Source organism: Streptomyces cupreus, assembly GCF_014257025.1.
In the GTDB taxonomy this organism is placed as follows: Bacteria; Actinomycetota; Actinomycetes; order Streptomycetales; family Streptomycetaceae; genus Streptomyces; species Streptomyces cupreus.
This window is the reverse complement of the sequence record NZ_JACMSF010000023.1, coordinates 54374-111881: the sequence shown is the minus strand read 5'-3', so window position 1 is coordinate 111881 and position 57508 is coordinate 54374. Positions and strand designations below refer to the sequence as shown.

Below are 57508 nucleotides of genomic sequence, written 5' to 3'. Positions count from 1 at the left end.
CCAGAGCTCGGAATTCAGCCAAGGGGGGTGCAATGCCAGGCATTTTGGTCGGTTGTGCTTCGGTCCATCGGATTAATTCCGACGGGGCGTCGAATGATGTCGCAAATAATTCCACGTCGGCCATGTCAAGCTTGAGTATGTTTATCGAATAGATCGATGTCAAGGCCGGGTTACGAAGTGGTGGTGGGCGTACACCCATTTCCGGAGCCGATAATCTCGCCGTGTGCCATCCGGTACCCGAGTTGAAAGCGGTGCTGGGCGCCGTACTGCTCGCGCAGGGACGCGATGTGTCCTTGCACGGACCGCAGGCTCATGCCGAGGCGGCGCGCGATCGCCTTGTCGGAACGGCCCTCCACCAGCAGCGCCTTGATGGCCCGACGCACATCGGGTACGACCTCGCGAGCCGCGTCGGCCGCCCGCACCGGACGGAACGGGAACCGCTCGGCCCGTACCCAGGCCTTCTCGAACACCCCCCTGAGAAACGCGATGACGGCGCCGTCCCGGATCAGCGCGGCGCTGTGGGAGTGTTCGCCGCCGGGGATGAAGGCGACTTCGCCGTCGATGAGGATCAACCGGTCGAAGAACTCCGGGAGCGTGCGCACCTCCACGTCGCCCTGTGCCATGACCTGCTGCACGTATTTCTTCGTGGGCTCGCAGAACCGGGCACTGTGCTGGAAGAGCGTCCGCAGTGCGACTCCGCGTGCCAGCGGGTCGCGGACCGCCGCATGGAGCCGGTCCAGCGCGGCTTCGGGGCCCGGTTCGTCCGGCTGGGCCGTGAGGATCTCGCGCTTCGCCCGCCGCAGCGCGTCGCCGATCGTGTCCTGGACCGTCTCCGGTTGGTCGATGTACCGGATGCGACCGGGGGCCTCGGCGCCCTCCACCAGCAGTAGGTGGCCCGCGGTCTCGGTGGCGTACCGTTCGAGGCTGCTGAGCGTGTCGGCGATCCGCAGCAGGGATTCCAGCGGTGACGTCATCCTTTCCCCCGTTTCTCGAAACCCCGGCAGTTGCCGTCCCACCAGATCCTTGGTGAACGCCCCCGTAGGCGCAACCGAGAACCCCGTCACCCCAGTGATCCTGGCCCGAAACTCTAGAACCCGGGCCGCGGCTCAGTAGCCTGGCTCCTTCGCCAACTTCTCGCGGTGCGCGGCGATCTCGGGCTGGTAGACCCGGGCGTCCCAGTCCTCCGGCGGCACCGGAACCAGGGCGATGGACACCACGCGCTCCTCGACCCCGAACGCCTCCTGCACGGCGGCCGTCACCTGCTCCACCAGGCGGAACCGCTGCTCGGCGGTGAGGGACTTCGGGAAGTGCTGAATGGTCACGTGGGGCATCTAGGGGTCCTTGTCCGTGGGGTTGCCGCTTGTGGTGTGGCGCGCTGGAGTGCCCTGACCAGCTCACCGACGCCGGGCTCGCGCAGCGCCCCGTAGTGGTCGGCCTCCAGCTGGACGACCGTGGGCGGGGCCGCCGTACGGCTCGATGAGCCTTCGATGAAGGAGGGTTCGTCGTCGCGGGCCCGGAACACCGTGACGGGTGCCGAGACTTGGCGTTCGGCGGGGTCCTGGGTGAAGCCGTACGTACGGCGGACCACTGCGACCACGCGGCGGATCAACCCGGGGTCCAGTTGCGGAAACCGTCGCTCGACGAATCGCGCGAAGCTCTCCGCGTCCACGGACTCGCGCCGGCACTCCTCGACGTCCGGGCCGTGGACCGTGCCGGCGAAGACGGAGAAGAGGATGGCAGTGAAGACGGGGTCGGCGAAGTCGGCCACCGGCGAGGGCCGCGAGGCGCGGGAGACCCGCGGCGATCCCGGTGCCAGCAGGCAGAGTTGCTCCACGCGCTCGCCCGACTGCTCCAGTTGCCACGCCGCCTCGAAGGCGACCCGTGCGCCGAAGGAGTAGCCCCACAGCGTGTAGGGGCCCTCGGGCTGGACGCGCCGCAGTGCCGCGACATCGACGGCGGCCATCTCCTCGATGGTCGGCAACGGCGTCTCGCCCTCGTTGACGCCGTGCGACTGGATGCCGTGGACCGGCCGCCCTCCGGGGGCGCGGGCCGCGAGCAGCCGCAGGTTCATCGTGACGCCGCCGAGCCCCGGCCAGCAGAACACCGGCGGCCCGCTGCCCTCGGACCGCAGCGGGGTGATGCGGGAGGCGGCGACCGAGGCCCCGGCGCTGACCGCCTCGGCCAGCTTCGCGACCGTGGTCGCCTCGAACAGCACCTGTAGCGGAAGGGCGCTGCCGAAAGCGTCGTTGATCCGCCTGACCAGGGCGACCGCGATGAGCGAGTTCCCGCCGAGCTCGAAGAAATCGTCGTGCACGGAGACGAAGTCCCGCTTCAGGGCCGTCTTCCACAGGTCGCCAAGGCGTGCCTCGACCCGGTTGCGCGGCTCCACCACCGGACGGGCACGGGCCACTACTTGATCGACGTACCCTTCGAGGGCCCTGGTGTCGAGCTTGCCGTTGGGGGTGTGCGGCAGTTTGGGCAGGACCAGGATCCGGCTGGGGAGCATGTACTCGGGCAGGGACGCGACCAGATCGTCCCTGATCAGCTCCTCAGGACCCTTCATATGCACCTGGTCCTCGTACATGCCCTCGTGGCGCAGCTGCTCCTCGCTGACTGTGCCGCCGACGCAGAAGTACGAAGGCCCTGTGGGTTGTTGGGCCTCCCGCAGGATCGCCGTCATGCGTCGAGCGGCGGGCAGGTCGTCTCCGGTGCGCGAGCTGTAACCCGCGGGCATGAAGCCCAGGCCTGCGGAGTTCATCATCAGGCGTTGCAGCTCGCGGCCCAGGTCCAGATAGCTCAGCCGCTCCCTGCCCTGCTCGGCGGCGCGACTGACGAGTGTGATGGCGAACTGGGAACGGTCGTAGGGCGCCTGGTTGATGGCGATCACATGCCGCTTGAGGACCAACTCGCTGCTGATCCGGTGCAGTTGACCGTCCCGGTACCGATACTGGCCGCTCGGCAGTCCGGCCTCGCTGCCCGGGTGGAACTGCACATAGATGTCGACGGAGCGCTGCGCGGGCCCCGGCGACCACGGCACCAGCTCGTAGGAGCCCAGGTAGTGGTCGTCCTCCGCGCAGCCCAGGAGCCGGGTCAGGCCGGTGTCGTACGCCGTCTCGGCGAGAGCGAGGCCATGGGCGGGGAGGACTTGGTCGAACAGGCCGGCCATATGCCCGGCCTCCATCTCCAGGACCTCCTGGATGTTCTTCTTGTACACCGGCTCGATCGCCGATCTACGGCCGATGAAGTGCATCCGGTGGCGGGCGTCAGCTGCCTCGACACGGCGGATCAGCACCAGCTCATGCTGGACCGGGTGGTAGTAGTAGTGGCCCGGCGCCACACCCTCGATCCCGGTCAGCTCCAGATACAGCTGTGCCGCGTACAGGGATCCGGGAGAGGCGTACGCGTACTTCGGCAGCAGCCGGTCCTCGCTGAGATGCTGACCGAAGTTGCGGAGTATCGCACCGAGTTCAGGCAGGGTCAGCTCTTCTGGGCGGCGCGACCCTGCTCCCTCTGTGCGCCGCCCGATCGCCGACAGTACGGCGGAGGCGTCCAGCGGGCCGCCCTCGTAGAAGCGGTAGGTCTTGCGGGCGAAGGCCCGGAGCCGTGCCTCGGAGGTGGCGGTGGCGCCGGGCAGGCGTAAGGAGCGGCGCCCGTGCAGATCGTCCCGCACACCCGGGTTGGACAGCTGGGTCTTGACCTGGAGCTTGGACGACTTGGACACATGGTGTTCGCCGAACTCGCCCTGGTCCATCAACGCCGCCTCACGGGGGCTGAGCTCGATGCACGCCACCAGGTGCCGGGCTTCGGTGAGCGGATCGGTGCGCAGGAGGACGGCCGCGTTCCGCACCCAGTCGTGCGCCTCGATGGCCAGACGTATCTCGTCCGGCTCGATGCGGAAGCCGCGCAGCTTGACCTGGTTGTCGACGCGGCCCGCGAACTGGGCGGTGCCGTCGGGGTTCCAGTGGGCCAGATCGCCGGTGCGGTACAGCCTTTCGTGACCGTCGGTCGTCCTGAAGCGTTCCGCGGTGAGCTCCGGCCGGTGCAGATACCCGCGTGCCAACTGCACGCCACTGATGTGCAGTTCGCCCGTCTCGCCCGGCGCCACGGGACGGCCCTCGGCGTCCAGGATGTGATAGCGCAGACCGGTCACGGGCCTGCCGATCGGTAGGGTCTCGGGGCCCTCGTCGAGGGTAGTGGGGTCGACGATGTGGGCCGAGGTGTTGATGGTGCACTCGGTCGGGCCGTAGAGATTGACCAGCGTGGTGTCCGGCAGGACCCGGGTGAGTCTCCTCGCGAGCGCCCGGGACAGTGCCTCGCCGCCGCTGAAGAGGTGGGTGAGCCACGTACAGCGGTCGAGTTCGTCGGTGTCGACGAGGGCCTGAAGGAGCGTCGGCACACACTGCAGGGTCGTCACCGCATGGCGGGTGACGGCCTCGACGATGCGCAGCGGATCCCGGTGGATGCCGCCCGACCCGACCACGACCCGGCTTCCGCAGGCGGCGGCCAGGATCTCCCACTGTGCGGCGTCGAAACTGATCGGAGTCTTCTGGAGCACGGTCTTGTCGCCGTCGAGCGCGAAGGTGTCGGCCAGCCAGCGCATCTGGTGTGCGAGGGAGCGGTGCTCGATCGCCACGCCCTTGGGTTTCCCCGTGCTGCCCGAGGTGTAAATGATGTATGCCAGGTCCGCGGGGCACGGGCCGTCGGGCAGCTCGGCCGGATCCGCGCCGGAGCGGCGCTTCCTGAACTCCACGACGTCTTCGAGGGTGATGACGACGGCGTCGGCGGCGAGGAACTGCGCCAGTCGGCTCCGCAGGACGTCCTGGGTGAGCACGACGTCCATGCGGGCATCCCGCGCGATATGGCGAATGCGTTCCTCGGGATAGTCGGGAGAGAGCGGAAGGTAGGCCCCGCCGGACCGGAGCACGCCCCAGGCACCGATCACCAGATCCAGTGAGGGCTCGACGAAGAGTCCCACGCTGTCCTCCGCGCCGACGCCGAGATGGTGCAGATATCGCGCCACGTCATCGGCCTGGTCGGCCAGTTCGCGGAACGTGAGCGACTCGCCCTCATGGACCACGGCGATATCGCCGGGTCGGGCACGGGCCTGAGCGTTCAGCAGTTCAGGCAGGCATGGCCCGGCGGCGTCCTGACTCTTCATCAACGTACCCCCGTACTCGGACAGTTCTTCGACCTCCGGCAAGAACGTACGTATTTGCGCCAGGACCGGTGCCGCGAGCGACCCCCGCAGTCGATGCAGTGCGGCAACCCGAACCATGGGCCGCGTGGTCACGCGGACGCGGAGCGGCGGATTCTGGGCGAGCATGTGCTCGCCGAAGCGCGCAGGTGTGACCAGAGCCGACCCGGAGGGGCCCGTGACCGAACTGTCAACCGGCAGCGTCGTCAGCTCACTTGAGGAACTCGTGGGCAACACCCCGATGCTCCGGCTGAGACTCGCCGGGCTGCCCGAGGACGCGCATGTGCTGGCCAAGCTGGAGGCGGCGAATCCGCTGTCCAGCATCAAGGACCGGGCCGCCCTGTTCATGCTGCGCGCCGCCGAGGAGGCGGGAACCCTACGGCCCGGTGGGACGATCATCGAGTCCACCTCCGGCAACACCGGGATCGCCCTGGCCGCGCTGGCCGCCGCCCGCGGCTACGGCTGCCGGATCGTGCTCCCCGACAACGCCTCCCAGGAGCGCCTGCTGACCCTGCGCATGCTGGGCGCTGAGATCGAACTCACCGACCACACCCTCGGCTTCGCCGGCTGCGTGGAGCGCGCCGAGGAACTGCACGCCGAGACCCCCGGCTCCTGGTATGCGGCTCAGCACGTGAACGCCGACAACGTCCGGGCCCACTACGAGACGACGGGCCCGGAGATCTGGCGGGACAGCGGCGGCCGTATCGACTATCTGGTGTGCGGGGTCGGCACCGGCGGCACCCTGACCGGTGTCGCCCGCTGTCTGCGGGAGCACAACCCGCGGCTGAAGGTCGTGGCTGTCGAGCCCGCGGGCTCGCCCCTGCTGTCCGGCGGCGAGCCGGGACCGCACCGCATCCCCGGTCTGAACGGCGGATTCACCAGCCCGGTCACGGATGTCACCCTCATCGACGAGGTGATCGCGGTCGAGGACGAGGACGCCGCGGCCACAACCCGCGCCATCGCCTCGACCACCGGACTGCTGGTCGGCGTCTCCTCGGGAGCCGTCGCGTACGGCTGCCTGGAACTCGCACGCCGACACGACCTCTCCGGCGCCACGGTCATCACCGTCTTCCCGGACACCGGAGAGCGCTACCTCAGCTGGTGGCCCGAGGCTCAGGACGTGTCCGAGGCGTCGTGATCGGTGCGCGGCGACAGGGCACCTCACACTTCGCCGCGCTGTCTCGTCGAACTGACAGGCGCACCGATGCCCAGCCCGCACACAGGAACGGAGCACAACCGACCCATGACTCCCGAGCGTTGCCTGCTCCTCGTCGGCGCCACGGACGAAACAGTCGCCAAAGCCAAGGAGTTGGGCCTCGACGTCCTGCTGTTGCAGCACCCCACCAAGGTCAACACCGACCAACAGCGCCTCGCCGACCATGTGGAGGTCGTCGACTACACCCGCTGGGACCTGGTGGAGCCGATCGCCGAGCGGCTCCGGGACACGCCCGGCTTCGCCGCCGCCGTCTCGATCACCGAACCGGGCCTGGAGAACGCGGCCCGGATCAACGACCTGTTCGCCCTCGGCGGCACCGGCCACGAGGTGACCCGGCGCCTGCGCGACAAGGCCGTCATGCGCGAGCATCTCGCCGGGCTCGACCCCGACGACGTGCACGCCCGGCCCCTGCGCGAGCGCGCGGACCTGGACGCCTTCGGGGAGCGCCACGGCTACCCCTTCATCGTCAAGCCGACCGACGCCACCGCGAGTATCGGCGTCCACCGCCTCGACGGGCCCGCCGACGCCGACCGGGTCTGGGCCGAGGTGCGGCGGCTGGCGGGCACCAGGACGGACCGGGTCTCCACGCTGCTGCTGCTCCAGGACTTCCTGATGGAGGAGTACCTCGACGGCCCCGAGTACAGCGTGGAGTCCTTCAGTTCCGCCGGACGCCATGTGGTCATCGCCGTCACCGAGAAGTTCACCGACCCGGCGCACTTCGCCGAGCTGGGGCACGCGGTCCCGGCCCGCCTCGGCGCGGCGGTCGAGGAGCGGGTACGCGGGGCCGTCATCGCCTTCCTGGACCGGATCGGCATCAAGGACGGCGTCTGCCACACCGAGATCCGCATCGACGCCCATGGCCCCCGAGTCATCGAGAGCCACAACCGGATCGCCGGCGACGCCATTACTGACCTGGTGCACAGCGTCTACGGCATCGACACCGTCAAGCTCGCCCTGGGCGCGCCCTTCGGCCTCGCCGACGAACTGCCCGACCGGCCCGAGGCGCACGGCGGAGCCGCCGTTCGGTCGGTGGTGGGGCGGCCCGGCGACATCGTGGAGTCCGTGGACGGCGTGGCCGAGGCCGAGGCCCTCGACGAGGTGCTCGCGGTGCGTATCAGCGCCAAGCCGGGGGAGACGGTACGGCCCCTGCGGGACAACTGGGACCGCCTCGGCCTGGTCGCCGCCACCGGAGAGGACACCACCGCGGCGATCCGGCGCGGCGCCGAACTCATCGGCACCGTCGTGAAGGTACGGCTCAAGGACCCCGACGGCCGGCCCGGCCTGGCCGAAGCGGCCCCGGTGAGCGACCGGACGGTGATGTCGGCATGAGCGTCCTCGTCCTGCACCGCAACCCCTTCGCCGCCTTCCCCTACCGCCGGTGGCTGGACGGTGACGCCCCCGGACTCCACGACCGCACGCCGTACCCCGGCGACCTCGTCGTACTCGCCGCCCGGGACAAGATCGAGTCGGCCGGCGAGCAGCTCCCCGGCGACTCCGACCACGACTTCACCCACCTCGAACTCTTCGACACCCTCGATGACGAAGCCGTGCCCGCCCGCGCGCTCGCCCTCGCCGAGAAGCACCGCATCACCCATGTCATCGCCCACCACGAGGCGGACATCGCCCTGGCCGCCCGACTGCGCGAGCGCCTCGGCCTCGACGGGGCCTGGAGCGCGGACATCACGCCGTTCCGCGACAAGGCCCTGATGAAGAAGCTGGCTCGGCAGGGCGGCATCGCGGTCGCCCCGCACACCGTTTCGGGCAGTGCCCAGGAGGCCCGCGACTTCGCCGACCGGCACGGATTCCCCGTGGTGCTCAAGCAACGCGAGGGCTACAACTCCATCGGCCTGCGCATCATCGCCGACCGGGACGAGCTGGAAGCACGGCTCGCGGAGGCCTACCAGGACGGCCGGCGCGAGGACCTGCTGATCGAGGCGTACGTCCCCGGGCGGATGTGCCATGTCGACGGGCTGGTGGTGGACGGCCGTACGGTGGCCGCCTGGCCCTCCCAATACCAGTACGACCTGGCCTCGTTCGGCATCGACCCCGGTCCGCGCGTCGACCTCACCCTGGACGTGGACGACCCGCTCACCCCCCGGCTGCTCACGCTGATCGAACAGACCCTGGCGGCGCTGAAGCCCAAGGGTTCCCGGCTGCGCACCCACGCCTTCCACGCCGAGGTCTTCCACACGCCCGACGACCGTCTGGTGCTGTGCGAAATCGCGTGCCGGTCCGGCGGCGCCAAGATCCGGGAGGTCTTCGAGATCCTCTTCGGGATCCAGCTCGCCGTACAGGTGACCCGTGCGGAGGCGGGGCTCTCGCTGCCCGTGGTCGAGGGTGCCGTGGACGAGCGGGGCCTGTTGCGGCCGCGCTGTATGTCGGGGCAGGTGCTCACGATGAAGCGGCCCGGACTCGTGCGCTCGCTGCCCGCCGTCCCGGGCCAGGAGTGGGTGAAGGGCTTCTGGCTCTTCGCCGAGGAAGGACAGGTCATCGCCCCCGCCTCGGGCTCCGCCGACTTCCTCACCGCGACGGTGGGTTCGGCCCCGACCCGGGCCGAGTGCGAGCGCAGACTCCGCGCCCTCGGCGCCCGGATCATCGCGGAGACGAAGATCGTGCCTCTCGCCGGGAACGGGGAGGTGTGATGCGGCAGCAACTGTCGTCCGTCCGCTTCAAGTACATGGCGGGCATGGTCGTCGACGCGACCGGCAGCGGCATGTATCTGCCGCTGTCGCTGCTGTACTTCCACCACGTCACCGGTCTGCCGCTCACCGAGGTCGGCGCCATCGTGACGGCCGCCTCGGTGATCGGCCTGATCAGCAACCCGGTCGCCGGAGTGCTCATCGACCGGTTCAGCGCCCGTGCCGTGCTGGTGGGCGGATACGTGCTGCGCGCCTCGGCATTCTGTATCTATCCCTTTGTCGACAACAGCATGGCCATGTTCGCGGTCGTGCTGCCGGTCGCCCTCGGCGACACCTCCTATCCGCCGGCCATCCAGTCCTTCGTGGCGGAAATCGTGCAGGGCGCCGAGCGGGACAAGCTGCTCGCCCTGCAACGCAGTCTGCGCAACGCCGGAATGGGCGTGGGCGGCCTCCTCGCGGGCGCGGCCCTCGCGCTCGACGACTCCGGGTTCTACGTCGTCGTACTCGGCGCGGCCGCCGGCTATCTGGTCGCGGCCGGACTGCTCAGCACGATCCGCCCGGGAGCCTCGGCACCGCCGGTGGGCGGCCGGGTCTCTCGCAAGGGCGGCTACCGGATGGTGGCGCGCAACCGTCCCTTCCTGGGCCTGACGTTGCTGAACATCCCGACGGCCTTCGCCTACATGGTGCTGTCCGTGGCCCTGCCGGTGTACCTCACCCGTGAACTCGGCGCGCCCGTCTCGCTGGTGGGCATCATGTACGCGGTCAACACGGTCGGTATCGCGGTGCTTCAGATCCCGGTCACCCGGCTCCTGGTCAAGTACCGCAGAACGCGTGCGGTGGCGCTGGGCGCGGGCGTCTTCGCACTGTCCTTCGTCGCCTTCGCGGTGCTCGGCGGACTGTCGACCGGAGCGGCACTGATCGCCGGGGTGTTCGCGGCGACGGCCATGTTCACCGCGGGCGAGCTGCTGCACGGCGCCACGGCCTCCGCGCTGGTCGCCCAGGCCGCGCCGGAGGAGACCCGCGGCCGTCACCTCGCCGTCTACCAACTGTCCTGGGCGGTACCCATCGCGCTCGCGCCCACTGTGCTCACGGCCCTGCTCTCGCTGTCGGCCACCGGCATGTGGCTCCTCCTCGCGGCGGGCGTGGCCGGCTCCGCGCTGGGCGTGCTGCGCCTCGAACCCAGGCTGCCACCGGCCGCGGTCCATCCGGTGCCGCCCGAGGCCGCACCGGCCGTCTCCGAAACCAGCCCCACCGGAAAGGTTGCGTGACCCCCATGGGGATATCGAGTTGGCGTGTGCTCGGCGGAGAGGACCCGGAGTTCGCCCGGGAGGAGGTCGCCGGGCAGAGCGGTCTCGTCAGCCAACTGCGCCCGCTGATCGCCGAGTTGACCAAACCCGGCGACCTGGTCTTCGATCCCTTCGCCGGATGGGGCACCACTCTGGTGGCCTGCGCTGCCGAGGGACGGCTCGGGGTCGGCATCGAGATCAACCCGGCCCGCGTCGAGGAGGCACGGCAACGCGTCGGCCGCTACCCGGAACAGCGCATGCTCTTGGGCGACGCCCGCAAGCCCCCGCTCGAACCCGACAGCGTGGACCTGGTCCTCTGCGACCTTCCGTACTTCGGCACCGACCTCGACCTCGAAGCCCCCGACCCCGGCCAGATGTACGCACTGCGTGACTACGACGCCTACCTGACGGCACTCGACGAGGCCTTCTCCGCCGTCGCAGGGGTGATGCGGCCGGGAGCCTACGCCGTCATCGCCGTCCAGAACCGGCGGATCGCGGACCGGTTCGTCCCGCTGGCCTGGGATGCCGCACGCGTGCTCGGCCGCCATCTGACCCTCGGGGACGAGCGGGTCCACCTGTACGACTGGCCGGTCAAGGACGACGACGACCCGATGCGCACGAACCGCTCGCACGAGTATCTGCTGATGGCCCAGAAGTGCGGCGGCCCGGCTCGGTGAGCGTCAACTGTCCCGCCAGAGCCGGAGCTTGTCAGGATTGAGCACCGACCAGATCTGCTTGATCCGGTCGCCCGCGACATCGAACGCCAGCACCGACACCGGCACGCCGTCCACCTGGGCGACCAGACCGGGCTGACCGTTGACCGTGCTCTCCACGAGCATCAGATCCGGCACCACGTCCATCCGCCCGGCGAAGAATCGCGCGATCTCCTCGGCGCCCTCGATCGGCCGCAGCACGGCCTGCACCAGACCGCCGCCGTCGCCGGTCGCCGTGGCGTCGGGGGCGAGCAGCCCGATCAGGGCGTCGATGTCCTTGGCCTCCCATGCCGCCTTGAAGGCCCGCACGGTGTCGGCGCGCCGGGCCGCCGGAGCCGCCGAGGACTGCGAGGCGCGGATACGACGGCGGGCCGAGGAGGCCAACTGCCGGCACGCCGGCTCCGTACGGCCGACGATCGCGGCCACTTCGGCGAAGGTGTAGCGGAAGACGTCGTGCAGGATGAACGCGACGCGTTCGGCCGGGGTCATCAACTCCAGTACGACGAGAAAGGCCATGTTGATCGACTCGTCGAGGGTGACCCGGTCGGCCGGGTCGACTGCCGTGCCGCCGCCCCACCGCCCGCTGATCCAGTCGGTGTCCGCGGGCAGCGGCTCCGGCACCCACTCACCCACATAGCGCTCCCGCCTGGCCCGGGCCGAGCCGAGCAGATCGAGACAGATGCGGCTGGCTACGGTGGTCAGCCAGCCCCCGGGCGACTCGATCGCCTCCCGCTCCCGCTCGGACATGGCGTACCAGCGCGTGTACGTCTCCTGTACGACGTCCTCGGCCTCGGTCAGCGAGCCGAGCAGCCGGTACGTGAGATTGATCAGCTGGCGCCGCTCGCTCATGATCGCGCTCAGGCCCGGATCATCGGGCCGGCTGTGCTCGTACCCGGATGCGTTGGTCATGGTGTCGCCGACTCCCTCGGTCGCTTTGCCCCCGTTCAGTCCGACGAGTCACGGCGTCGAACTGTGAGGTGAGCGGTCGGCCTCACATTTCGCAGGGCTGCGTCGTCGTAACTGATGAACGGAAAACACTAGCCAGGTGACCAAGGAAGGCAACCGATGTCGGAATCCGTGAATGTCTCGATCATCTACTACAGCTCCACGGGCAACGTACACGCCCTGGCTCAGGCGGCGGTCGAGGGTGCGGAGAAGGCCGGGGCGCAGGTGCGACTGCGCAAGGTCGCGGAGACGACTCCGCAGGAGGTGATCAACCTCAGGCAGGAGTGGGTCCAGCACCTCCAGGACACCGCCGATGTCGCCGAGGCCAGCCACGACGACCTGGAGTGGGCCGACGTGGTCCTCTTCGGCACCCCCACCCGCTTCGGCAACCCGGCCAGCCAGCTCAGGGCGTTCATGGAGACGACCGGGCCCCTGTGGTTCCAGGGCAAGCTCGCGGGGAAGGTGTACTCGGCCTTCACCGCATCCAACACCGCCCACGGCGGCCAGGAATCCACCCTCCTCGCCCTGGGCAACACCTTCTACCACTGGGGCGGCATCATCGTGCCCCCCGGCTACACCGACCCGATCCAGTTCCAGTCGGGCAACCCCTACGGCACCTCCCACGTGGCGGGTGACGGCGCGCCCGGCGACGTCCAGTTGCAGGCGGCCCGCCACCAGGCCCGCCGTACCGTGGAGGTCGCGGCGGCGCTGAAGGCGGGGCGGGCGGCGGCCTGAACCTGGGCTGCGTCGTATGCGGCGGGCAGGCCCCTGGAGCCTGCCCGCCTCTGAGCCTTTACCCGCCGACGCGTTCGCGCCTGCGCCGACGATCTCGTACGCGAGATAACAGGCCACGCACCCCAGTTGACCGAGGCAATTGAGGCGCCCGATCCGGCCATTGGACCGGGCGTTGAATCCGACCCGGCACTCACCAGGCGATCTCCGGTCCCGGGCGTCCACGGACGCCTGGATTCCGCCGACCACCTGCTCCTTCCCGGCGCGCCGCCGTGATCGGAATTCGTGCTGCGGGCCTCGCCCGGTGCGAGCGGCGACGCCGGTGGCCGGATGGCGCGAATTTGGTGGCGCCCATGGTAGGAGCGCCGCTTCCGGGTTGACGCCCCAGTTGACGTGAACTTAGGGTCAAAAACTCGGAGCACTCCCGAAATCGAAGCCTTTACGGTGCTATTGCGCGCAGCGATATTTTCGAAGCGAAGGGGACGCGATGAAGAAAGTGCTCCTGGCGACGGCTCCGAAAGAAGCGCTGGTCGAGCCCGACGGCGTCGGCGGAAACTGGTACGACCGCACCGATACATATATGGCCTGGACCTGTGCGGTCGACCTGGACGACCGGTTATCCGTCACCTGTCCGCCGACAGGGCTCCGTTTCATCAAACACAATGTGCCGGACGTCGAGATTCTTGAATACCCGACCTGGCAGGAATACCTCGACGCGCTGCACGCCGAGGACTGGGACATGGTCGGCCTCAGCTTCTACACCTGGTCCACGCCGGTCGCGGTCGAGATGGCCAAGTGTGCCCGGGAGGCCGGGGTGCAGGAGATCTGGGCCGGGAACTACGGGGTGCTCTCGCCCGGCATCGAACGGTACTTCACCCGGCTGGTGAAGGGCGCCGGCGAGGCCCCGATCCACCAGTACGTCTACGACAAGCCGCTGCCGCGGGTGCGGCACCCCGCCATGCTGGGGGAGAGCGGCTTCCGCGGAATGAGTTCCCCCGTCGGATATCTGTACTCCAAGCGCGGCTGCAACATCGGCTGCACCTTTTGCTCCACCCCGATCTTCAATCCCAAAGAAGAAGCCATCTTCATGGAGGACACGTACGCGGCGCTCGACGCGTACCGGGATGCCAAGGTCGCTCACGTCATCATCTACGACGAGAGTTTCTTCCTCACCAACCAACTGGCCGAACAGGTCGTGGATGCCCTCGCCGAGCGCGAACTGCCCTGGATCTGTCTCACCCGCGCCGACCTCATCCGGGGACGCATCCCCGAACTCACCGACCGCTACATGGACGGCGCCATCGTCGGCATCGAGTCCTACCGGGACAAGAACGTCGCCGACGTGAAGAAGCGCGACGACGTCTACAACGTACGGCAGACCGTGCGCGAGCTCATCGACAACGGCCGTCGGGCCCTTGGCACCTTCATGGTGGGATTCGCCGAGGACACCATCGAGGACATGCAGTACGACATCGAGCAGCTCAGCCAAGAGGGGCTGTTCGCCTGCCAGTTGACACTGCTCACCCCCTTCCACGGCACCCGGCTCTACCGTCAGATGGAGCACCTGATCGACGAGCCGGACCTCAGCAAGCACGATCTGTACAACCTGGTGTGGAAGCACCCGAACATGAACCGCACGGAAGCACGCGAGCTGCTCGCCTGGGCGCAGCGCCGGGTCAACGACCCGGACCGGATCGCCTCCCGGCTGAAGCAGGAGATGAAGACGAAGGTCCGTGAGGAACTCGCGCGCCGGCATGCCGAGCGGCAGGTCAGCCCCTCGGGATCGCCGTCATGAGGGAACTGAACATCCTCTGCGTCCAACTCGGCTTCCACGAGGCCTATCCCGACGCCTCCACCCTGGCGACGACCTACAACGACGGCATCTACTACGTCGCGTCCTTCGTCCAGCAGGAGTTCCCGGACGCACGCGTCGAGATGTGCCAGATGTTCTGGGGGGAGAGGCCCGAGGACTTCCCACTCGCCGACTACGACTACATCCTCATCTCGGCGCTCGCCACCCACTTCTGGTCCAACATCGACGCACTGGAGCTGATCAAGCGGCACAAGCGCTCCGAATGCGTGGTCATCATGGGCGGGCCGCACGCCGCGTTCGCGCCCTACGAGGCCCTGCGCTACGCCGACTACGCGGTGATCGCCGAAGGAGAGATCCCGACCGTCCAGCTGATCAAGTCACTGGAGGCCGGCGAACCGGTCACCGGGGTCGACAACCTCGCCTACATCGGCGCGGAGGGCCAGTTGGTCCTCAGCCAGGTGGCCAGGTACGGCAACATCGCCAACGCCATCAACCCCAGGTTCCTGGCCCGAGCGCCCAAACTGCACTGGGCCACGGTCTCCATGTCCCGCGGCTGCCCCTTCGACTGCTCGTTCTGCTACGCGATCCGCCTGCTCGGCCGGAAGTTCCGCACCAAGACCGCGGAGGACGTCCGCAGCGAACTGGACGCCATCTACGAGCAGACCGGCTGCAACCGCTTCTACGTCACGGACCTCAACTTCACGACCCGCAAGAACTACTGCCGGGAGATAGCCGAGACCTTCCGGGACCGGAACTACAAGTTCATCGCCATGAGCCGGGTCAACCACGCCGACGACATGGACCTCGTCCTCGACCTCAAGCGCTCCGGGTTCGAGGAGTACTGCCTGGGCGTGGAGTCGGAGGACCCGGGCGTCCTCAAGGCGTTCAACAAGCGCGTCGACCCCTCGGAACAGACCCGCCGACTCCTGCGCTTCGCCGAGAACGACATCGCCATCCACTCGGCCATCATCTTCGGCCTCGACGTCCAGGACCGTCAGGCGATCGAGGCCACCGCCCAGTGGTGCGCCGAGGCCCGCATCATGCACCCGGTCTTCGTATGCCTGGCCGAATACCCCTTCCAGGACCTGCTGTACGGGGCCCGGCAGGACGTCGAGGACCACCGGATCATCATGGAGGTGCCGACCTACCAGCACTACTCCTTCGTCGGGATCTTCCCCCGCCAGATGCGCCCGAGCGAACTCCAGCGGGGCATCCTCGACAGCTACGACATCTTCTTCAAACGGGCCTTCGAGATCGAGCAACGCCCGCAACGGCGGGCGCGCTTGAAGTCCTACGCCCGCAGTGTCGACCGCGGGCGGGCCGGCATGGAGCAGCACATCCGCTTCCTGGAGGGCCTGGAGAAGCCGTACTACACCTCGTCCGGGACGCTGAAAGAGGATCGCTTGAAAGCCGACTTCGACTCACGCCACGGGGAGCTCCGCGACTGGCTGGCGAAGTCGTCCAAGCGCACCGACGTCGAGTTCGTGAAGCGATACGCGCGATGACAGAGACCGTCGTCCACACCCTGCTCGACAGCGCCCGGCGCACCCCTGACCGGCTCGCCTTCCGGGTGATCGAGAGAACCGAGGAGGAGTTCGCCCTGAGTTGCGCCGACGTGGCCCGCCTGCTCGGCGAGACCGCGGCCGGACTGAGCGCAGAAGGCCTGGACGAGGGCGACCGCATCATCCTCGTCCTGCCCACCTCCCGCGACTTCCTGGCCGTGTACCTCGGCTGCCTCCACGCCGGGGTCGTCCCGATCGTCACCGCGGAGCCGACGGGCGGCAGCAGCGAGCGCTACACGGAGAACCTGCGCAGACTCGCCGACCACGCGGGGGCCCGCCGGATCATCGCACCCGCGGACCTCGCACCGGCCCTCCCGATCCCGGTCACCACACCGGACGACCTACGCGGCGCGGCCCCCCGGCTCGACGCCCCGCGGGCCAGGCTGGAAGCACTGGCCCACCTCCAGGCCACCTCCGGCTCGACCGGCGTCCCCAAGCTCGCCATGGTCCGGCACGGCAACATCGTCGCCAACGTCCGCGCGATCGCCGAGGCGATCCGGGCCAGACCGGACGATTCACTGGTGAGCTGGCTCCCCTTGTTCCACGACATGGGCCTCATCGGGATCTCCTACGCCCTCCAGGCCCGTATCCCGATGGTCCTCGCGGACCCCGTCAACTTCCTGCGCAACCCCATGTCATGGCTGCGGTGGATCAGCCGCTACGGCGGAACCCTGTCGCCCGCGCCCAGCTCCGCGTTCCACATCTGCGCGCGGGTCGCGCGGCGCCGCCCGCAGAGCGATCTCGACCTGTCGAGCTGGCGGGTCGCCCTGTGCGGTGCGGAACCGGTGCACGAGAGCACCATGCGCGAGTTCCAGGACACGTTCGGCCCGTTCGGGCTGCCCGAGACGACACTGCTGCCCGTGTACGGGCTGGCGGAGTCGACGCTCGCGGTGACCATCTCCGACGTGGACCGGCCCTACGCGGTGGACCGGGTGGACGCCGAGGCGGTCGCGGCGAAGGGCCATGCCGAGCCCCGCCCGGCCGACGACCCGCGCAGCGTCGCCATGATGTGCGTCGGCCCGGAGCTGCCCGGGCACCGCCTGCGGATCGTCGACGAGGACGGCGAACCAGTGCCCGAGCGGGCGATCGGCGAGATCGAGGTGGCCGGACCCAGTGTGATCGACGGCTATCTGCCGGGACCGGAGCAGGAGACTAACGACGCGTTCAGGACGCCGGACGGCTATCTCCGTACCGGAGACCTCGGTTACCGGCTCGACGGCGAGGTCTATGTCACCGGCCGCCGAAAGGACATCGTGATCATCGCCGGCCGTAACTACGTCCCGGACCAGCTGGAGCGGTTCGTGGAAGCCGTCACCGAGTCCCCGCGCACCCCGGCCGTCGTGGCCGTCGGCGTCCCCGACCCGAGTCTGCCCACCGAACAGCTCCACCTGCTGCTCGACGAGCGGCTCGCCGAGGAGGGCGACCGAGGGGCCGTCACCGACCGGGTGACCCGCGCCCTCGCCGAGGCGTTCGGGATCGTGGGTGTCAGCTTTCACTGGATCGCCCGGTCGAAGCTGCCGCGCACCACCAGCGGCAAGATCCAGCGCCATCTGTGCCGAAAGATGATCGAGGAACAGCTCACCGCGCCCAGCGGATACGTATGACGATGGGGGAGGCCCACACGATGCACGACGAGAAGCAGGACCTGGAGCTGTTCGACAAACTCGTCGCCCACATCGGCGAGTTCGTCGAGAGGGATGTCTCCCATCTGACGCCGCAGTCGCACGTCAACAACTCCGTCGAGGGCATGAGCTCGCTCAAGATGATCGAGCTGCTGCTCTATCTGGAGGACTGCTTCGGCGTCGACTTCGAGGAGTCCGCCATGGACAACCTGGAGACGATGCAGGACCTGGAGGACTACATCAGGCAGACCCTGGACGCCTCCCGGCAGCAGGCGTGACCGACTCGGTGACGACGTGCAGCGCAGCGTAGTGGTCACGGGGATGGGGGTCGTCTGCTCGCTCGGCGCGGACGCCGACGAACTGTGGAAGGGACTGATCGCCGGACGCTCCGGAATCGGCCCCGTGACCCGCTTCGACCCGGACCGGTTCCGCTCCCGCCATGCCGCCGAGATCGACGACACCCGGGTGGTCTTCGAGCCGGGCCCGCTCCGGTTCGAGATCAGGCGGATGAGCGGGTTCGTGCGCTACGCGCTGTTCGCCGCCGACCGTGCGCTGAAGGACAGCGGCATCGCGGAACCGCGTGCCGGCGGGGTCTACCTCGGTGTCGCCATGGGCGGGCTGCCCAGCATCGAGGCGGGCGTCCTCAAACAGGAACAGGAGGGGACGCGGAAGACCAGTCCCTTTCTGATCCCCTCGCTGATTCCCAACATGGCGGCGAGCATGATCGCGCTGCGGCACGGCATCGAGGGCGAGCAGGTGACGGTCGCCGGGGCCTGCGCGAGCGGCTGTCAGGCGCTGGGGCAGGCCATGCGCGCCATCCGCTCGGGCGCCCGCACCTGGGCCGTCGCGGGCGGGGCCGAGGCGGTGACGACTCCGATCACCTACTCGGGATTCGAGGCGATGAGGGCCCTCAGCCGCCACGAGGACCCGGAACTGACACCCCGTCCGTTCGACGAGCAGCGGGACGGCATGGTCGTGGGCGAGGCGGCAGCCGTGTTCGTGCTGGAGGAGCGGGGCCACGCCGAAGCCCGGGGCGCCGTGATCCACGGCGAGCTGACCGGCTTCGCTTCGAACAGCGGCGGCCAGGGCATCACGGGCCTGTCGAGCCGCCACATCACGCGGTGCATGGCGGACGCGCTCACCGACGCCGCGCTGACGCCGGACGCGATCGACTGTGTGTTCGCGCAGGCCTCCGGCATGGTCCAGGGCGACGCGGCCGAGCTGGAGGCCGTACAGGCCGCGACCGCCGACGCCCGCCGCAAGCCGGTCGTCACCTCGATCAAGGGGCACACGGGATACGCGTTCGCCGCGAACGGTCCGATGAATCTCGCCGTGTCGCTGATGGCGCTGCGCCATCAGACCGTGCCGCCCACCGTGAAACTGGACCGGACCGAGCTGTCGTTCGCCGACGTCGACATCGCCCGCGAGCCACGCGGGACAGGGATCCGACGTTGTCTGATCAACGCGTTCGGATTCGGTGGGATCAATGCCAGCCTGGTGGTGTCCCGCCCCTAGCCGCGCCACCGCACTCACAAGGAGCACCGTCTTGAGTTCCGCGTCCACGAGTTCAGCGCCCGAGACTTCCGCGTCCTCGCACTTCGAGAAGCTGACCCGCTGCTGCATGCGCTGCAAGATCTCCCGGTTCCTCAACAAGACCATCGAGATCGAGAAGGCCGGCGTCGCGCGGGTGGCCATTCCCTTCCAGCCGGATCTGACGCAGAACGCGGACTTCCTCCACGCGGCCATGCTCTTCGAGGTCGGGGACACCGCCGGGTTCATGGCCGCGAACTCGATGGAGGAGACGTACAGCGTCCTGACGGTCGACTACCACATCAATCTGATCCGGCCGGTCCAGAACGAGGGCGTCTACGCCGTCGGCGAGGTGGTGACCGCGGGCAGGACGCTCTACGTCGCCCGCAGCGACGTCTACTCCGAGAGCGGCAAACTCGTCGCGGCAGGACAGGGCACCTACACCGTGTCCAAGATCCTCCTGTCCGACCTCGACGGCTACGACGACTGAACCGGCGAGGACTCGACAGGTGATCGACACGGCCGACCACGACGGCATCGCCGTTCTGACCCTGCGTCATGGACCGGTGAATGCACTCGACCTGGAGCTGCTCACCGCCCTCCCAGAAACCCTGGCGGAGGCCGCCGACGCCCGAGGCATCGTGCTTACCGGCAGCGGGCGCACCTTCTCGGCCGGGGTGGACCTGAAACGCATCGTCGACGGCGGCCCGTCGTACACCGAGACGTTCCTGCCGGCCCTGCACCGCGCGACGCTCGCCCTGTACGGCCATCCCAAACCGGTCGTCGCCGCGCTCAACGGCCATGCCTTGGCCGGTGGTTGTGTGCTGGCCGCCGCCTGCGACCAGCGGCTGATGTGCGGCGGAACCATCGGGCTCACCGAACTCGCCGTCGGCGTGCCGTTCCCCACGGCGTGTCTGGAGGTCATGCGCCACGCCGTCGGTACGGCACTGGACACGATGGTGCTTGGGGCCGGTCGGCTCACCCCCGAGGAGGCCCTCCCGATCGGCCTGGTGCACGAGATCGTCGAGCCCGACCGCCTGCTCGCCGCGGCACTGCGCCGTACGGAAGAACTCTGCTCAGCACCGCCCGAGGTGTACGCCCTGTCCAAGCGCCAGCTCCACCGGACCGCCCTTCAACGCATCGCCGCCGCCGCGCCATTGGAGGACCCCGAGGTGGCGCGGATCTGGAGCGCCGGGCCCACGGCCCGGATCCTGCGCGCGTACCTCTCGTCCCTGCGCCGAAGCTGACGAGCCCCCGACCCAGAGAGGACCCATGCAGTCGGAATCGACCGAGAACCCCGAACGGACCCCAGGACTACGCCTTCTGGGCCCACGAGGACGGCATGCCTGAGCCCGACGCGGTGACCATCGCCCTGCACCTCGACGACCCGTACGAGGCGAACGGACCGCTCACCGTGCTCTCGGGCTCCCACACCCTCGGCCTCGTGGCGACGGACGAGGCGGCGCCGCGGCGGGAACTTGCCGGTCAGGTCGCGTATCTCCTCCTCCGGGATCGCCTGCTCACTTACAACTCCGTGACCAACACCCGACCCGGCTGACCCGCCCGGCGTTCCTGGTCGCCCCCGACACGACACCGGTGCGGCGGTCGGTGAACGCCTTGGCCTGACCGGTGCCTCAGACGGAGTCGAGGAGCAGCCGCGCGGCCACCGTCGTCCCGTCGGTGCGGATCGTGCCGGCCACGGCCTTCGCCCGTGCGCCGGTCTCGGGGGCCAGCGCCACCGTGAGCGCGGCCGCCAGTGACTCGTAGGTGGGAGTCGGACCGTCGTGCGCCACGCCGACGCCCAACTCGGCGATCCGGTCGGCCCAGTACGGCTGGTCCGCCGTCTGCGGGACCACCACCTGAGGCGCGCCGGCCCGGGTGGCCGTAGTCGTCGTACCCGCGCCACCGTGGTGCACGACGGCGGCCACCCTGCCGAACAGCGACTGCTGGTTGACCTCGCCGACGATGAAGCAGTCGTCATGGTCGTCGACAGAGGCCAGGTCGGCCCAGCCGCGGGCCAGCACCAGGCGGCGGCCCTGGGCCCGAACCGCCTCCACGGCCACCTGGGCGACATCCGTCGAGGTGTGCATCGGCATGCTGCCGAAACCCACGTGGACCGGCGGTGCCCCGGCGTCCAGGAACGCCGTCAACTCGGCCGGGAGCGGGGCGGGATCGGGCACGATCCACGCACCTGTCTGGACGACACCGAGCTCCGGCTCCCCGTCCCACGGGTCCAGCACCGGGTCCGTCGCGAGCCACGGCCGGTCGCCGATGACGTAGTCGCGGACGTGGTCCACCGGTGCCAGACCGTTGGCCACCCGGTTGGTGTTGAGCGCCTCGCCGAACAACTCGTCGATGCGCTGGGCGTCCAGATCCCACAGCACCCGGTTGTCGGTCACCTCCGGCGGGAACGGCCGACCCCGATACGCCAGCGGCCGACGGCGCGGCGACGGCAGGGTGAGCTGCTGGAAGGTGACGGAGAAGGAGGGGATGCCCACCTTCTCGGCCACCGACCGCGCGCCCGCCGCGGCCGGCATCATGCCGGTCGCCACCAGCACGTCGCACTCCTCGGCCGCCGCGGCGACCGACTTGAACTGGGCGGCGATGATCTCGGCCGCGCGCTCGGACATGGACGGTGGCGGCACCATGCGCGTCAGCTCCCGCGCCGACGGACCGACCGGCACCATCGGCACCCCGATCCCCGCCAGCCGCCGCGCGAAGTCCTCGTCCGGCGGCGCGCACACCACCGCCTCCGCGCCGAGTTCCCGCAACCGGACCGCGAGTCCGGCCAGCGGTTCGACATCCCCGCGCGACCCGTACGTCGACAACAGAACACGCACTGAGCAACTCACCCATTTCTGCAGGCTCCGGCTGAGGGCGCTGATTCTGCGTCGCCAACTGGGCCTTGCCGCAAGCCCCCCGGTGGGCTATACCTTGAACACGGCAGGGAGGAAGCGCTCCTTGCCCTTTTTCATGTCGGGGCCACGTTATGTTCGCGCCATGTACTCGACGCGGGTCTCATGGCATGTGAAAGCACCGCGCGCGGCCGTGTACCGGGCGCTTGTGGACGCCGAAGCGGTGGCCTGGTGGCGGGTGCCGGACGGGATGACCTCGCACGTGCACACCTTCGAGGCGCGGGTGGGGGGTGACTTCCGGGTGTCACTGACGTACGACCTGCCGACCGGTACCGGGAAGTCGGGTGCGCACACCGACACCTACCACGGGCGTTTCACCGAGCTGGTGCCCGATGAGCGGGTGGTGGAGGTGCTGGAGTTCGAGACGGCGGATCCCGCGCTGCGCGGCACGATGACCATCACCACCACGCTCGCCGACGCGGACGGCGGCGGTACGGACGTACTGATCGTGCACGAGGGGATTCCCGACGCCGTGCCCGCCGCGGACAACGAGACGGGCACGCGTATGGCCCTGGCCAGGCTGGCCGGGCTCGTGGAGGGCGGTCAGGGCCCGTCGTGAGGGCCCGTCCCGCTCAGCGGGCGCCGGTCCAGTTGTGGGCGACGTCCAGGACGATCCGGTCGGTCAGCACCAGCACCCGGAACGGCAGGCGCGCGCGGACCCCGAGACCGACGAGCGTCTCCCCTTCGAAGCTGCCGGCGAACCGGGTGTCACGGAAGGTGCGATAGCCGGTGAGGTCGACCCCCGGCAGGGGCCTGTTCACCCGTCCCGGATAGGTGGGGGCACCGGTCTCGGGGTCGTAGGCGGGCGCGGCCACCCTGACCTCCAGGACGGCACCGCCGCCGACGGGTACATGATGGCCCGAGCCGTCCTGGTACAGCCGGTTCACATACCGGACCGAGTAGCCGAGGCCGGCCTTGCCCGCGCCGGGCAGGTCGACGACCATGCGGTCGTAGCAGGCGTGACGGCCGGTGCGTATGTTCTCGATCGGTGTCGCCGTCGAGGTGGACCGGACCTTGGGCAGGCTGCCCCAACCGGTCGGGCAGACCGTGGTCTGCGTAGAGGCGGCCGAGGCGGTGGCGGCGGGCAGCGCCGGCACGCCCAGGCCCGCGATGACCGCGAGTGCCACCCAGGTTGTTCTGATTCTTCGCATTGCGTCCCCCGACGTGTGCGTGGTTCTGATATCAGGGGAGACATCCGTCTTGCGGGAATGGTTGCGGTACATCACAAAAAATCCCGGTGGTACCCCCTGGCCTGGCCGCCCACCTGAGTACCCGCCCATGAATGCTCCACTCCGGATCGGGTACGCGGCCCCCACGACCGCCGCCGCTACCAGGGGATCTGTGATGGAGACACCCGCGAACCGCTATACCGCCACACCGGCCAGGCAGGCGCTGGACGCGCTGGCCGGGAACCATGAGGACACCGCGGCGCTGGACGCGCTCGCCGGGAGCGAGGTGCTGGTGCCCGTGCCGGACGACGCGAGCGAGGACGACGCCACCGACCCGGGCGCCGTCGCGCTGCCCGTCCTGGAGCAGCCGGACGGCGAGCCCGTGGTGCCCGTGTTCACCTCGGAGCCCGCGATGGCCGAGCTGCTGCCGTTCGTCGGCCGCTACCGGCTGGTGCCGTTGGGTGCGCTCGCCGCGCAGTGGCCCGCCGACGATCTGTCCCTGACGATCGACGCCGGCTCCCCGCACCCGCTCACACTGACCTCGGAGGGCGTACGCACGCTGCTGGCCAGGCCCTGAGCGAGGCCGCGCCGGGCCCGGCCACCACCCGGCCGGGCTCAGCCGTGGAGCATACGGGCCAGTGCGTCCCGCTGGAGCGGCAGTACCTTGGCGTGCAGGTCACGGCCCTTGGGGGTGAGGGTGACATAGACGCCGCGCCGGTCCTCGACGCAGATGGACCGCTGCACCAGGCCCTCCTTCTCCAGCCGGCCGATGAGCCGGGACAGGGCGCTCTGGCTCAGATGCACGCGTCCGACGAGGTTCTGCACCCGGCAGTGCTCGCTCTCCTCGGGCGAGGCGGTGGCGAGGATGTCGAGCACTTCGAAGTCGCTCGCGCCCAGCCCGTGGGGATGCAGCACACGGTCGATCTCGCACATCGTGCGCGCGTGGACCGACAGGATGTCCCGCCACCGTTCCTCGAGCCCGGCCTCGGCCGTTTTCGCTGCCATAACTGCACGGTAGCACCGGATCGGCCATTTGTTTACTGTGCAACTAGTGCATGTGCAATCGAGCTGGCGCCGACTACTTGCCCGGGTCCTGGAGCAGCCCGATCAGGTTCCCGTCCGCGTCCTTGACGAAGGCGATCTGCCGGCCGCCGCCGACGTCCTGCACGTCCTGCAGCGCCTCCGCGCCGGCCGCCAGCAGACCCGCGAGCGTCGCCCGGATGTCGTCGACGTGCCAGTACGGCACCGGACCCGTCATGCCCTTCGCGTGCCCGTTGGGGTCGAGGCCGACGTCCTGGCCGGCGTCCTTGTAGCCGACGTAGTACGGCTCGTCCGCATACGGCTCCACACCGAGCAGGGCACCGAACACGGCCTTCGCCCGGGCGAGGTCCTTCACGGGGTAGATGATCGTCTGAACACCGGCGGTCATGGCGTACTCCTTGCGTGAGACGGGGTCCGACGGGGTCGTCGGTGGTTTCACGCTAGGGCGGGGGAGTGGTCCACGGCTTCTTCGATCCTGACCGAGTGGGCCACCCGGGCAAGCGAAGGGCGCGCTGCGGTGCGGCGCGCCCATGCCTGAGGTGACGGTTCTACGCCGACTCGCGTCTCACCAGCTCCGTCGGCAGGATCACCGCCGCCGGGTCCTCGCCCCCGATCTGGGCCAGCAGCACCCGCACCATCTCGTTGCTGATGCGGTCGTAGGGCTGGCGGATCGTGGTGAGGGCGGGGGTGGACTCCGTCGCGGCGGTGGAGTCGTCGAAGCCGCCCAGGGCCACGTCCTCGGGGACCCGGCGGCCCGCCCGGCGCAGTGCCGTCAGCGCGCCCTGCGCCATCAGGTCGGAGGCCACGAACACGGCATCCATGTCCGGGGCCTGCGCCAGCAGCCGTTCGGCGCCGGCCTCGCCGCTGGCCCGGCTGTAGTCGCCGGAGACGATGAGACGCTCGTCGATCTCGACGCCCGCCTCGGTGAGCACCTCCTTGTACCCGGCGAGGCGATCGACGCCACCCGGGCTGTCCAGCGGACCGGTCACGACACCGATACGGCGGCGGCCCAGCGAGAGCAGATGGCGCACCATGTCACGGGCGCCGTCCCGGTCGTCGGCGGCCACGTAACTCACCTTGGAGCCGCGCCCCATGGGCTTGCCGCACTGGACGAGGGGTACCCCCGCCTGGCGCAGTTCCTCGGCGACCGGGTCTGCGGAGTGGCTGGACACCACCAGCACGCCGTCGACGTGACCGGCCGTGATGTACCGCGTTATCCGGCGCCGCTCGTCCTCCGTGCCGGCCAGCATCAGCAGCAGCGGGATGTCGTGCGAGGCCAGCGCCTGGGTGCAACACCGCAGCAGAACATTGAAGTTGGGGTCCTCGAAGAGCTTCTCCTGCGGCTCCGTCAGCAGAAAGCCGATCGAGTCCGAGCGCCCGGTGATCAGCGAGCGGGCGTGCCGGTTGACGACGTAACCCGTCTTGCGGATCGCGGCGTTGACCGCCTCCTGGGCGGTGGGGCTGACGTAGTGCCCGCCGTTGAGCACACGCGAGACGGTGCCCCGGGAGACCCCTGCCTCGCGGGCCACGTCATGGATCGTCGGCGGTTTGCGCCGGCCCCCCGTATTGCTCATGGTCATGACTTTACGGCCCCGGAGAGCAGATCGAGGCTCCAGAACCGCTGGATGACCAGGAAGAGTGCCACCAGCGGGATGACCGCGAGGAGGGCGCCGGTGATCACCAGGGTGTAGAGCGCCGGGGTGTTCGCGCCCTGCTCCAGGAGCGTGTAAAGACCGAGCGTGATCGGGAACTTCTCGTCGTCGCTGAGCATGATGTACGGCAGCAGGAAGTTGTTCCACACGGCCACGAACTGGAACAGGAATACCGTCACCAGCCCCGGCACCATCATCGGCAGCGCGACCCGGGTGAAGATCCGCCACTCGCTCGCGCCGTCCATCCGCCCGGCCTCGACCACGTCGGCCGGGACGGCGGCAGTGGCGTAGATCCGGGCCAGGTAGACGCCGTACGGCGACAGGATCAGCGGCAGCAGCACGGACAGGTACGAGTCCGTGACGTCGGCCTTCGCCAGCAGCAGGTACTGCGGGATGGCGAGGATCACCGGCGGCATCAGCACACCCGCGAGCAGCACGTTGAAGATCGTCTCCCGGCCGCGGAAGCGGTAGATCGCCAGCGCGTAGCCGCTGAACGCCGAGACGACCGTCGACAGCAGGGCGCCCAGACCGGCGTACAGGGCGGAGTTGCCCATCCACTTCCAGTAGACGCCGTCGCGGTAGGCGCTGAGGTCCTTGATGTTGTCGGCGAAGCCGCTGCCCGGCAGGAACGTGAACGTGGAGAACAGTTCACTGCCGGACTTGGTGGCCGCGATCACCACCCAGGCGACGGGCAGCAGGCAGTAGATCGCGCCGATGAGCAGCGTGATCGTCGGCACGAGCGCGATCCGGCGGCGCAGCGGCGGGCCCTGGGCGGTGCCGGGCGTGGTACCCGCCGCTGGCGAGGCCTTGCGGATGGCAAGAGAACTCATCGTGCTGCCTCCTGCTTGGTACGACGGTTCGCGGCCCGCAGGAAGCCGAAGGACAGGACGAGCGTGACGAGGGCGATGATCACGGCCTGGGCGGCGGCCGCGTAGATGTCGCCCTTGCCGAAGGCGTCCTGGTACACCTTCATCAGCGGACTCCACGTCGTGGACACGGAGTTGGTGAGCGGCTTGAGGGTGGTCGGCTCGTTGAACACCTGGAGCGTGGCGATGATCGAGAAGAAGAAGGTGAGCACCAGAGACGACGCCACCATCGGAATCTTGATCCTCAGCGCGATCTGCAGCGGGGTGGCGCCGTCCAGCTTCGCCGCCTCGTAGACCTCGGCAGGGATGGCCTGCAGCGAGGTGTAGATGACGATCATGTTGAAGCCGGTGCCGCCCCAGACCGCGATGTTCGACAGGGCGAGATACAGCGGACCGCCGTCCAGCAGGTCCGGCTGCGGCAGGCCCAGCTTGTCGAGCACGAAGTAGAACGGGCTGACGTCCGGCAGATACAGGAAGCCCCACAGCAGCGCCGCCACCACGCCGGGAATGGCGTATGGCAGGAAGATCGCGAGCCGGGTGAAGGGGGCGAGCCGCACCTTGTCGGAGTCGAGCATGAGCGCGAACAGCAGGGCGAGGCCCAGCATCACCGGGACGACGATGCAGCCGTAGCCGAGCACGCGCAGCGCGCCGTCCACGAGTTCGCTGTCGGTGAGGGCATCGGTGTAGTTCTCCAGGCCGGCCCAGACCTCCGAGCGGGCACCGGAGCCCAGGCCGAGGCCCGAGACCTTCACCTTGCGGAAGCTGAGCCAGAGCGCGTACCCGATGGGCAGCGCGAAGAACAGGGCGAAGAGGACGACTGCGGGGAGGAGGAAAAAGTAGGGCGCGCTTCGCGCTCGTTTGAGGGTGGTGGTGGGAGACGGGAGGGCGTACGGGGCCCCCTTGACCCCGTACGACTTCCGGCGTGCGCTGGTCACTCGGAGACTCCGAAGCCCTGCTTCTTCAGGTCGGCGACGGTGTCGTCCTGCATCGTGTTCAGGGCGGCGACGAAGTCCGACTTGTCCTTGGCGGCCATGCCGAACGCGTCCTTGAAGGTCGTGTAGGCGACGTTCACGTTCGGGCCCCAGGCGGACGGAGCGGTGCTCTTGGCTATCTCGGCGGCCTGGGTGTAGAAGTCGGCCTGGTTCGAGAAGTACTCCGGCGGGTTGGTGAACGCCCCGGACGTCTGGGCGTTGGTGGCGGCGGGGTAGATGCCGCTCTCCTTGGCCAGCGCCTGCAGGGCGGCGTCGTCGGTGTTCAGCCAGGCGGCGAACTTGGCGGCGGCGGCCTGGTGCTTGGAGTCCGTGGTGACGGCGGTGGAGGAGCCGCCCCAGCTGCCGGTGAGGTTCTCGCCCCCGGACCACTGGGGGAGCGGGGCCATGGCCCACTTGCCCTTGGTGTCGGGCGCGGCCGTGGTCAGCGTGCCCGGGGCCCACACCGCGGAGACCCAGGCGATCTGCTTGCCGGTGTTGAGCGCCTTGTTCCAGGCCGGGGTGTACATCGGCTGGTTGTCGATGGCGCCCTCCTTGACGAGGTCGCCCCAGAACTTGGCGACCTTCTGGCTCGCCGCGTCGTTGATGCCGACCTTCCACTTCTGGCCCTCGGTGGTCCACCACTGGGCGCCGGCCTGCTGGGCCAGGCCCGCGAAGAGGCCGGAGTCGTTGGCGGAGAAGGTGGTGAGGTCGGTGTCGGGGGACGCCTTCTTGAGCTTGCGGGCGGTCTCGGCGAACTCGTCCCAGGTCTTGGGGACGTCGAGCTTGTACTTCTTGAAGAGGTCCTCGCGGTAGTAGAACATCATCGGGCCGATGTCCTGCGGGACCGCGTAGACCGCGTCCGTGCCCAGCGTGGTCTGCTGCCACACACCGTCGGCGAACCTGGTCTTCGCCTCGCCCGTGTCCTTCGAGATGTCCGCGAGCGCGTCATTGCTGACCAGTGTGGGCAGCGCCTGGTACTCGGCCTGGACCAGGTCGGGCGCCTTGCCGGCCTTGTGCGCGGTGAGGATCTTGGTGACCAGCGTGTCGCCGGACGCCTGCTTCTTCACCGTGACCTTGATCTGGTCCTTCTTGCCCGGGCCGTCGTTCCAGAGGTCGACGACCTTGTCCATGCCGGGCGTCCACGTCCAGTACGTGAGCGAGACCGGTCCCGATTCGGCCTCGGTCTCGTCGTCGGACGAGCCGCACGCGGCGAGGGCGGTGGCTCCGAGGACAACAGCGATGGTGGATGCCACGAGGCGGCTGCGCTTCGTGATGGGCATGGATCTCTCCCCTGACCTGGGGTTCCCGCCTGCTGCGAGAACCTGCCATGCTTCTGTGAGCGTTCACAGTAGAGAAACATCCCGGACACTTGTCAATGGTTGTTGCTGTGCGGTTATGTTGGGCTCGCACCGCCGCCGCTGTGTGTGCACGTTCCCAAATGATCGACTTCACGGGAGAGATTCCATGCCGGAGACCAGCCCCAGGGGCCTCACCAGGCTCGCCTTCGGTGGGGACTACAACCCCGAGCAGTGGCCGGAAAGCGTCTGGCACGAGGACGTCCGGCTGATGCGGGAGGCCGGCGTCACCATGGTGAGTGCCGGAATCTTCTCCTGGGCCCTGCTGGAACCCGCACGCGGGGTCTACGACTTCGGCTGGCTGGACCGCCTGCTCGACCTGCTGCACGACAGCGGCATCCGCGTCGACCTCGGCACCCCCACCGTGGTCCCGCCGGTCTGGTTCTACCGGGAGCACCCCGAGGCGCTGCCGGTGACCGCCGACGGCGTGCGCTACGAGTTCGGCTCCCGGGCCGCCATCTGCCACAGCAACGCCGACTACCGCGCCGCCGCCGCGAACATCACCACCCGGCTCGCCGAGCGCTACGCCGACCACCCGGCCCTGGCGATGTGGCACGTGCACAACGAGTACGGCGTCCCCGTCTCGGCCTGCTACTGCGACTCCTGCGCCGCCCACTTCCGCCGCTGGCTGGAGACGACGTACGGCACCGTCGAGGGCGTGAACCAGGCCTGGGGCACCGCCTTCTGGGGCCAGCGCTACACGGACTTCGCGCAGATCAACCCGCCGCGCACCACCCCGACCGTCGGCAACCCGGCCCAGGCGCTGGACTACAAGCGGTTCGCCGACGCCACCATGCGCGAGAACTTCCGTATGGAGCGGGACATCCTGCACCGCCTCACCCCGGGCATCCCGGTGACGACCAACTTCATGACCGCCCTCAGCCAGTGCGACTCGGTCGACTACTGGGCCTGGGGCCGTGAGGTCGACATCGTCACCAACGACCACTACCTGATCACCGACGGCCGCCGCACCCACGTCAACCTCGCCATGGCCGCCGACCTCACCCGCTCGGTGGCCGGCGGGGCACCCTGGATCCTGCTGGAGCACTCCACGTCGGGCATCAACTGGCAGCCCCGCAATCCCGCCAAGGCCCCCGGCCAGATGGCCCGCAACTCCCTCGCCCATGTGGCGCGCGGCTCCGAGGGTGCCATGTTCTTCCAGTGGCGCCAGTCCCGGCGGGGCGCCGAGAAGTTCCACTCGGCGATGGTCCCGCACGGCGGCACGGACACCCGCGTCTGGCGCGAGGTCGTCGAACTCGGCGCGTCCCTCGACTCGCTCAGCACGATCCGCGGCACCCGCACACAGGCAGACGTCGCCGTCCTGTGGGACTGGCACTCCTGGTGGGCGCAGAACCTCGACTGGCGCCCGAGCGAGGACCACGACCCCCGCGAACGCGCCGACGCCTTCTACGAGGCCCTCTACGACCGCCACCTCACGGTCGACTTCGCCCACCCGGAAGCCGACTTGTCGGCCTATCCCCTTGTGGTCGTGCCCGCGTCGTATCTGATGACGGAGGCGGCGGGGAACAACCTGAAGGAGTACGTGTCAGGCGGCGGCACCCTCGTCGTGTCGTACTTCTCCGGCATCGTCGACGAGCACGACGCCGTGCACGAGGGCGCCTACCCCGGCCCGCTGCGCGATGTCCTGGGCCTGACCGTCGAGGAGTTCTCGCCGCTGCTCAAGGGCGACACGGTCCGCATCGCCGGCCCCGACGGCTCCGAGCTCACCGGCGATGTGTGGACCGAGTTCGTGGTGCCGGGTGAGGCCGAGACGGTGTGGACGTACACGGACGGACTCACCGCCGGCCGCCCCGCGGTCACCCGGCACCGCCTCGGTGAGGGCACCGCCTGGTACGTGTCCACCCGTCTCGACGCGCAGGGCCTCGACGCCCTGCTCGGCTGGGCCACCGAGGACGCCCGGATCGCCCCGCGCGCCGACCTGCCGCACGACGTCGAAGTGGTGCGCCGCACCGGCGAGTCGGGCACCTACCTCTTCGCGATCAACCACAGCCCGTCGGACGCCAAGGTGCCGCTGGAGGCACCCGGCACCGAACTGCTCACGGGCGAACGAGCCGCGGGCCGCCTCGAAGTGCCCGCCGGAGCCGTCCGGGTCGTCAGGCTCGACGGCTGAACCGACTCCCCTCCGCCCGCGCGTGCCACGAGAGCCGCGGGCGGAGGGGTTCCCTCGCTCGCTGATCCCGGGCGAGGGGAACCCTCATCCCCATTCACGTCGAAGGGACGACGGACGAAGATGTTCCATCCCAGACGCACCCTAAGGGTCCTGCTGCTGCCGCTCGCGGCCGGGCTCGCCCTCACCGCCCTGCCCGCGCAGACCGCTCAGGCGGCCAGCACGCTCACCAACGGCGGTTTCGAGTCCGACGGCGCGGGAGCTGCCGCGCCGGCCGGCTGGTCCGAGTACGGCACCACCGCCGCCTCGTTCTCCGAGTCCGGTGGCCACAGCGGTAGTTACCGCCTGAGCCACTGGTCGTCCTCCGCCTACAAGGTGGAGACGTACCAGTACCTGTCAGGGCTGACCAACGGCAACTACAAGCTCACCGCCTGGGTCCGCTCCGGCGGTGGCCAGAACTCCGCCTACATAGCCCTGAAGAACTGCGGTGGCACCGAGCAGCGCACCAACCTCCCGGTCTCCGCCAGCGGGTGGATCCGGATCGTGGTGCCGGTCAGCGTCACCAACAACCAGTGCACGATCAGCATCAACAGCGACGCCAACGCGGGCAACTGGATCAACGTCGACGACCTGACCTTCGCGTCGGGCACGGGCGGCACGACCATCAAGGGCTCCGACGTCTCCTCGCTCGCCAAGAGCGAGGCCCTCGGCGGCACGTACAAGAACAGCTCCGGCACGACCGGCGACGCCCTCGCCATCCTGAAGTCCGCCGGACAGAACTACGCGCGCGTCAAGGTCTGGGTGAACGCGGCCGACGGCTACAACGGCAAGGCGGAGGTCCTGGCGCTGGCCAAGCGCATCAAGGCACAGGGCATGAAGCTGCTGGTCGACTTCCACTACTCGGACACCTGGGCCGACCCGGGCGCCCAGAGCAAGCCGGCCGCCTGGGCGGGCCACTCCTACAGCCAGTTGAAGACGGACGTGTACAACCACACGTACGACGTCCTCAACGCGCTGAAGGCGCAGGGCACCACCGCCGACATGGTCCAGGTCGGCAACGAGATCAACGGCGGCATGCTGTGGAACGAGGGATCCACCAGCAACTGGTCGCAGCTCGCCGGTCTGCTCAACTCCGGCTACGACGCGGTCAAGGCGGTCAACTCCTCCACCCAGGTGGCGCTGCACCTCGCCAAGGGCGGTGACCTGAACGGCACCCGCTGGTGGTTCGACAGCGCGGTCGCGAACGGCGTGAAGTTCGACGTCATCGGCCTGTCGTACTACGGCTACTGGCACGGCTCGCTCTACGACTTCCAGACCACCCTGGACGACGCGGCCTCCCGCTACGCCAAGCCGGTCTTCGTCGCCGAGACGGCCTACCCCTTCCGGCTCGACAGCGAGGACTCGCACGAGAACATCATCAACCTGGAGAGCGAGCTCGTCTCCGGCTACCCGGCCACCACGGCCGGCCAGACCCGGTGGATGAACGACATCGCGAGCATCGTGGAGGCCGTGCCGAACGGCCGTGGACTCGGCGTCTTCTACTGGGAGTCGACCTGGACCGCGGTCACCGGCAACGGCTGGGACCCGACCGACGCCTCCTCCGGCAACGGCTGGGAGAACCAGGCCCTGTTCGGCTACGACGACAAGGCCCTCCCGGCGATGGCGTGGTTCAGCCACCGCTGACCCCGCCGTGAGTGACAGGGGCCCGGCTGCGGGAACGCGCGGCCGGGCCCCACCCGTCGTAACTCCGGACATGTCGGTATCGACTGCGGGACATTGGGGAACACGCTCAACGAGGAGGCCCGGACGGAGGGGACACGATGTTGAGGACACCGGTGAGCCAGAGGCGTCTGGACATCCTGGAGTGGCTGAAGGATCCGGCCGCGCACTTCCCGCCCCAGCGCCATGGCGACCTCGTCGAGGACGGCGTCACCCGCGACGCCGTCGCCGCGAAGCTCGGAGTGCCCCGCCAGGTCGCCGACAGCCATCTCGCCCTGCTCGCCGGCATCGGCCTGCTGCGCACCCGGCGGATCGGGCGGCGCACCTACTACCGCCGCGACGAGGTGCGCATCGCCGAGGTCGCCCGCATGTTCGAGAAGGGCTGGTAGGAGACGCGCATGAACCGTCCCCGGACCCTTGTCCCGCACCGGTACGTGGCCATCGGCGGCCGCGGCCCCCGAAGTGACCGGGCCTGACACCGGGCGTTAGGCTGGTTCCCGGCCGCGATCACCCTCGCGGCGCGGCGGTGGGGCCCGCCGTACCCGAACCGCGGCACAGCCGCCGCCAACGGTCCCTACTTGCACTGGCGCGTGCCCGCGGTCCCGGGCTCCGGCGAGTAGGAGACGTACGACCATGACAGCCCCCGACACCGAGAGTCTGTCCGTCCGGCCCCGTCCGGCACGGCTGCCGCTCCTGCGCGGCCAGGCACCCGTCGTCGCCGTGGTCGCGCTCGGCGGGGCCCTCGGAGCCACGGCCCGTTACGCGCTGACCCTGGGGTGGCCCCTCCAGCCGGGCGGGTTCCCCTGGGCGACCTTCTGGACCAATGTCGCCGGCTGCGCCGTCATCGGGGTCTTCATGGTGGTCATCACGGACGTGTGGGCCGCCCACCGCCTGGTCCGCCCCTTCTTCGGCACCGGCGTCCTCGGTGGCTTCACCACCTTCTCCACCTACGCCGTCGACTTCCGGGAACTCGTCGACTCCGGCCATACGGGCACCGCTCTGGCTTACCTCGTCGCGACCCTCCTCGCGGCCCTCACGGCGGTGTGGCTCGCCGCGACCGCCACCCGCCGCGCCTTGAACCGGAGGCAGCGATGACGCGACTGACCGGCCGGGCCCTGCGCGTGACCGTCTTCATAGGCGAGCACGACACCTGGCACCACAAGCCCCTCTACAGCGAGATCGTGCACCGCGCCCACGCCGCAGGGCTCGCCGGGGCCAGCGTCTTCCGCGGCATCGAGGGCTTCGGCGCCTCCTCCCTGATCCACACCTCGCGGCTGCTGACCCTCAGCGAGGACCTGCCGGTCGCGATCGTGATCGTCGACACCGAGGAACGTGTGCGGGCCTTCCTGCCGCAGCTCGACGAGCTCGTCTCCGAGGGCCTGGTGATCCTCGACGACTGCGAGGTCATCCGGTACGCCGGCCGCACCGAGGGTGAGAACTCGTTGTGAACTGGCTGCTCGTCGTCGCGGGCGCCATGATCGGCGCCCCCCTCCGCTACCTCACCGACCGCGCGGTGCAGTCCCGGCACGACTCGGTGTTCCCGTGGGGCACCTTCGCGGTCAACATCACGGGCTGCCTGATCCTCGGCCTGGTGACCGGAGCCGCGAGTTCCCACGTCCAGCTGCTGCTCGGCACCGGTCTGTGCGGGGCGCTGACGACGTACTCGACCTTTTCCTACGAGACCCTGCGGCTGGCCGAGACCGGAGCCGGGCTCTACGCCGTCGCCAATGTCGCCGGGAGCGTGACGGTGGGCCTGGGTGCCGCCTCCACGGGCGTATGGCTCACCGGGGCGGTGTGGGGTTAGGCCGGTCCACCGTCGCCCCGGGGTGTGGCGCGGCATTCACGCCGCGCACCTCGCTGAAACTTTCCTTTCACCCGCCTTGACAGCACCCTCCTGACACCCGGAGTATCACTCCCGTGAACCTGTCAGACAGCCGGACAGCCGGACAGCCTCCCAGGCGCGTCAGTGCCATGGAAGCGGTGCTCGCGCATCTGCGCGCCGCCATCGAGCGCGGTGAGTATGCCGTGGGCGACAAGCTTCCCTCCGAGGCGGAACTGTGCCGCACCCTGGAGATCAGCCGCCCCGTGCTGCGTGAGGCCCTGCGGGCCCTGCAGACCATGGGTCTGACCGTCTCCAAGACCGGCAAGGGCACCTTCGTCGTCGCGAGCACCGTCGAGGACCCCACCTTCGGCGACTACGCGGCCAGCGATCTGCTGGAGGTGCGCCGGCACGTCGAGATCCCGGTCGCCGGATACGCGGCGGTGCGCCGCACCCCGGAGAACCTCGACCACCTGGCCCATCTGCTCGACCGTATGGAACGGGAGACGGACACCACCGCGTGGGTCGCGATGGACACGCTCTTCCATCTCGCCGTGGCCGAAGCCGCCCAGAACCCGGTCTTCCGCCGGGTCATCGAGGAGATCCGGGACGCGCTGGCGCGTCAGTCGGCCTTCCTCAACGAACTGGGCGGCCGCCGCGAGCAGTCCAACCGCGAGCACCGGGCGATCGTCGAGGCGCTGATCGACGGTTCCGAGCACGACGCGACCGAGGCCATGGCGCACCACCTCGACCGCGTCGAGACCACCCTCACCGACATCGTGCGCCCCGCGCGCACGAGCACCACCACGGAAGGCGGACCCGAGGCGTGAGCGAGCAGTCCCTGCACAATGAGGTGCAGACCGGGCACGGAGGCCCGCAGAAACGTTCCGGCCATGTCGACGCCGGAGACGCGGGCTACAGCAAGTCCCTGAAGTCCCGGCACGTCAACATGATCGCAATCGGCGGAGCCATCGGCACCGGCCTCTTCCTCGGCGCCGGCGGCCGCCTCGCCGACGCCGGCCCCTCCCTCTTCATCGCCTACGCGGTCTGCGGAATCTTCGCCTTCCTCGTGGTCCGCGCGCTCGGCGAACTCGTGCTGTACCGGCCCTCGTCCGGCGCCTTCGTGTCGTACGCCCGTGAGTTCATGGGCGAGAAGGGCGCGTACGTCGCGGGCTGGATGTACTTCCTGAACTGGGCCACCACCGGCATCGCCGACATCACCGCCGTGGCCGTCTACACCCACTACTGGGGCATGTTCTCCGACATCCCCCAGTGGGTGATCGCGCTGATAGCCCTGGCCGTCGTGCTCACCGTGAACCTGATCTCGGTGAAGATGTTCGGCGAGCTGGAGTTCTGGTTCGCGATCATCAAGGTGGGCGCGCTCGTGGCGTTCATGCTGATCGGTATCTTCCTGCTGGTCACCCAGCACCCCATCGACGGTCACGACCCAGGACCGTCCCTGATCACCGACCACGGCGGCGTCTTCCCCAACGGCCTGCTGCCCATGCTGCTGATCATCCAGGGCGTCGTCTTCGCCTACGCCTCCGTCGAGTTGGTCGGCGTCGCGGCCGGCGAGACCGAGAACCCCGAGAAGATCATGCCGAAGGCGATCAACTCGATCATGTGGCGCGTGGGCCTGTTCTACGTCGGCTCCGTCGTCCTGCTGTCGATGCTGCTGCCCTGGACCGCGTACACGGCGGGGGAGAGCCCCTTCGTCACCGTCCTGTCCAACATCGGCGTCCCCGCGGCCGGCGGCGTGATGAACCTGGTCGTCCTCACCGCGGCCATGTCCTCGCTCAACTCCGGCCTGTACTCCACCGGCCGCATCCTGCGCTCCATGGCGATGTCCGGCTCCGCCCCGAAGTTCACCGGCGTGATGAGCCGCAGCCAGGTCCCGTACGGCGGCATCCTGCTCACCAGCGGTATCTGTGTCCTCGGCGTGGGCCTCAACTTCGTCGTCCCCGCCGACGCGTTCGAGATCGTCCTCAACTTCGCGGCGATCGGCATCCTCGCCACCTGGGGCATGATCATGATCTGTCATCTGCTCTTCTGGCAGAAGACCCAGAAGGGCGAACTCACCCGCCCCGGCTACCGACTGCCGGGCTCCCCCTGGACCGAACTCGTGACGCTGGCCTTCCTCGCCTCCGTCCTGGTCCTCATGTACGCCGACGGAGGCGCCGGCCGCACCACCGTGCTGTGCCTGCCGCTGATCGTCGGTGCACTGGTCGCGGGCTGGTACGGCATCCGCCGCCGGGCCGCGTCCATTTCAACCCCCAAGGCCGACGCGTGACCCGCACCCCGGCCGTCACCCACTCATGAATCAGGCAGTCATGTTCAGCAGTTCCCTCGCGGACCCACCCCTCGTCCGTGAACCCCTCCACGCCCCCGTCGCCCACCTCGTACGCGGCGGGGTCGTGGAAGGGATCCACTACGGCTCGGTCGTCGTCCTCGGCACCGACGGCGAGGTCCGGTTCCAGCTCGGCGACATCGAGGCCGCGTTCTACCCGCGCTCGGCCCTCAAGCCCGTCCAGGCCGTCGCCATGGTCCGCGCCGGGCTGCCGCTCGACGGCGAACTCCTCTCCCTCGCCGCGGCCAGCCACTCCGGCGAGGAGCGGCATCTTGCCGGTACCCGGCGGATCCTGGAGCTCGCGGATGTTCCCGAGAGCGCCCTCGGCAACGTCGCGGACATGCCGTTCGACCCGGTCGTCCGTGACGCGTGGATCCGCGAGGGGAGGATGCCGTCGCAGCTTGCCCAGAACTGCTCGGGCAAGCACGCGGCGATGCTGTACACCTGCCGGTTGAACGGCTGGTCCCTGGACGGTTACCTCGACCCGGGGCACCCGCTTCAGCAGGCGATCGCCGAGATCGTGGAGGATCTCACGGGGCAGCGCATCGCCCAGGTGACCGTCGACGGGTGCGGTGCGCCGTTGTTTTCCGTCTCGCTGCACGGGCTGGGGCGGGCGGCGGCTCGTATCACCACCGCCGCGCCCGGTACGCCCGAGGCGCGGGTCGCCGACGCGATGCGGGAGCATGCCGAGATGGCCTCCGGGTCCGGGCGGGACGTGGCCGCGCTGATGCGGGCCGTGCCGGGGCTGTTGGCGAAGGACGGGTTCGAGGGTGTGCAGGTCGCTGCGCTGCCTGATGGGCGAGCTGTTGCCGTGAAGATCGCCGACGGTGCCAATCGGGCGCGGATCCCTGTCGGGGCGGCGGCGCTTGCGTGGGCCGGGGTCGATCCGTCGTTGCTTACCGAGTTTCAGGGTGAGGCGCTTCTCGGGGGCGGCCGGGCGGTTGGGTGTGTACGGCCTGTTCGTTCGCTGGAGCCTGTTGCTGTTTCCGGTTGCACCTAAGGATTTGCCGGATCTGTTGTTCGGCGGCTGCCGGCCGGTTGTGGCTGGTCGCGCCCACGCGGCGGAGCCGCAAATTGATACAGCCCCGCGCCCCTAGGTATGTCTCCCTTGCCCTTTTCAGAAAGTAGAGCCCTCTCATGACCGCCGCCGTCACCCGTAGCGAACACGATCTGCTCGGCGACCGTGACGTTCCCGCCGACGCCTACTGGGGTGTGCACACCCTGCGTGCCACCGAGAACTTCCCCATCACCGGCACCCCGATCTCCGCGTACCCGCATCTGATCGACGCCTTGGCCGCCGTCAAGGAGGCCGCCGCCCTCGCCAATGAGGAGCTCGGGCTGCTGGAGCCGAAGAAGGCCGCCGCCATCGTCGAGGCCTGCCGGGAGATCCGCGACGGCAAGCTGCACGATCAGTTCGTCGTCGATGTCGTCCAGGGCGGCGCCGGCACCTCGACCAACATGAACGCCAACGAGGTCGTCGCCAACCGGGCGTTGGAGCTGCTCGGGTTCGAGAAGGGGCAGTACCGGCATCTGCACCCCAACGAGGACGTCAACCTGAGCCAGTCCACCAATGACGTCTACCCGACCGCCGTCAAGATAGCGACGGTGTTCGCGGTCCGTGGACTGCTCAAGGCGATGGCTGTACTGCAGGACGCCTTCGCCCGTAAGGCCGTCGAGTTCCGCGACGTGCTCAAGATGGGCCGTACACAGTTGCAGGACGCGGTCCCCATGACGCTCGGTCAAGAGTTCTCCGCCTTTGCCGTCATGATTGACGAGGACCGGTCCCGTCTTGACGAGGCCGTCGAGTTGATCCATGAGATCAACCTCGGCGCCACGGCCATCGGCACCGGCCTCAATGCCCCCGCCGGATACGCCGAGTCGGCCCGCCGTCACCTCGCCGAGATCACCGGACTGCCCCTGGTCACCGCCGCCAACCTGGTCGAAGCGACCCAGGACTGCGGTGCGTTCGTCCAGATGTCGGGTGTCCTCAAGCGGATCGCCGTCAAGCTCTCCAAGAGCTGCAACGACCTGCGCCTGCTGTCCTCCGGTCCGCGCGCGGGACTCGGTGAGATCAACCTGCCGCCGGTGCAGGCCGGTTCGTCGATCATGCCGGGCAAGGTCAATCCGGTGATCCCCGAGGTCGTCAACCAGGTCGCCTTCGAGGTGATCGGCAACGACGTCACCATCACCATGGCCGCCGAGGCAGGACAGCTCCAGCTCAACGCCTTCGAGCCGATCATCCTGCACTCCCTGTCGGAGTCCATCACCCATCTGCGGGCCGCCTGCCTGACCCTCGCCGAGCGCTGCGTGGACGGCATCACCGCCAACACCGAGGAACTGCGCCGGACCGTGGAGAACTCCATCGGTCTGGTCACCGCCCTCAACCCGCACATCGGGTACACGGCCGCCACCGACATCGCCAAGGAGGCCCTCGCTACCGGCCGCGGTGTCGCCGAACTCGTCCTGGAGAAGGGCCTGTTGCCCGCCGAGGCGCTGGCAGGCCTGCTGCGGCCCGAGGTCCTCGCGGGCAGCGGTTCACCGCTCGCCTGACCTGCGAAAGCGCGCCAGGACCGGCCCGGAGGCACAATGGTGATCATGAGTGTTCCACCGTCGTCCCAGACCTTCCGGCCGGTCCTGGAGCGCATCGCCGACGAGATCGGGCGCACCCCGGGCCGCGGCCGCGCCGCCGACTACATCCCGGCACTCGCGGCCCGCGACCCGCGCAGCTTCGGCATGGCCGTCGCCGAGCTCGACGGCACGGTGTACGGGGTGGGGGACTGGCGTGAGCCCTTCTCCACCCAGTCCATCACCAAGGTCTTCACCCTCGCCCTCGACCTGGCCCGCGAGGGCGACGAACTGTGGGAGCACGTGGGCCGCGAGCCCTCCGGCAATCCCTTCAACTCCCTGGTGCAGCTGGAGTACGAGAACGGCATCCCGCGCAATCCGTTCATCAACGCCGGTGCCCTCGTCGTCACCGACCGCCTCCAGACCCGTACCGGCGACGCGGCGGGCGAACTCCTCGCCTTCCTGCGCGCGGAGAGCGGCAACCCCACCCTGGACTTCGACAAGGACGTCGCCGCCTCCGAGTCGGCGCACGGTGACCGCAACGCCGCCCTGTCCCACTTCATGGCCTCCTACGGCAATATCGACAACCCGGTTCCGGTTCTGCTGGACCAGTACTTCCGCCAGTGTGCGATCCGCGCCTCCTGCGCCGACCTCGCCCTGGCCACCGGCTTTCTGGCCCGCCACGGCGTCCGCGCCGACGGCTCCCGCCTGCTGACCCGCAGCCAGGCCAAGCAGGTCAACGCGGTGATGCTGACCTGCGGCACCTACGACGCGGCGGGCGACTTCGCCTACCGAGTGGGCCTGCCCGGCAAGAGCGGCGTGGGCGGCGGCATCATCGCCGTCGTCCCCGGCCGCTGCACCCTGTGCGTCTGGAGTCCGGGCCTGGACGAGCGCGGCAACTCGGTGGCGGGGGTGGCGGCACTGGACCGCTTCACCACGCTCACGGGCCTGTCGGTGTTCTGATCGGCTGGGCCTGCTCAGTCGTGAGGTCGACGAGATCCTCTTCGGTGAGGACGATCGACGCGGCGGCGGTGTTCTCCTCCAGATGGGAGAGGGAACCGGTGCCGGGGATGGCCAGGGTGACGGGCGAGCGGGCGAGCAGCCAGGCGAGCGCGATCTGCGGGACCGTGGCTCCGTGCCGCTCCGCGACCTTGGCCATGCGGTCACCGGTGAGGTCGCTCAGGCCGCCGCCCAGGGGGAAGTACGGCACGTAGGCGATGCCGGCCTCCTCGCAGGCGGCCAGCACCTCGGTGTCGTCGCGCTTGGCGGTGTGGAAGTGGTTCTGGACCGCGGCGACGGGTGCGATGGCCCGGGCCTCGGCGAGGTGGGCGGCGTCGACATGGCTCAGCCCGAGGTGGCGGATCAGCCCCTCCTCACGCATCGCGGCCAGTGCCGCGAAGCGCTCGGCGACGGACTCGCCGTGCGGCGGCGGTTCGATGCCGCCGATGCGCAGATAGACCAGGTCGAGGCGGTCCAGGCCGAGGCTTTCGAGGTTCTCCTCGACCAGCGGTCGAAGGGCAGCCGGGTCGGAGGTCGCGGCCAGTCCGCCGTCGGGGGTGAAGAGGGGGCCGACCTTGGTCGCGATGACCAGACCGGCCGGGTAGGGGTGAAGGGCCAACTTTCTCCAGACCTCGGTATGTCTCACGAGACACGTATGCCTCGCTTGGGCCGGGCGGTGTGGCCAACAGTCCTCACGTTGAGCGAGCCGGACGACTCTGCCTCAGTCGACCTATTCTTCCTCTCAGAGGGGGTCCAACAGTTCGTAGAACAGTCGATTCCGGTTCGGAATCTCTCTCATCGCGGTAGCCACTACATTTGCCCAGGTGTCCACGTAGGTGCGCCTATCTAGTCCGTTCGGAAGGCAGATGCGGCGCGATCCGTTGATGATTCGGGCGATATCGCCTCTGGTCATCTGGGCGGAACTCTCAAGAATGCTCCGCTTAGGAACCTCCAGAAGATCGAGCACCTGTGGCATAGCGTTGCGTCCATGGGTTCGCAAGAGGTCGAGACATGTACCGGCGGGTACCTCGGTGCCCTGCACGGAAGTCAGATAGTCGTAGGTGTGCGGGTACTCTGCCCTGGCCGTGAGAACAACGTCGCTGTTCTTGGTGCTGTCCACGATCCTGACGGCAGCCCGTCGGCTCTCGGTTGCGCGAATGGCGTGAACGCGAATTAGTGATGCCAACAGATCCCAGGCCTCTACCGGTAGCGGCTCCAAGAATAGACACGTGTCCACCACCGGCAGTAGTCGTTCGATGCACCTAAGGGACTGTGGAGATGTCATAGGGTTGAACTCAACCATCAGAGAACCGAGGCGATCGAGGGCGCTTGGGTGAGAATCTGACTCACCCACAAGGTATGCGCACTCCAAGCCGTGCAAGCCCACCAGGGATATGACTGAAGATGAAAGCACGTGATCATTTACTGCCGTAGGTGTCACCCTTGACGCGTAGCCTGTTTTAGTTGCCGGTATTTCGGCGGCGTATCTAGTCAATCTCAGCGCGAGCCTGTCTTGAGACAATTCTGGTCCCCACTGCGACTCGGCGATGCTTCCGTCGCTGCGAAGATGGACTGACGATTGTGCCTCAAGTGAATCGCGATCACCGATGAGTAGATGTGCCGCTTCGTGGGCCATGGCGAAGGTAATCGCCGAACGGAACAGCAGGCCTGACCATGGAGATATCCTAGGGCGATAGCTCGCTATGATGCCGTGGAAGTTCAGTTGTATCAGTAGGTCTCTGAATATTGCTGAGCGGGCCATCGCGGCATACGTGCTCGGTGGGGCTCCCGTGATTGCAGGAGCCCCGAACCGACTAATGGCTAGGCGTAGAAGCGGTTTTGATATCTCAAATCTCGCCAGAGTGGAGAGAAGCAGAACGATACATATGAACCGGTGGGAAACGAGCAGTTGGCTGCTTCCGTCCTTGAACCTTCGGAGGCTAACGATTCTGCCCGAGGCGGTAGAGTGAACTGGGACAACGCCACCTATTGCATGGGTATCCAAGGTGCTCAGCTCGTGATCGTCAAGGTTGCTTATAGCCTGTACCAGTTGCGCCCAAATGCCATCGATGGTGGCTTGTTCCGGGCTGTGCGGATATCGCTTTCGCCGCTGTCGCAAGTACGCGCGTCGACCGGTTTCGAACCACCCGGTCTCCCTCTCTGAATCCCCTTCCCAGGTACTAGGCTCGCCTTGTTGGAGTTGCAAGCGTGCACGTTCCGCGTCCGAGTCCACAACGGATCGCGGCTGTATGGGTAGCTGATCATCCATGCGCGACCGCCGTCGGAGTTGGCCATCTGCCTTACCTTGACGCTAGTCCTCCCAGCACTGGTTTGCAGCTCCACAGCCCAGCGTTAGGATCCGCAGGCTGCGTCACGCCCCAAGGGCCAGCGGTGTTGGCATGGTCGGTCCACCACACAGGCATGAGGACTGCCAGAGCCGCCCTGCAGGCCAGCCGGGTCGGATGCGCTTGACGCTGGTGCATCAGCGTGGCCCCCGCCGGAACCGCACCTTGTAGAAGGTCGACCGCCCGACCAGCTATCGCACGGCGCACCGACGGAAATCCGTCGTGAAGGGTCAGCACGCGCCTAATATGGGCCCCCAGGCGAGTGGGGACCGTCAGCCAATGCGGTTGAAATCTTCCATCGTGATCGACGATCGCCAATATGCCTGGGAGAGGTCGAGGCAGGAGAACTCAATTGGACCAAATGCCGGAGCCCGATAAGCAGATCGAGGAGGCGCTTCTCGCCGCCCTTGCTGGGGAACTGTACGGCGAAACCGCTGAGGAGTTCGGTCCGGCCGACGTGCGACGGGGCATTGAAGACGCCCGGAACTGGCTGGAGGGGTGGCTGTCCCGCCATCGACAGGATCTCTGCGCGGAACTAGGCCGTCGCGGTTTCCGATCCTCGTCCACGGTGGATGCCATTGTGGACGCCGCCACGATGGTGGACGTAATTGTCGGCCTTGGCCTCGGGCAGGCAACTGCTGCGATTGTTGCTGCACTTATCTTCAAGTGGGGCATCCGGAATCTGTGTAACTAGGTGCCTAGGCGAGACGGTCCGCTCACTGCGACTACTTGCAGAATGGACTTGAGCACCCGATTTCGCGTCAATAGTCAGCGCTTCCGGCTGAGTGGAATAGGGATCACTGCGGCCGAATGGCCATTGGCGTGCTCACGCAGCGATGCGTTCTCCGCGAGGAGCGTCATGATGACGGTGGCGGCCGCGTCGACCTGCTCCTGAAGGGCGTGACACTCCTGGCGGCTCCTGCGCAGCTTGCCGCGGAGCTCGGCGAGCTCCGTGGTGTGTCGTTGCTGCAGGACGCCAGCTGGGCTGGTGGCGGTCCGGCAGTCCCACTCGGTGAGGATCTCGGTGGCCCGGTGCATCGTGGCCCGGCTGACCCCGGCCTCGCGGCAGAGGTTGTTCTTGGTGAGCTTGCCGTCGGTGTGCTGGGGCTGACCCGACAGGAGCCGTTCCATGGCATTGCGCAGGGCCTGTTCGGTCTTGGCGGAGACGGTCACTGGCCGGCCTTCTTGAGCATCAGGGCCACCTCGTTCAGCTGGGCGTCGAGCAGGGCTCGGCGGTTGGCGGGGAGCTTGGGATCGGCTCGCAGCCGGTTCAGGGAGCTGCGTTCAGCCGTCCAGATCGGTAGGTGCTCGGGTCCGAGGATGCTGTTGGCGCATCGGGAGGGCTGGCAGCGGTCGAGGAGAGGGCCGCGGTGTCCTTTGGGAACGACGGCGTCCTCGAGGCACTTGGCCCCGACGGGGTCGTCGTCGTTCATGGTGCAGTGGTTGAGCGTGCCGAAGCGGATTGAGAACCGGGTGCGCTGGAGCAGGTCGTGTTCGACCCGGAGGTCGCCGCGCTGGGCTTTGCCGGTGGCCCGCAGCTCGGCAGCCTTCTCGCGCACTGCGGCGAAGGCCTCGCGCATGCGGTCGGCGCCGGGGCCGAAGCCGATGGTCTCGCCGCGGCTGTCGGCCGCGAAGAGTTCCTTGACGCGCTGGAACTTCCGCTCGGAGACGGCGTTGTCGAGATGACGGGCCCAGGATGAGGCGGGCTCCATGTAGCCGCCGGTGGTCCGGTTGGCCAGGGCTCGGGTTGCGGCGTGCTTGAGCTGCATGCCGACCGCGATCTCCGAGCCGGGAAAGTCCCGGGTGAGCATTGCCATGGTCCTGCGGAACATGTGCGGTGTGATGTGCTGGGGCGGGATCTCGTCCAGACCGGTGATGTTCCGGCGTCGGTTGACGTGATCGACGAAGTCCTCGATCACGTCCTTGCTGGTGAACAGGGTTTCCGCATCGCGGCCTGGGACGGACGCGAACGCCAGCTCGGGGTGCTGGGAGAGCTGTTCGGCGAGCTCGATGGCTCGGGCGACCGGTTCGATGATCCACCAGTGCTTGACAGGCAGGTCCGCGTCGAGCTTGACCTTGGTCGACTTCACGGCCGGTGTGCTGAAGTACTCGACGACGGAGCCCTTGGTGATCTCCCGAATTTCGGAGTCCCGCATCATCGAAAGGGCCGCCACGAAGATGTAGCAGGCGTTGCGCAGGGCCGTGGCCTCGCGCCCGAGCTGCCTGGGCAGCAGTGCGTCGTGCCAGGGTCCGCGGCTTCCGTCGGGGCGGTCGACCTCCACCAGGTCGGGCAGCAGCCCGTGCTGGACGCGGCCGGCCACGACGAGCCGTTCGACGGAGGCCCGGCGTGCGCGGCCGGTGCTGCTGGTGGTGGAGAACAGGTTCCTGCGGTCTGCGTCGAGTCCGACCATCCGGGCCAGCAGGTCCCAGTGGACCGGGCCTTCCCGTCCGGTCTGGGCGCTGGGCGGTCGGGCCGGGACACGGCTTGCCGGGTCGGCTAGCCAGGCTGTGAGCCGACGGTCCGCTTCCGGCAGCTTGATGTCTTCCGCGTGTGCCTCGATCGCCTGCCAGCGATCGAGGGCCCGCAGGATGTCCGGGGCGAAGACAGTGATGTAGGTCCAGGCGGCCCGGACCAGCGGGAACCAGGTCGCCGGCTTGACCACGGGCGTCTTGAGCGGGCCGTTGACCGGCAGCTTGAGGACCGCGGTGGCGGACGTGCCCGGCCAGGGGTCTTCCTCCAGGCCGCCGTTGGCCAGGGCCCGGCCGAACCGGTGCAGGGCCTTGATGACCACGATGTGGTCGACGAGACGGGGCTCTGGGTCCGGGTTGCTGTGATGAGCGAGGAAGCGGTGGAAGTCCTCCGTCGCCCACCGGCTGACCAGCTCGGGCAGCTGCTGGTTGGCTCCGAAGACGGAGAGTTCCCGCAGACACGTGGTCCGCTGGCGGACGGTGTTGGCGACACGAGGGTCGTCCGCGAGGTGGATGCCGCGGGCCAGCAGCGCCGGGTGGCGCGGGTTGAACCAGATCATGGCCAGCTCGCGGGCCAGCAGGTTCACCGCCGGTGCCAGGCCGGGAAAGGGCACGCGCATGTGTGAGGGGTGTTGGTTGACCGGTTTGCGCAGCACTCCGTTGAGATCCCAGCACTCCCGCTCCGAGAAGACGGGCGGCTTGGCGCCGGGCAGCAGCGGGTGGGACTGCACCACGGGCTCGTCGTCGCGGAAGACCGAAGACCTCGTTGGGAGGGGAAGTTGCTTGGTCATGACTCGAACTCCACGTGGGCGGCGAGGGGAAGCTGCAGGGACAGCCCGTCCTCGGCGATCTGCCGGCGGGCCGTGGTGATTTCGGCGTCCGTACGGGCTTTGATCGACTCGTTGATGTTGATGCGGCTCTGTCCCCAAAGGGCGTGAAATACCCGAGGGGACAGCCGCAGCTGCAGCGCGTCCAGGTGGTCGGCGAACAGCAGAAGCTGCGGGAGGTTGGAGGGCAGGACGAAGGCGTTGCGGCACTCCAGGCAGCGGGTTGGGGCGACCGGACAGAGCTGGCCGGTGCGGCCGAACGGGGAGTCGAAGGGGTCTTTGCAGCTGGACACCCCCATGTCGAGCTGGCCGTCCCGCAGCTGGTCGATCTCCTCCTGCGACAGCCCGAGAGCATCGGCCGCCCCCGGCTCGGCCAGCGACTGCTCGGCTTCTTCGCTCAGCACCACCGGTCCGTTCAACGCGTTATCCAGCCACCGTCGCTGAGCTGTGGCGATGACGTTCCCGGCGATCACCCGCAGTGTCGTGCCGTGGGCGTAGTGCCCGCGGAAGGTCTGCTGCGAGTGGTCATCGGCGATGTCGCTGACCCGGCCCCTGAAGGCCAAGGCCTTCTCGACCTTGCCGGACTTGCGAAGACGCCGGATGTCGACCGGACCCTCCACGCTGACGCCATGGAACTCGAGCCAGTCGGAGAACTGGGAGGCCACCGTGTCTCCGCTGAACCGTCGGATCCGCAGCGTGTAGGGGTTGACGGCGGCGCGCAGGAACAGCGGGACAGGCTCGATGCGCGCCCGACGGGCCAACGGCGTGGCCAGTTCAAGGAGCGCCTGGGTGAGAGCCGCGGTGTCCAGCTTCGGCCGCCGGGGATGGAGCAGCCCGCCGGTCTGCTCGACGGAGGTGCTGAACGCCTGCCGGGTGTGGGTGTGGGCCCGGCCCTTGGTGAAGTCGATCACCACACTGCGCGGGCCGAACTCGATGTCGTCCTCGGTCAGCGCGCTGACCTCTTCGGACGAGCGGCCAGTGGCCGCCATCAGCAAGATCCGATAGCTGTGCAGATCGAGGTTGTGCGGGAACAACTGGCGAACCAGGTGACGCAGCACCATCCGCTTGCCGAACTGCGGAAGCGTTCCGGGCGGGATGACCTCGCGCAGCGGCGGCGGCATCTCGTGCCACCCCGGCAGGTGCTCGGCGATCTCCTCGCAGGTCCAGGCATCATTCGCGATCGCCCAGAGCAAGTTCGCGAGGCGGTCCCAGCCGTTCTTGGCCGGGTCCTTCCCGGTGGCCGCCAGCTTCCAGCCCCGCCGGATCCTCGCTGTGATCGCAAGGTGATCGGACCAGGCGGCCTTCACCAGCTCTTTCTTGTCCGCGCGGGTGAACTCATCCAACTCCTGGGTCTGTCCGCCGCGAAGACCGGCATGTCCGCTCGCCCAGCGACGCAGGCTGGCCGCGACCGGGCGGTCCGGATGCTCGGCCCGGCGCGTGATGAGAATGCGCAGTTTGCCGGCGAGCGCGGCAGGCACCCGTGAGCCGGCGCCGTAGGCGGCGGGCAGCAGGCGAGTCCAGTCGGTCAGCGCGTGGGCGAGGTCGGGCTCCGGCTCACCCAGCGAGGCCTTCACCGCGTGGGGAACGTGGGCATCGACGTGCTGGCAGAACAGCGTGATGGCCTGGCGATACAAAGCCGCGGCGGTCGCCGACAGCGTCGCGGAGGCGGCTTTCTCCACCCACTCGTCCGCCAGCTCGCCCGCGAGGTGTGCGCAGGCGAAATCAGATGGGTCGAGCGAAGGGCTTTGCTGGCGGCCATCGGCGGTCTGGCCGGTCACCGTCCGGATGCCGATCCGGACGGGCTCCGCTGCCCGCGGACCGGGAAGCGGGAAGTTCCGGGTGTGCTCACCGCGGCGCGGCATGGGCGTTCTCTTCCAGGTTCAGCAGGTGGCGGGCGATGGTGACGTATGAAGCGCCGTCGGCGACGGTCCACTCGCGGAAGGCGTCGTCGACCTCCCGCATCGGGTCCTTCAGGTAGCGGATGTAGCGGTAAGTCGTCGATGGAAGGACATGACCGAGCCGGCGCTGGACCACCAGCAGCGGGTTCCTGGTCATGTGGTCCAGCAGCGTCGACATCGGAAGCTGCTGCCTCTCGGCGTCGCCAAGAGCCTCCCGGGTCAGGAAGATCAGCAGACGTAGGGCGAAGGTGTGCCGCAGATCGTGATAGACCCAGCAACGACACGGCACCTGCGGGGCATTCTGATCTGCTGACCAGGCCTTGAGCCGGTCCCAGGCCCCCCAACGCACCCGGTCCCAGCCCGAGGCGGTCAGCATCTTCCCGCCCTGACCGATGAACAGCGCCAGCGGCTCCAGCCCGCCGCCGGTCTCCAGCACCGTGATGCGGCGCAGGTCCGGGGCCAGGTCCTTGATCGATCGGGTGACGGTGCGGCCTTCGAGGACGCCTCGCACCTTCGTGTCGTCGGCCTCCAGCCGCTGAACCACGAACAGGTCCTGGTGCCGGCGCCGCAGCGTGCGCTGGGCCTTCGCCACGATCTCCGGCCGCTCGATCATCAAGTAGGGATCCAGCAACTCCATCGCTCCGACCGGGACGTAGACGGACCGAGGCCGCTTCTGCTTCGCGCAAGCCGCCAGATCGACATCTGCAGTTTGCGGGCGATGTCCTGCCATCAGACCGAGTTCGGGCAGCAGCAGCGTGGACCACTCCTGGGCTCGCATCCCGGTCAGCAGCGCGAGTTCGACCGCAGCCCGATTGCGATGCGGGCGCCACCCGCCGAACGTCTCGTCGAGTTCGGACGCGGGCGTCAGCCCACCGAACCCGACGTCCCGGAAGAACAGGTACTGCTCCAGCTCGAGATGCCGCACCCGCACGTCCGTACTGAAGCCGCTGCCCAGCGACTCCCCCTGCGACGACCGCCACGGACTGGCCCGCACGTAGCCGACGCGGACCAGGTGCTTGTAGAGGCTGACGATCGCGGCAGCGTCCCGGTCCCAGGTAGTTCCCCCCACCGTGTCCTCGGCGTCCGCACGCCGCCACTGCCGGAACTGCAAGATGTCCATCTCGGTGGCCGAGCGCAGGTCCACCCCGCGAGCCAGCAGGAATCCGAGCAGCATCAGCACCGTATAGGCGTAGGCCCGCATCGACTTCGCATCCCGCCGGGCCAGCGCCAGGCTGCGAAACCACGAGGAGACCGGCTCCACCGGCCGCATCGCTTCGTCCAGGAGGACCGGCGTACCCACCGGCAGGCGATACCGCTCAAGAGCCCCCGCCAGCAGAGACCGATCGATCCCTGCGACATCACCCACCCGCCACACCGCCCGGTGGTTGGCGAAGTACAGCCGCACCGATCCCTCCCGTACCGACCTGAGCACGTTCGCACGTACGCAGTCACGGCAACGGAAGACCGCTGCCGATGGCTACGGGGCGCACAAGGATCTCACCCAGATGAGACACCCCTCGATGTCTGGAGAACCTCGCGGATCAGGGTGTTGGCCCGCACGGTGCGGTCGCCGCTGGTGTAGAAGGCGGCGGTGTCGATGTGGTTGACGCCGAGTTCGACGGCGCGGCGCAGGACGGCGCGACCGGTCTCGGGATCGCGGGCCGGGCCGTGGAAGCTGTTGGTGGGCAGGCGCATCGCCCCGAAGCCCATCCGGTCGATCGGAAGGTCGCCACCGAGGCGGAAGTCATTGCTCATGAATCCAGCCTGGTGGGCGGGGCGTTCGGGCCGCGAGCCCCTGGCAGCTTGCTGCCATCGGGGAGAATGAACGCGTGGCAGAGACCGTGACGATCCAAGGTGACCTGGAGCTGCTCGCGCGCACCGCGCATCTTTTCTCCTCGGTCCGCGAGGAGTTCGTCTGCGCCGCCCGCGACCTCGACACCTGGCCGCACCACGGCGCCCGGCAGGCCGCCCGTGACCGGGTGCGGCACAGCGGTGCCCCGCGGATCCGCAAGCTGTACAGCCCCGCCGCGCTGGCCGACGAGCACAGCCGCGAGCATCTGAGCCAACTCGTCGACAGGGGCGGCCAGGTGCGCATCGCCGACGCCGCTCTGCCCCACGAGACGATCATCATCGACCGTCGGTACGCGATCCTCGCCGGGGCGAGCGCCCCCGGCGGCCGTGAGTACACCGTGACCGGCGCACCCACCCTGGTCGGCGGAGTGCACGCGCTCTTCGAGGCCGCCTGGGAGGCCGCCACCAACCTGGGGGACTTCCTGCGTGCGGAGCGGCCGCAGCTCGACGCGGGAAGTCGGACGGTCCTGCGCGCGCTGGGCTCTGGCGTCACCGACGCGACAGCCGCGCGGGAGCTCGGCATGTCCCTGCGCACCTACCGTCGCCGGGTCGCCGAACTGCTCGACACCCTCGACGCGGAATCGCGCTTCCAGGCCGGGGTGCGCGCGGGTGAGCTGGGCCTGAACCGCTGACGCCTAATGCGGTTGAGCACGCGGCCCGCCTGATGAAGATCGCACTCATGTTCTCGCGCAAGCCTCGTCGCCCGGGCGACCGCTGCCGGTGCGAGCTGCTGGACCGACGCTCCGGCCGTCACGGCCGACAGCGTGAGTTCGGGGCGCGGGAGGAGCCGAATTGCCGCCAGGGTGATTCGGCGTTCCGGAAGGTACGGGGGCTGAGGGCGACCGCGAACAGGTGGTGGTGAGGGGGAGTTGAGGATTGGGGCCGGTGGCCGGGCGGGGCTGCCGCCGGGAGCGGTCATTCTCATGGGTGACGTTGATCGATGGTGTGCGCGGCCGGGGAACACGCGGGCTAGGTTCGCGGCATGGCACGGTTTCGGATGTACCCGACGAGCGAGCAGGCGGGCATCATGCTCGAGCACTGCGCGCACGCCCGGTACGTGTGGAACCTCGCTGTGGAACAGCACGCGCACTGGATGCCGGGTCGCAGGTCCGCGCCGGGTTTCGCGGAGCAGTGCCGTCAGCTCACCGAGGCCCGGCGGGACAACGAGTGGCTGGCCGCTGGGAACGCGGACGTGCAGCAGCAGGCGCTCAAGGACTTCGCCAAGGCCAAGAGCGCCCGCTTCACGTCCGGGTTCGGTGAGCCGACCTGGCGCAGGAAGTACCGGCACGAGGGCTTCCGGGTCATCGGCACCGACCGGGTACCCGAGTACGAGGCGGACGGCAGCCCGAAGCTGAATGTGAAGACCGGCAAGCAGGTCCTGGGCCGGTCGGTGGTCGTGCAGAAGCTCAACCGGAGGTGGGCTCAGGTCAAGGTGCCCGGTTGCGGCTGGGTCCGCTTCCGCCTCAGCGCCAAGGGCAAGGGTGCGAAGCTGCCCCACGCGAAGACGTTCCGGGTCACCTTCCGCAACGGCCAGTGGCACATTGCCTTCGCCGTCATCCCGGGTCCGACTCCTGCGCCCGGCACGGGAGAGGTCATCGGCATCGACCGGGGCGTGACGATCACGGCGGCCCTGTCGGACGGCCGGAAGCTGAACTGTCCGCAGCTAACCGTCAGGGAGCGGGCACAGATCCGCAAGCACGAGCGGCGCGCAGCCCGCGCTCCGAAGGGCAGTGCACGGAAGACCTCCGCCTATGCGAAGGTCGCCCAGCTCAAGGCGAGGGAAGCGGACCGGCGCAAGGACTGGTGCGAGAAGACCAGCACCCTGCTCGCCCGCACGTATGACGTGATCCGGTTCGAGAAGCTGAACATCAAGAACATGACCCGCTCCGCGAAGGGAACCGTGGAGCAGCCCGGCAAGAGTGTGGCGCAGAAGTCGGGCCTGAACCGGTCGATCCTCGCCCAGGGTTGGGGTCTGCTGCGTCAGCGCACCGAGCACAAGGCCCCCGGCCGGGTCGAGGACGTTCCCGCCCCCTACACCAGCCTGCGGTGCAGCGCCTGCGGATGGATCGAGAAGAAGTCGCGCAAGAGCCAAGCCGACTTCGCGTGCGTGTCCTGCGGCTTCACCTGTAACGCGGACACCAACGCAGCAACCAACATCGCGGCAGGACAGGGCGGGATTCCCCGCCCCCGGTGCTCAGCCGGTGCCGGAGGGGCGACAGCGGCCACCGGCCGTTCGAGCGCCCGTGAACCTCAACCCACCTGGGTTGGAATCCCCCTCTTTTAAAGAGGGGGAGGATGTCAACTGTCGTCCCCGGGCCCGGTGCCGAGCTCCCGCCTCGTCTGAGCGGGGCCAACCGTTCGGCGTGGCCGGAACCAGCCACGCACCGGACACACTTCGGCTTCCCCCCGGAGGGCCCCGCGTCGACTTCCGGCCACCCGGCGTTGACACGCTTGCCGAGTGTTGGCCATGGCTTTTCCCGTCGATCTCCGCCGCTGCCAGGTGCTCGGTCTTGCCGGTACCGCCGTCCTCGCGGCAGGCGGCGGCACCGCAGGAGCGCTCCCCGTCCGGGACCTCCTCGCTCCGTCCTCCGCCGAGGCCGCCCTCGGCCTGATCGGCGTGTACTTCGGCGTCGTCCTGCTGATAGCGGCCTGGGCACTGCTGGGCCGACTCCTGCTCGGCAGCGAGCCGCCGACCCCGCGCGCCCTGCTGGTCACCCTCGGCGTGTGGGCGGCCCCGCTGCTGCTCGCCCCGCCGTTGTTCAGCCGGGACGTGTACAGCTACCTCGCGCAGGGCGCCATGGTCGACGCCCACATCGACGTCTACGCCCACGGTCCGGCCCGGCTCGGCGGCCCGCTCGCCGACGAGGTCGCCCCGCTGTGGCAGCACACGGGAGCGCCGTACGGACCGGTCTTCCTCGCCCTGGCCTCCGCGCTGTCCGCGCTGACCAGCGGTGAACTCCCCGCAGGCCTCTTCGGGATGCGGCTCGTCGCGCTGCTCGGGGTGGCCCTGATGGCGGCCGCTCTGCCCCGCCTGGCTCGGCACAGCGGCGCCGACCCGGCCGCCGCGCTGTGGCTCGGCGCCCTCAACCCGCTGGTGCTGCTGCACCTGGTCGCCGGCGCGCACAACGACGCCGTCATGCTCGGACTGCTCGGCCTCGGCCTCGTCGCCGCGCTCGGCCGGTGGCCGGTCCTGGGCGCCGTACTCGTCACCCTCGCCGCCCTGGTCAAGGCGCCCGCGGTGCTCGGCCTCGCCGCGGTCGTCGTGCTCCAGGTGCGGGCGGGCCGCCGCCCGGTAGGGGCCGTCCTGACGACCACGGCCGCGGCCGCCGCCACGACCGTCGCCGCGACCGCCGTCGCCGGAACCGGATACGGCTGGATCGGCGCCCTCGACACGCCCGTCTCTCCGCACAACTGGGCGCTCACCAGCCTCCTGGGCCGTGCCACCCGTGCTCTGCTGGAGTGGTTCGGCAGCGACCTGGCCCCCCTCGCCGTACCGGCCTGGCACGCGCTCGGTGTCGCCGCCGCCGTGGTCGCCATAGCGGTCATATGGCTGCGGCTCAGGCTGCGCCCGGTGTACGCGCTCGGCCTCAGCCTCGCCGCCGTGGCCGCCTTGGGCCCCGCGATCCGTCCCTGGTACGCCCTGTGGGGCCTGTTCCTCATCGCCGCCGCGGCGCCCAGCGCGTCGGTACGGCACCGGGTGGCCGCCGTGACCGGCGTCCTGGCGCTCGCCACGCTGCCCAGCGGGGGCCCGGCGGACACCGGACAGCTGGTGCTCGCCGTCTCCGGCGGTGTGCTCGCGGTCGTCGTGCTGTGGCAGGCCCACCAGGCGGAACTCGCGCCGGCCTGGGGGCGGACCGCATGAGACTGCCCCGCACCGACCGCGGACGACTGCTGCTGGCGCTGTTCCTCGTCGCCGCCGTGAGCGCGTTCACCGCGACCGTGCCGCTGCTGCGCGACTGGTTCGACCTGCGCGTCTACCACGGCACCGTGGACAGCTGGATCCACCACGGCGGCCGTATCTACGACTATCTGGTCCCCGGCACGACCTACGGCTTCACCTACCCGCCGTTCGCCGCCGTCGCCATGCTGCCCATGGCCCTGCTGGACCTGCCCGCCGCCATCGTCGTCGCGCTGCTGCTCAACCTGGCCGCGCTCGCCGTGGTCCTGCGCATCCTGGCCGGACGGGACTGGCGGCGCTACGGCTGGTTCGGCTGCCTCCTCGGCGCCTGCGCGCTCGCCCTGTTCGAGCCGCTGCGCGACACCTTCAGCTTCGGCCAGGTGAACGTCCTGCTGCTCGCCCTCGTGCTGACGGACGCCTGGCTGCTGGCCACCGGGCGGGAACGCTGGGCGGGTTACGGCATCGGCCTCGCCGCCGCGATCAAACTCACGCCCGCCGTCTTCATCGGCCTGCTCCTGCTGGCCCGGCGCTGGCGGGCGGCCGGTATCGCCACGGCCGTCGCCGTCGGGGCCACGGCCCTGGCGGCCTGGGTGACCCCCGACGCCTCCCGGTTCTACTGGACGCGGGCCCTGTGGGACACCACCCGGGTGGGCCGTCTGGACTATGTCTCGAACCAGTCCCTTCAGGGTGTCCTGGCCCGGCTCGGTGAGCCGGACCGCGCGCCGTGGGCGGTCGCCGTGCTGCTGGTGCTGTGCGTGTGGGCGTGGCGGGCGGGCCGGGCGATCGCCGCGGGGGAGTGGATCGCGGCCTTCGCCCTGACGGGCCTGACGGCGTGTCTGGTCAGCCCCATCACCTGGGTGCACCACCTGGTGTGGCTGCTGCCGTCGTTCGCCGTGCTGATCCGCGCCGGGCACCCGCGCACCGCGGCCGCCCTGTACGCGTTGCTGTGCACGAGCGTGGTGTGGCTGTGGTTCGACGACGCCTCCGGCATCGACGGATTCATCGGCTCCAACACCTACGTCTGGATCACGCTCGGCCTGCTGCTGTGGCTGCCGGTGGGTCAACTCCCCGCCGGACGGCACCTTCTGGGACGTGTCGTGAGCGCGACGGCACCGGCGCCGAGTCCGGCGGCACCCGCCACCATCCCGGCCTCGGCCCAGCCCGGGCCCGCGTCCACCGGTGCCGCGACGGCTGCCGCGGACACCGGCTCAGGCCCCGGACGCGGCTTGGCCCGCAGGGCGTCCAGCGAGCCCACGGGATCGACCCGTCCCGCAGCGGCGAAGCCCCAGTCCAACAGCTCCCGAGCCTCCTCGTAGACGGCGAGGCCGCCGCCGTACTGGGGATTCATCACCGTGACGACGAGGGTGCGGCCGCCCTTGCGGGCTGCGGACACCAGGGTGTGGCCGGCGTTGGTCGTGTAGCCGTTCTTGACGCCGATCAGGCCGGGGTAGGGGTCGACTCCGTCGCCGCCGGTCAGCAGCCGGTTGGTGTTGCTGATGGGGTACGACCATCCGCCGCCGTCCGGGAACCTGGCCTCGACGGTGCGGCAGTAGCGCGCGAAGTCCTTGTTGCGCAGCCCCGCCCGGCCGAACACCGCGAGGTCGTACGCCGAGGACACCTGGCCCGGTGTGTCGTAGCCGTCGGGCGACAGCACCCGGGTGTCGAGGGCGCCGAGCGCACGGGCCTTGGCCTGCATCCGCTTGGCCGTGGCACGCCAGCCGCCGTTCAGCCCGGCCAGGACGTGCACGGCGTCGTTGCCGGAGTTCAGGAACACTCCGTTCCACAGATCGGCGACCCGGTAGGTACGCCCCTCGGCGACTCCGACCATGCTGCTGCCCGGACCGATGTCCGACAGTTCCTCCTCGTCGACCGTGTGCCGGATCCCGCCGGGCAGGGCGGGCAGCACGGTGAGGGCGAAGAGCGCCTTGAGGGTGCTGGCGGGCGGCAGTCTGCGGTGCGCGTCGTGCGCGGCGAGCACCTCGCCGGTACGGGCGTCGGCGACCACCCACGAGAGCGCGGAGATGCTCGGCACCCGGGGCGCCTCCGCGCGCAGCCGCACGTGCGTACCGGAGCGACGCAGCAACGACGGCCGCGGGACCGCCGACACCCGTGTCCGCTCCGTCCCACCGGGGCCTGTGTCACCCCGGTCGGCCACCGCGGCGGGCGCGAGCCCCAACAGGCCTGCCACACAGAGCGCGCAGGCCGAGACGGTGACCCGGGAAGAGAATCCGATCTTCATGCGATCAACGTAGGAAGTGCTCGGCGACACACCGCGCTGCCCGGTCGGAGCGTCGTCCGCGAGCACCCGGATGCCGCACTCCGGGCCCTGTGCGTCAGGCGGGATCGGCGGGCAGCGTCGGCTGGATCCGGCGCAGGAACGTGGCGTTGTCCGGCGTCTCGCGCATCCGCTCCAGCAGGGTCTCCAGACCGTCCTTGCCCTGCAGCACCCGGCGCAGGCCGCGTACGGCGGTCAACTCGGCGGCGGTCAGGAGCAGTTCCTCGCGGCGGGTGCCGGAGGGATTGATGTCGATCGCCGGGAAGACGCGGCGGAAGGCGAGTTCGCGGCTCAGGCGCAGCTCCATGTTGCCGGTGCCCTTGAGCTCCTCGAAGAAGTAGTCGTCGGCGCGGGAGCCGGTCTCCACCAGGGCGGTGGCGAGAATCGTCAGCGAGCCGCCCTCCTCGGCCGCGCGGGCGGCGCCGAAGAAGCGCTTGGGGCCGATGAGCGCGGCGGCGTCGACGCCGCCGCTGAGGGTCCGGCCACCGGCGGCGGCCGCGTTGTTGTGGGCCCGGCACAGCCGGGTCAGCGAGTCGAGCAGGATCACGACGTCCTCGCCCGCCTCGACGAGCCGCTTGGCCCGCTCGATGACCAGCTCGGCGAGCGCGATGTGCTGCTTGGGCGCCCGGTCGAACGTCGAGGCGTACACCTCGCCGCGCACCGAGCGCCGCATCTCGGTGACCTCCTCGGGGCGCTCGTCGAGCAGCACCACCATCAGACGGCTTTCGGGGTGGTTGCCTGCCACGGCGGCGGCGATCTGCTGGAGCAGCACCGTCTTGCCGGTCTTGGGCGGGGCGACGATCAGCCCGCGCTGGCCCTTGCCGACGGGCGCGATCAGGTCGGTGACGCGTCCGGCGAGCCCGGCTGCCGGGTGTTCGAGGCGGAGCCGCCGGCTCGGGTGCAGCGGGGTGAGCTCGCCGAAGCGTCGGCGGCTCGTGTCGGGGGCGCGGCCGTTGACGCGGGCGACCTCGGTGAGGGCCCGCTGGCCGCCTCGTACGCCTTCGACGAGGTCGCCCTTGCGCAGGCCGTGACGGCGGATCAGGGCGGGGGAGACCTGGAGGTCGGAGGACGCGGACAGCAGGCTGTCGGCGCGCAGATGCCCCTTCCCGCTCGCGTCGATGTCGAGAACACCGGTGACGGTCTGAGG

At 69.2% G+C, this 57508-nt stretch carries 50 protein-coding genes and 3 pseudogenes (1 of these 53 only partly in view); 32 read left to right on the top strand and 21 right to left on the bottom strand.

Features of this window, described 5'->3' with window-relative positions; all coding sequences use genetic code 11:
* Window positions 1–170 precede the first annotated feature (170 nt).
* The 3 genes from H4N64_RS22020 to H4N64_RS22015 all read right to left on the bottom strand — a co-directional run bounded on the left by H4N64_RS22020 (window position 171) and on the right by H4N64_RS22015 (window position 5158).
* Window positions 171–974 carry a LuxR family transcriptional regulator gene (locus H4N64_RS22020; RefSeq protein WP_186284128.1) on the bottom strand — a complete coding sequence of 268 codons (804 nt, stop codon included), beginning with the start codon at window positions 972–974 and terminating at the stop codon, window positions 171–173.
* Between the two features lie 132 nt (window positions 975–1106).
* Window positions 1107–1331: a tautomerase family protein gene (locus H4N64_RS45230; protein ID WP_260859855.1), complete on the bottom strand. Its 225-nt coding sequence runs from the start codon at window positions 1329–1331 to the stop codon at window positions 1107–1109.
* Window positions 1319–5158 (bottom strand): non-ribosomal peptide synthetase family protein, encoded by a 3840-nt coding sequence (locus tag H4N64_RS22015; protein WP_260859854.1) that lies wholly within the window; start codon window positions 5156–5158, stop codon window positions 1319–1321. Before H4N64_RS22015 ends, H4N64_RS45230 begins: the two co-directional genes overlap by 13 nt.
* A 214-nt stretch (window positions 5159–5372) precedes the next feature.
* Here H4N64_RS22015 and H4N64_RS22010 point away from each other — a divergent pair, with 214 nt between their 5' ends.
* The 5 genes from H4N64_RS22010 (at window position 5373) to H4N64_RS21990 (ending at window position 11012) form a co-directional block, all read left to right on the top strand.
* Complete coding sequence (locus H4N64_RS22010; RefSeq protein WP_186284127.1) at window positions 5373–6332, top strand: cysteine synthase; 960 nt, start codon at window positions 5373–5375, stop codon at window positions 6330–6332.
* Window positions 6333–6437: 105 nt separating this feature from the next.
* Window positions 6438–7739, top strand: coding sequence for an ATP-grasp domain-containing protein (locus tag H4N64_RS22005; protein WP_186284126.1), 1302 nt, complete (start codon window positions 6438–6440; stop codon window positions 7737–7739).
* Window positions 7736–9052, top strand: a complete 1317-nt coding sequence (locus H4N64_RS22000) for an ATP-grasp domain-containing protein (protein WP_186284125.1) — start codon at window positions 7736–7738, stop codon at window positions 9050–9052. Before H4N64_RS22005 ends, H4N64_RS22000 begins: the two co-directional genes overlap by 4 nt.
* Window positions 9052–10317, top strand: coding sequence for an MFS transporter (locus H4N64_RS21995; RefSeq protein ID WP_186284124.1), 1266 nt, complete (start codon window positions 9052–9054; stop codon window positions 10315–10317). The genes H4N64_RS22000 and H4N64_RS21995 overlap by 1 nt, the downstream gene beginning before the upstream one ends.
* A gap of 5 nt (window positions 10318–10322) precedes the next feature.
* Window positions 10323–11012: a TRM11 family SAM-dependent methyltransferase gene (locus tag H4N64_RS21990; RefSeq protein ID WP_186284123.1), complete on the top strand. Its 690-nt coding sequence runs from the start codon at window positions 10323–10325 to the stop codon at window positions 11010–11012.
* 3 nt (window positions 11013–11015) lie between these two features.
* Here the strand turns inward: H4N64_RS21990 and sigJ are convergent, their stop codons facing one another.
* Window positions 11016–11957, bottom strand: coding sequence for an RNA polymerase sigma factor SigJ (gene sigJ, locus H4N64_RS21985; protein WP_186284122.1), 942 nt, complete (start codon window positions 11955–11957; stop codon window positions 11016–11018).
* A 156-nt stretch (window positions 11958–12113) separates the two neighbouring features.
* Between sigJ and wrbA the strand changes: the two genes are divergently transcribed.
* The 9 genes from wrbA (at window position 12114) to H4N64_RS21940 (ending at window position 20810) form a co-directional block, all read left to right on the top strand.
* Window positions 12114–12728, top strand: a complete 615-nt coding sequence (gene wrbA / locus H4N64_RS21980; RefSeq protein ID WP_186284121.1) for an NAD(P)H:quinone oxidoreductase — start codon at window positions 12114–12116, stop codon at window positions 12726–12728.
* A gap of 484 nt (window positions 12729–13212) precedes the next feature.
* The gene (locus tag H4N64_RS21975) at window positions 13213–14520 is read left to right on the top strand and encodes a B12-binding domain-containing radical SAM protein (RefSeq protein ID WP_186284120.1); all 1308 of its coding nucleotides are present in this window, start codon (window positions 13213–13215) and stop codon (window positions 14518–14520) included.
* Window positions 14517–16043: a B12-binding domain-containing radical SAM protein gene (locus tag H4N64_RS21970; RefSeq protein ID WP_186284119.1), complete on the top strand. Its 1527-nt coding sequence runs from the start codon at window positions 14517–14519 to the stop codon at window positions 16041–16043. Before H4N64_RS21975 ends, H4N64_RS21970 begins: the two co-directional genes overlap by 4 nt.
* The gene (locus tag H4N64_RS21965) at window positions 16040–17704 is read left to right on the top strand and encodes an AMP-binding protein (protein ID WP_186284118.1); all 1665 of its coding nucleotides are present in this window, start codon (window positions 16040–16042) and stop codon (window positions 17702–17704) included. Before H4N64_RS21970 ends, H4N64_RS21965 begins: the two co-directional genes overlap by 4 nt.
* 20 nt (window positions 17705–17724) lie before the next feature.
* Entirely contained in the window at window positions 17725–18000 is a 276-nt protein-coding gene (locus tag H4N64_RS21960; protein ID WP_186284117.1) for an acyl carrier protein, read from the top strand.
* A gap of 16 nt (window positions 18001–18016) precedes the next feature.
* The gene (locus H4N64_RS46400; protein ID WP_186284116.1) at window positions 18017–19237 is read left to right on the top strand and encodes a beta-ketoacyl synthase N-terminal-like domain-containing protein; all 1221 of its coding nucleotides are present in this window, start codon (window positions 18017–18019) and stop codon (window positions 19235–19237) included.
* Window positions 19238–19268: 31 nt separating this feature from the next.
* Window positions 19269–19742 carry a PaaI family thioesterase gene (locus H4N64_RS21950; RefSeq protein WP_186284115.1) on the top strand — a complete coding sequence of 158 codons (474 nt, stop codon included), beginning with the start codon at window positions 19269–19271 and terminating at the stop codon, window positions 19740–19742.
* A 19-nt stretch (window positions 19743–19761) separates the two neighbouring features.
* Window positions 19762–20499, top strand: a complete 738-nt coding sequence (locus H4N64_RS21945; protein WP_186284114.1) for an enoyl-CoA hydratase-related protein — start codon at window positions 19762–19764, stop codon at window positions 20497–20499.
* Window positions 20500–20594: 95 nt separating this feature from the next.
* Window positions 20595–20810: a phytanoyl-CoA dioxygenase family protein gene (locus H4N64_RS21940; RefSeq protein ID WP_186284113.1), complete on the top strand. Its 216-nt coding sequence runs from the start codon at window positions 20595–20597 to the stop codon at window positions 20808–20810.
* A gap of 76 nt (window positions 20811–20886) precedes the next feature.
* Here the strand turns inward: H4N64_RS21940 and H4N64_RS21935 are convergent, their stop codons facing one another.
* Window positions 20887–22092, bottom strand: coding sequence for a nucleotide disphospho-sugar-binding domain-containing protein (locus H4N64_RS21935; protein WP_186284112.1), 1206 nt, complete (start codon window positions 22090–22092; stop codon window positions 20887–20889).
* A gap of 160 nt (window positions 22093–22252) precedes the next feature.
* Between H4N64_RS21935 and H4N64_RS21930 the strand changes: the two genes are divergently transcribed.
* Entirely contained in the window at window positions 22253–22726 is a 474-nt protein-coding gene (locus H4N64_RS21930; RefSeq protein WP_186284111.1) for an SRPBCC domain-containing protein, read from the top strand.
* Window positions 22727–22739: 13 nt separating this feature from the next.
* Here H4N64_RS21930 and H4N64_RS21925 read toward each other — a convergent pair whose 3' ends face one another.
* Window positions 22740–23318, bottom strand: a complete 579-nt coding sequence (locus tag H4N64_RS21925; protein WP_186284110.1) for an AMIN-like domain-containing (lipo)protein — start codon at window positions 23316–23318, stop codon at window positions 22740–22742.
* A gap of 193 nt (window positions 23319–23511) precedes the next feature.
* Between H4N64_RS21925 and H4N64_RS21920 the strand changes: the two genes are divergently transcribed.
* On the top strand, window positions 23512–23913 hold the full coding sequence (locus H4N64_RS21920; protein ID WP_186284109.1) for an SseB family protein: 402 nt from the start codon (window positions 23512–23514) through the stop codon (window positions 23911–23913).
* Between the two features lie 38 nt (window positions 23914–23951).
* On the opposite strand, the gene H4N64_RS21915 is transcribed toward H4N64_RS21920, so the two are convergent.
* From H4N64_RS21915 to H4N64_RS21890, 6 genes are all read right to left on the bottom strand, one after another.
* Window positions 23952–24341 (bottom strand): MarR family winged helix-turn-helix transcriptional regulator, encoded by a 390-nt coding sequence (locus tag H4N64_RS21915; protein ID WP_186284108.1) that lies wholly within the window; start codon window positions 24339–24341, stop codon window positions 23952–23954.
* 73 nt (window positions 24342–24414) lie between these two features.
* On the bottom strand, window positions 24415–24765 hold the full coding sequence (locus tag H4N64_RS21910; protein ID WP_186284107.1) for a VOC family protein: 351 nt from the start codon (window positions 24763–24765) through the stop codon (window positions 24415–24417).
* A gap of 160 nt (window positions 24766–24925) precedes the next feature.
* A complete protein-coding gene (locus tag H4N64_RS21905) occupies window positions 24926–25957 on the bottom strand; it encodes a LacI family DNA-binding transcriptional regulator (protein WP_186284106.1) in 1032 nt (343 codons plus the stop codon).
* Complete coding sequence (locus H4N64_RS21900; RefSeq protein ID WP_186284105.1) at window positions 25954–26859, bottom strand: carbohydrate ABC transporter permease; 906 nt, start codon at window positions 26857–26859, stop codon at window positions 25954–25956. Before H4N64_RS21900 ends, H4N64_RS21905 begins: the two co-directional genes overlap by 4 nt.
* Window positions 26856–27830: an ABC transporter permease subunit gene (locus tag H4N64_RS21895; protein WP_186284104.1), complete on the bottom strand. Its 975-nt coding sequence runs from the start codon at window positions 27828–27830 to the stop codon at window positions 26856–26858. The genes H4N64_RS21900 and H4N64_RS21895 overlap by 4 nt, the downstream gene beginning before the upstream one ends.
* A complete protein-coding gene (locus tag H4N64_RS21890; RefSeq protein ID WP_186284103.1) occupies window positions 27827–29146 on the bottom strand; it encodes an ABC transporter substrate-binding protein in 1320 nt (439 codons plus the stop codon). Before H4N64_RS21890 ends, H4N64_RS21895 begins: the two co-directional genes overlap by 4 nt.
* A gap of 184 nt (window positions 29147–29330) precedes the next feature.
* Here H4N64_RS21890 and H4N64_RS21885 point away from each other — a divergent pair, with 184 nt between their 5' ends.
* From H4N64_RS21885 to H4N64_RS21835, 11 genes are all read left to right on the top strand, one after another.
* Window positions 29331–31352 (top strand): beta-galactosidase, encoded by a 2022-nt coding sequence (locus H4N64_RS21885; RefSeq protein ID WP_186284102.1) that lies wholly within the window; start codon window positions 29331–29333, stop codon window positions 31350–31352.
* 120 nt (window positions 31353–31472) lie between these two features.
* Window positions 31473–33032 carry a glycoside hydrolase family 53 protein gene (locus H4N64_RS21880; protein ID WP_186284101.1) on the top strand — a complete coding sequence of 520 codons (1560 nt, stop codon included), beginning with the start codon at window positions 31473–31475 and terminating at the stop codon, window positions 33030–33032.
* A gap of 137 nt (window positions 33033–33169) precedes the next feature.
* Complete coding sequence (locus H4N64_RS21875) at window positions 33170–33457, top strand: helix-turn-helix domain-containing protein (RefSeq protein WP_186284100.1); 288 nt, start codon at window positions 33170–33172, stop codon at window positions 33455–33457.
* A 244-nt stretch (window positions 33458–33701) separates the two neighbouring features.
* Window positions 33702–34163, top strand: a complete 462-nt coding sequence (crcB, locus tag H4N64_RS21870) for a fluoride efflux transporter CrcB (protein ID WP_186284099.1) — start codon at window positions 33702–33704, stop codon at window positions 34161–34163.
* A complete protein-coding gene (locus tag H4N64_RS21865) occupies window positions 34160–34516 on the top strand; it encodes a DUF190 domain-containing protein (protein WP_186284098.1) in 357 nt (118 codons plus the stop codon). Before crcB (H4N64_RS21870) ends, H4N64_RS21865 begins: the two co-directional genes overlap by 4 nt.
* Complete coding sequence (gene crcB / locus H4N64_RS21860) at window positions 34513–34872, top strand: fluoride efflux transporter CrcB (RefSeq protein ID WP_186284097.1); 360 nt, start codon at window positions 34513–34515, stop codon at window positions 34870–34872. Before H4N64_RS21865 ends, crcB (H4N64_RS21860) begins: the two co-directional genes overlap by 4 nt.
* A gap of 167 nt (window positions 34873–35039) precedes the next feature.
* Window positions 35040–35717: a FadR/GntR family transcriptional regulator gene (locus H4N64_RS21855; RefSeq protein WP_186284096.1), complete on the top strand. Its 678-nt coding sequence runs from the start codon at window positions 35040–35042 to the stop codon at window positions 35715–35717.
* Window positions 35714–37177 carry an amino acid permease gene (locus H4N64_RS21850; RefSeq protein WP_186284095.1) on the top strand — a complete coding sequence of 488 codons (1464 nt, stop codon included), beginning with the start codon at window positions 35714–35716 and terminating at the stop codon, window positions 37175–37177. The genes H4N64_RS21855 and H4N64_RS21850 overlap by 4 nt, the downstream gene beginning before the upstream one ends.
* Window positions 37178–37217: 40 nt before the next feature.
* The gene (locus H4N64_RS21845; RefSeq protein WP_186284094.1) at window positions 37218–38234 is read left to right on the top strand and encodes an asparaginase; all 1017 of its coding nucleotides are present in this window, start codon (window positions 37218–37220) and stop codon (window positions 38232–38234) included.
* A gap of 137 nt (window positions 38235–38371) precedes the next feature.
* Window positions 38372–39784 carry an aspartate ammonia-lyase gene (gene aspA, locus H4N64_RS21840; RefSeq protein WP_186284093.1) on the top strand — a complete coding sequence of 471 codons (1413 nt, stop codon included), beginning with the start codon at window positions 38372–38374 and terminating at the stop codon, window positions 39782–39784.
* 36 nt (window positions 39785–39820) lie between these two features.
* Window positions 39821–40762: a glutaminase gene (locus H4N64_RS21835; protein WP_186284092.1), complete on the top strand. Its 942-nt coding sequence runs from the start codon at window positions 39821–39823 to the stop codon at window positions 40760–40762.
* Here H4N64_RS21835 and H4N64_RS21830 read toward each other — a convergent pair.
* Both H4N64_RS21830 and H4N64_RS21825 read right to left on the bottom strand, forming a co-directional pair.
* A pseudogene (locus H4N64_RS21830) lies at window positions 40740–41414 on the bottom strand (aldo/keto reductase); the annotation flags it as partial. The gene H4N64_RS21835 and the pseudogene H4N64_RS21830 sit on opposite strands and share 23 nt — an antisense overlap.
* A gap of 126 nt (window positions 41415–41540) precedes the next feature.
* Window positions 41541–41918: a hypothetical protein gene (locus tag H4N64_RS21825; protein WP_186284091.1), complete on the bottom strand. Its 378-nt coding sequence runs from the start codon at window positions 41916–41918 to the stop codon at window positions 41541–41543.
* A 1577-nt stretch (window positions 41919–43495) separates the two neighbouring features.
* On the opposite strand from H4N64_RS21825, the gene H4N64_RS21820 reads away from it, so the two are divergent.
* A complete protein-coding gene (locus H4N64_RS21820; protein WP_186284090.1) occupies window positions 43496–43837 on the top strand; it encodes a hypothetical protein in 342 nt (113 codons plus the stop codon).
* A gap of 74 nt (window positions 43838–43911) precedes the next feature.
* Here H4N64_RS21820 and H4N64_RS21815 read toward each other — a convergent pair whose 3' ends face one another.
* The 5 genes and pseudogenes from H4N64_RS21815 to H4N64_RS21795 form a co-directional block, all read right to left on the bottom strand.
* The gene (locus H4N64_RS21815) at window positions 43912–44316 is read right to left on the bottom strand and encodes a hypothetical protein (protein WP_336246751.1); all 405 of its coding nucleotides are present in this window, start codon (window positions 44314–44316) and stop codon (window positions 43912–43914) included.
* The gene (locus tag H4N64_RS45215) at window positions 44313–46403 is read right to left on the bottom strand and encodes a hypothetical protein (protein ID WP_260859853.1); all 2091 of its coding nucleotides are present in this window, start codon (window positions 46401–46403) and stop codon (window positions 44313–44315) included. The genes H4N64_RS21815 and H4N64_RS45215 overlap by 4 nt, the downstream gene beginning before the upstream one ends.
* Window positions 46400–48217 carry a hypothetical protein gene (locus H4N64_RS21805; protein ID WP_186284089.1) on the bottom strand — a complete coding sequence of 606 codons (1818 nt, stop codon included), beginning with the start codon at window positions 48215–48217 and terminating at the stop codon, window positions 46400–46402. Before H4N64_RS21805 ends, H4N64_RS45215 begins: the two co-directional genes overlap by 4 nt.
* Before the next feature lie 67 nt (window positions 48218–48284).
* Window positions 48285–49742, bottom strand: coding sequence for a site-specific integrase (locus H4N64_RS21800; protein WP_186284088.1), 1458 nt, complete (start codon window positions 49740–49742; stop codon window positions 48285–48287).
* Window positions 49743–49864: 122 nt separating this feature from the next.
* Window positions 49865–50092, bottom strand: a pseudogene (locus tag H4N64_RS21795) (aldo/keto reductase); the annotation flags it as partial.
* 74 nt (window positions 50093–50166) lie between these two features.
* Here H4N64_RS21795 and H4N64_RS21790 point away from each other — a divergent pair.
* From H4N64_RS21790 to H4N64_RS46395, 4 genes are all read left to right on the top strand, one after another.
* A complete protein-coding gene (locus tag H4N64_RS21790) occupies window positions 50167–50820 on the top strand; it encodes a response regulator transcription factor (RefSeq protein WP_186284087.1) in 654 nt (217 codons plus the stop codon).
* Between the two features lie 350 nt (window positions 50821–51170).
* On the top strand, window positions 51171–52472 hold the full coding sequence (locus tag H4N64_RS21785) for an RNA-guided endonuclease InsQ/TnpB family protein (protein WP_186284086.1): 1302 nt from the start codon (window positions 51171–51173) through the stop codon (window positions 52470–52472).
* Between the two features lie 183 nt (window positions 52473–52655).
* Entirely contained in the window at window positions 52656–54050 is a 1395-nt protein-coding gene (gene mptB / locus H4N64_RS21780; protein ID WP_186284085.1) for a polyprenol phosphomannose-dependent alpha 1,6 mannosyltransferase MptB, read from the top strand.
* Entirely contained in the window at window positions 54047–55402 is a 1356-nt protein-coding gene (locus tag H4N64_RS46395) for a glycosyltransferase 87 family protein (protein WP_222109250.1), read from the top strand. Before mptB ends, H4N64_RS46395 begins: the two co-directional genes overlap by 4 nt.
* Window positions 55403–55440: 38 nt before the next feature.
* Here the strand turns inward: H4N64_RS46395 and H4N64_RS45205 are convergent.
* Together H4N64_RS45205 and rho are read right to left on the bottom strand one after the other, a co-directional pair.
* Window positions 55441–56325 (bottom strand): annotated as a pseudogene (locus H4N64_RS45205) (D-alanyl-D-alanine carboxypeptidase family protein); the annotation flags it as partial.
* Between the two features lie 94 nt (window positions 56326–56419).
* Window positions 56420–57508, bottom strand: partial view of a transcription termination factor Rho gene (rho, locus tag H4N64_RS21770; RefSeq protein ID WP_186284083.1) — the 3' portion only. Its footprint extends 39 nt past the window's final position; 1089 of the gene's 1128 nt are visible here — the last part of the coding sequence; its start codon lies beyond the right edge, outside the window — the gene reads right to left on this strand; it ends in the stop codon at window positions 56420–56422.

Coding starts and splice junctions, on each gene's coding strand:
- H4N64_RS21855 (WP_186284096.1), top strand. CDS start 35,040: ATGGAAGCGGTGCTCGCGCATCTGCGCGCCGCCATCGAGCGCGGTGAG.
- H4N64_RS21965 (WP_186284118.1), top strand. CDS start 16,040: ATGACAGAGACCGTCGTCCACACCCTGCTCGACAGCGCCCGGCGCACC.
- H4N64_RS21970 (WP_186284119.1), top strand. CDS start 14,517: ATGAGGGAACTGAACATCCTCTGCGTCCAACTCGGCTTCCACGAGGCC.
- H4N64_RS21785 (WP_186284086.1), top strand. CDS start 51,171: ATGGCACGGTTTCGGATGTACCCGACGAGCGAGCAGGCGGGCATCATG.
- H4N64_RS22005 (WP_186284126.1), top strand. CDS start 6,438: ATGACTCCCGAGCGTTGCCTGCTCCTCGTCGGCGCCACGGACGAAACA.
- H4N64_RS21990 (WP_186284123.1), top strand. CDS start 10,323: ATGGGGATATCGAGTTGGCGTGTGCTCGGCGGAGAGGACCCGGAGTTC.
- aspA (WP_186284093.1), top strand. CDS start 38,372: ATGACCGCCGCCGTCACCCGTAGCGAACACGATCTGCTCGGCGACCGT.
- sigJ (WP_186284122.1), bottom strand. CDS start 11,957: ATGACCAACGCATCCGGGTACGAGCACAGCCGGCCCGATGATCCGGGC.
- H4N64_RS22000 (WP_186284125.1), top strand. CDS start 7,736: ATGAGCGTCCTCGTCCTGCACCGCAACCCCTTCGCCGCCTTCCCCTAC.
- H4N64_RS21920 (WP_186284109.1), top strand. CDS start 23,512: ATGGAGACACCCGCGAACCGCTATACCGCCACACCGGCCAGGCAGGCG.
- H4N64_RS21975 (WP_186284120.1), top strand. CDS start 13,213: ATGAAGAAAGTGCTCCTGGCGACGGCTCCGAAAGAAGCGCTGGTCGAG.
- H4N64_RS45215 (WP_260859853.1), bottom strand. CDS start 46,403: ATGACCAAGCAACTTCCCCTCCCAACGAGGTCTTCGGTCTTCCGCGAC.
- H4N64_RS21900 (WP_186284105.1), bottom strand. CDS start 26,859: ATGAGTTCTCTTGCCATCCGCAAGGCCTCGCCAGCGGCGGGTACCACG.
- H4N64_RS21995 (WP_186284124.1), top strand. CDS start 9,052: ATGCGGCAGCAACTGTCGTCCGTCCGCTTCAAGTACATGGCGGGCATG.
- H4N64_RS21905 (WP_186284106.1), bottom strand. CDS start 25,957: ATGACCATGAGCAATACGGGGGGCCGGCGCAAACCGCCGACGATCCAT.
- H4N64_RS21910 (WP_186284107.1), bottom strand. CDS start 24,765: ATGACCGCCGGTGTTCAGACGATCATCTACCCCGTGAAGGACCTCGCC.
- H4N64_RS21845 (WP_186284094.1), top strand. CDS start 37,218: ATGTTCAGCAGTTCCCTCGCGGACCCACCCCTCGTCCGTGAACCCCTC.
- H4N64_RS21940 (WP_186284113.1), top strand. CDS start 20,595: ATGCCTGAGCCCGACGCGGTGACCATCGCCCTGCACCTCGACGACCCG.
- mptB (WP_186284085.1), top strand. CDS start 52,656: ATGGCTTTTCCCGTCGATCTCCGCCGCTGCCAGGTGCTCGGTCTTGCC.
- H4N64_RS21880 (WP_186284101.1), top strand. CDS start 31,473: ATGTTCCATCCCAGACGCACCCTAAGGGTCCTGCTGCTGCCGCTCGCG.
- H4N64_RS21875 (WP_186284100.1), top strand. CDS start 33,170: ATGTTGAGGACACCGGTGAGCCAGAGGCGTCTGGACATCCTGGAGTGG.
- H4N64_RS21930 (WP_186284111.1), top strand. CDS start 22,253: ATGTACTCGACGCGGGTCTCATGGCATGTGAAAGCACCGCGCGCGGCC.
- crcB (WP_186284099.1), top strand. CDS start 33,702: ATGACAGCCCCCGACACCGAGAGTCTGTCCGTCCGGCCCCGTCCGGCA.
- H4N64_RS46395 (WP_222109250.1), top strand. CDS start 54,047: ATGAGACTGCCCCGCACCGACCGCGGACGACTGCTGCTGGCGCTGTTC.
- wrbA (WP_186284121.1), top strand. CDS start 12,114: ATGTCGGAATCCGTGAATGTCTCGATCATCTACTACAGCTCCACGGGC.
- H4N64_RS21890 (WP_186284103.1), bottom strand. CDS start 29,146: ATGCCCATCACGAAGCGCAGCCGCCTCGTGGCATCCACCATCGCTGTT.
- H4N64_RS21885 (WP_186284102.1), top strand. CDS start 29,331: ATGCCGGAGACCAGCCCCAGGGGCCTCACCAGGCTCGCCTTCGGTGGG.
- H4N64_RS21925 (WP_186284110.1), bottom strand. CDS start 23,318: ATGCGAAGAATCAGAACAACCTGGGTGGCACTCGCGGTCATCGCGGGC.
- H4N64_RS22020 (WP_186284128.1), bottom strand. CDS start 974: ATGACGTCACCGCTGGAATCCCTGCTGCGGATCGCCGACACGCTCAGC.
- H4N64_RS21915 (WP_186284108.1), bottom strand. CDS start 24,341: ATGGCAGCGAAAACGGCCGAGGCCGGGCTCGAGGAACGGTGGCGGGAC.
- H4N64_RS22015 (WP_260859854.1), bottom strand. CDS start 5,158: ATGAAGAGTCAGGACGCCGCCGGGCCATGCCTGCCTGAACTGCTGAAC.
- H4N64_RS45230 (WP_260859855.1), bottom strand. CDS start 1,331: ATGCCCCACGTGACCATTCAGCACTTCCCGAAGTCCCTCACCGCCGAG.
- H4N64_RS21865 (WP_186284098.1), top strand. CDS start 34,160: ATGACGCGACTGACCGGCCGGGCCCTGCGCGTGACCGTCTTCATAGGC.
- H4N64_RS21960 (WP_186284117.1), top strand. CDS start 17,725: ATGCACGACGAGAAGCAGGACCTGGAGCTGTTCGACAAACTCGTCGCC.
- H4N64_RS21835 (WP_186284092.1), top strand. CDS start 39,821: ATGGTGATCATGAGTGTTCCACCGTCGTCCCAGACCTTCCGGCCGGTC.